This window comes from Chitinophaga varians (genome assembly GCF_012641275.1).
GTDB classification, from domain to species: domain Bacteria; phylum Bacteroidota; class Bacteroidia; order Chitinophagales; family Chitinophagaceae; genus Chitinophaga; species Chitinophaga varians_A.
The window spans coordinates 173,014-230,684 of the sequence record NZ_JABAIA010000002.1 but is presented as its reverse complement, the minus strand read 5'-3'; the positions used below and the strand labels follow the sequence as shown (position 1 = coordinate 230,684).

The following is a 57,671-nucleotide window of genomic DNA, read 5'->3' as shown; positions in this document are numbered from 1 at the left end:
TTGGCAGGATTCCACTGGGGACTGGCCGCATATAACAGCACACGCGATTTGAGTGCCAGCGCAGCGCCTTTGGTTGCTCTTCCCAGCTCTGAGGCCCCATTACTGTAGGCTGCCGGAAGAACGGCAGCAGCAGCATCACATTCAGCTGCAATAAAGGTTGCACATTCATCGAAGGAACTGCGCGTCGCTTCAAATTTACTGTTGAGATTGAAAGGTGTTTTCACCAACGGTACCCCTCCGTAATCACTGATAAGTTTAAAGTAAGCATAGGCCCGCAGGTAGGTGACCTCAGCCTTCAGCCGGTTGCGCCAGGCATCATCGCCGGGTACGCCATCTATTTTGGACAGGAAGAGATTACAATCCTGGATACGTTTATACGTCTCCGACCAGATATCAAAGTTATTAAGATTGTCAGGCGTGAGAGAGCCTGAGTTCATGATAAAGGTATTATAGTCATCGAACCGGTTGTATGCTTCATCGGAGGCCGAAGAGAGCGCCCATGAGCGGTTGCTTAGTGTATCCCAGTAATGTCCGGCGTTGGGCAGCACATTATATTGAAAATTAGCGAAAGCTTCCGACAGCCGCAGGTCTTTCCATACAGACTCGTCGGAGAAGGAATCCAGGGGCACTTTATCCAGCACATTTTTCTGGCAGGCCATAAAAGACAACGCAGTCAACAATGTAAAGCCTATTCTCCAGTATATTCTTTTCACGGTAAATAGATTTAAATATCATAAATGTGGTTACAAGCCGATACTGATGCCGGCGCGATAGATTCTGGTTTGCGGATAGCTGATGCCGGTGATGTTATTGGTTTCCGGATCGCGGTTAAACTTCCTCATCTTATCAATAGAGAAAAGATTAAACCCGCTCACAAACACCCGGATGTTATCGATGCCAATTGCCCGGTAGAGGTTTTTAGGAATACTATAGGACACCTGTGCAGACTTCAGCCTGATAAAGGAAGCGTCCATCAGCCAGAAATCAGCGTACACGGAATTTCTGGGATCCTTGGAGTTGAAGGCACGTGGATAAGCAGCATTAGGATTATCAGGTGTCCAGCGATCATTATACAACCATTGTGGCGGCGCCACAACAGCACTCTGGCGTTGAGGTAATATCAACTGTTTGGCTTCCGTCTGGCCGGCCCATACCAGGTCTATGGTAATACCTTTGTATTCCGCGCCCATGGTGAGGCCAAATACAATTTTCGGTGTCGCGGATTCCGGGATACGTACCTGATCATCATAAGTGATGGCGCCATCGCCATTTTTATCTACCAGCCACAGGTCGCCGGGTTTTGCACCGGCCATATGTGGTGATTTGTCCACTTCATCCTGTGTGTGATAGATGCCTTTGGTTTCGAATACTACCCATGAATCGATAGGCAGACCGGTAGATTTCTGATAGTCAGGAATATTGGGTGCTTCATCGCGGAACAGCACCTTGCTTCTGGCATAGGTAAAATTGAAGCCGGCATTGTATTTCACTGCATGGGACTGTCCATTGTAGGCGACACTGAAATCGAAACCTCTGTTGAGTGTCCTGCCGATATTTTCATCGGGCAGTTTAAGGCCGGAATAGAGCGGTACTGAAGCATTTCTGGGAGCCAGTATATCTTTACGCAGGTTACGGAAATAGTCAAAGGTCACGCTCAGCCTGTTATTGAATAAAACCGCGTCTAACCCGAAGTTGCGTGAATCCTGTTTTTCCCAGGTGATATTGACATTGGGAGCAGAGGCGAGGTACAACGCGGTGGCTTCAGAGAAAACAGGTCCGAAGAAAGTATTGTATTCCCTGGGGGAGGAAAAATATTCCGGGCCCATGTTGCTCACCAGTGAGTACCGGGCCAGGTACAAATATTTGGCTACCGCGTCGCTGCCCATGATCCCCCAGGATGCGCGCAGTTTGAGATTATCCACAAACTTCACATTGTCTTTGAAAAAATTTTCTTCAGAGATACGCCATCCAAGGGACAGGGAAGGAAATAACCCCCAACGCCTGTCTTTCGGGAAGTTAAAGGAGCCATTGTAACGACCAACTACTTCTGCCAGGTATTTGTCTGCATATGTATAGGATATGCGCCCCAGGTAACTTTCCCGGCCATCCTGCGTAGCGGTGCCAAGGGCGTTCTGGTCAACCGTGCTGCCGGTAAAGAGCTGGTCCAGCTGATCACTCAGCAGGTTTTTACGGTAAGCGAGCGTTTTCCGATAGGAGGAAACTGTTTGTTCGTATCCGGCAAAAGCGCTGATACTATGTTTTCCAAATGACCTGTCGAAAGCAATTTTGTAGAAGTAGGTGTTTTCGTTATAGGAGCGTTCATCCTGTGTCAGGCTCAGAATAGCGGTATTGGGTTTCTGGTTGTTGTAGGTGTTGGTAGAAAGGCTATAGGTATAGGCATCCCAGGGACGGGTGAAGTTTTTTTCACTGCGCTGACGATAGTCAAAAGCAGTATAACCGCTGACAGACAAACCTTTTACGATAAAAGGCAGCTGCCAGTCGAAACCTATTTTAGGTTGCACAAAGAGGTCTGTTACGTTATCATAACCCGGCGCAGAGGATGTCATGACATATGGATTACGACCATTGGCAATACCGGCGGAAGGGAGGCCATTAGTCCAGTGCACCGGGATAAAAGGGTACATGCTGACAGTTTCATGCAGGATGCTGCCGGCATCCAGTGCAGGATAAGTCCTGTCTTCTTTTCTGGCGGCAATATCCAGTGTCAGTTTCAGGTTTTTGGAAATAGACGCGTCAATGTTGGAGCGCAGGTTATAATTTTTGAAGTTCTCATCACTGTTGGCCCAGTTGCTCTGCTGGGACAGATATTGACCAGAGAGAAAAAATTTTACTGCTTCGCTACCGCCTCTGACAGACAAGCTGTGGTTGGTTTGTGGAGCATTTTTCCTGAAAACAGCCCGCTGCCAGTCGGTGCTGGTATAATTAGGATCGTTGCCCGCTTTATATTTTTCAATATCATCCTGGGTATAAGGAATGGATGTTCCCTGATTTCTGGCCACCTCGTTGTAATAGGTCATATATTGCCAGGCATCCACCCTGTGGTCCATCCGGGTGAGCTGTTGAATGTCGTAGGAGCCTTCATAGGATATGGTAGGTTTACCGCTTTTTCCTCTTTTGGTGGTGATCAGGATAACGCCGTTAGCTGAACGTACCCCGTAGATGGCCGCGGACGCATCTTTGAGCACAGTCACACTTTCGATATCATTGGGATTGATACGGTCCATGTTCCTGTCAGGAATACCGTCGATAACGATGAGTGGATCAACACCACCACTGAAGGAATTGTAGCCTCTCACGTATACAGAAGAGTAGTCGTCGCCCGGTCGGCCGGAGCGGTTATTGGCAATAACGCCGGGGATATGGCCTGCCAGTCCGTTGGACACGTTGGCTGTTGGCACCCGGGCAATTTCCTCACCTTTAATGGTGGCCACGGAGCCGGTGAGGGTGGCTTTTTTCTGGGTGCCGTAACCTACTACCACCACTTCCTGTTGCTGTGCCACCGCTCTTTTCAGTATTACGTCCACGTGTACACGTTTTCCGATCAGGACTTCCTGTCTTTCCATCCCGAGGAAAGTGAAGACGAGGATACCGGAGGAATTGTCCGGCACGTTGATCTGGAATTCGCCGTTGTTGCCGGTCACCGCGCCGGCAGCGGCGCCTTTCAGTTGGATGGTCACACCGATGAGCGGCTCGCCTTTTTCGTCTGTCACCCGGCCGCGGACGGTGGCAGCCGGCGCAGCGGGACGGGCATTATCTGCCGGGGCTGCTACAGCGGCAGGTTTCCGGATAATGACCGTCTTATCGATAATTTCATAAGTCACCGGCTGATGGCGGAAAACCTGATTAAGCACGTCCTCCACCTGAGCGTTGCTGACTTCAACATCCACCTTGCCCGCCTGTTGCAGGAGGTTATTGTTGTAAACGAAATTGTAGCCGCCCTGCCGGCTGATAGCTTTGAACACCGTCCTGAGCGGAACGTTTCTCAGCGAGAGCGTAATTGTCTGAGCGCTGGTGGCAGCTTGTACCTGCATGATCAGCGCCACCATAAGAATAAATGTCAACCTCATGATCAACCCGATTTTGGCCGTGAATGCCTGTAGCCGCCGTGGTTCCGGGGCATGGCAGTCTTTCAGTAATGTGGAATTACAAAGAACATTTTGCATACTTTTGTTAAAGTTTGGATGTAAACAATTAGCAGTCCCGAAAATGATTGTATAAGTGTCCTGATCCAACAATCCGCCGGGTGGTGCCGCGAACACTGCCCGGTTTTTTATTGCATCTGATAACTGCGTGAATGGTTGTCTTTCTTTATTTTTTTACGATAATTGTTTTTTCATTGACTTCAAAATGTACGCCCCCGCTCAATTCCAGGAATTGCAGCAGTTTAGACAGGGGTACGTCCCTGGAAATTTCTATGCTATAGGTATCGGTAATATTGTCTTTAAAAACCACCTGTACATCGTACCATCTGCTGATCTGCCGCATGATGGCTTCCAGTGGAATATCATTACAGGAGAAGCGCCCGTTTTTCCAGGCCAGGAGCGCATCGGTATCTATCTGTTCCAATATGCGGATATCTTCTTTTACCTGCGCCTGTTGGCCAGGCACAAGGGTCACAGCGTGCGCCTGATGGGCTACGCGTACACGGCCTTCCAGCAGCGTGGTATTAACGGACGCTTCGTCAGTGTAGGCGTTCACGTTAAAATTTGTGCCCAGCACGGTTACTTCCGTGCCCCGCGCCATCACTTTAAACGGAGATGATTCCCGTTGCACCACTTCGAAATAGGCTTCCCCGTTCACTTCCACGCGGCGTTCATTGGCCGGGAAAGTAGTCGGGAAACGCAGTGATGAGGCGGCATTAAGCCATACTTTGGTACCGTCCGGCAATACGATGCGGAACTGGCCGCCACGGGGCGTGAAAACAGTATTGTATACAATGTCTTTATCGTTGGTATTGCTGCCGTTGTAGGCCAGTTGACCACCGCCTGTTTGTAATACGGTAGCATTGCCCTGTTGTGCCAGGGCACCTTTGTTGGTACTGTCGAGGGTAACGTAACTGCCGTCAGCGAGGAGCAGCCGGGCTTTGTTGCCGCCTGGCTGCACATCCCCATGCGCCAGCGCCGGCCGATGGCCCGCCAGCCGGTGGCTTAGGGTAAAGTAGGCAGCCACTCCTGCCAGTATGATCATCATAGCCGCCACGGCCGCTTTCCACAGGGAGATGCGGCGCTTCGCCGGTGGCAATAGCAAGGCAACTTCCTGCTCCTCCGCTTCCTGGAGGATGTTGCGGAAAATAACATCCTTCCTTTCCGCATCAGTGGGCGTGGCATAAGCGCCGCCAGCCAGCGCCTGTTGCAGCTCCTGCAAAAATGTGTTCTGGTGTGTGTCCTGTTGCAGTGCAGCGATCAGTTCCTTCAGCTCCTCCGGCGGAAGGGAATTGTCAAGATGGCGCTGCAGCAGTGCTTTCAAACGTGCCTGTTCCATGTGCAATGGTGGTTGCTGTGTCTATAAAGACACCGATAAAATGTGATGGTATGAGTTGGAAGAAAAATTTTTTTCAACGGGCATTCATTGCCATAAAATAAAAGAGAAGCAGCATTTCGATGGTAGCATGTTCCCGCAGGTAGTTGCGGATCAGGTGCAGTGCTTTGTTCATATGACTTTTAACGGTATGCCGGGAAATATGCAGGGCGTCTGCGATCTCCTCCTGGCTAAGGCCCTGCTGGCGGCTCATACAATATACAGAACGTTGTTGTGGCGGCATTTGGTTTACCGCCTGCGCCACCAGCGTTTCCAGTTCATTGTATAACAACCGTTCGTCCGGCGTACCGGCGGCGGCCATATGGCTGGCGGCATATTCCAACAGGTGATCGGTAAAAGAAGTGAGCTGTATTTTTTTGCGGAAAGAGTTGAAGATATGGTTACGCGCCAGCATGAACAGATAGCCTTCGAAATTGGCTACTGCCGCCAGTTTATCCCTTTTCAGCCATAACTTCACGAAAACGTCCTGCGCCATCTCTTCTGCCGTGGTGGCCGATTTGGTCAACGCCAAAGCAACCCCGTGCACGGTATCCCAATATCGGTCGAAGAGTGTTCGGAAAGCCGTTTCATCACCCTGGGCCACCTTTTTAAAAAGGGCCGTATCATCATATAGTAGGACGGTTGGCAATTTTAAAACAGATAAAACCGGTAGGCCATTATCCAAAACCCATCCGGCATGCGATCAATTATTCTGGTTGTAAATTTCTTCCAAGGTATTAAATTTAGGAGGAATTCAAAGTACGTTGTTCTCATAAATTACCCGCTTCTTCGCAAATATTACCCTCCGGGAGATATCAAAAAGTGACTTTTTGCAGCTTTTTTCCTGAAAAGTATCAGCGCCGCTAACGCCACAGTGGCCTAACTTTGCACCCGGTATGAATGAAATAACCGCAAGCCCGACGTGGTATGTAAATGACGCAGCTTTTGACTGGCTGTACCCTCAACGAATCCAGCAATTATCAAGACGGCACTGGACACCGGTGGAAGTAGCACGCAAAGCAGCCCGCTTTCTGGCTACAGGCCTGGGCGACCGCATCCTCGATGTAGGCAGCGGCGTAGGCAAATTCTGCCTGATAGGCGGCCATCACTACCCGGAAAGCACTTTCTACGGCATCGAACAACGTAAAGAACTGCATAACTTCGCCCGTTCCGCGCAACGGCTGACAGGTGTGGGAAACGCACAGTTTATCCATGGAAACGTTACCCAGATAGACTTTGACGATTTCGACCACTTTTACTTTTACAACGCGTTTTTTGAGAACCTGGCCGAAGACGGCCATATCGATCAGGACACGGAATACTCCGCCAGCCTGTATCATTACTATTGCCGGCAAATGTTCCAGGGACTGGCCCATAAGCCGGGCGGCACCAGGGTGGTCACCTTTCACAGCCTCGAAGACGAAATACCGCCAACTTATCAGCTGGTAGACGCCAGCGTGGACTTCCTGCTGAAAATGTGGGTAAAACGATCTTAAAAAAATCATCATGATAACAGAGAAGCATATAGCAACAACGATTGAAGCATTAAAACAGGCCACAGACAAACAACAGGTGACACAAATTATCTCCGGTATCACCCACGATGATATGGCCGCTCAACTGCAAACATGGCTGGAACAGCAGTCCCCGCTGGAATGGGACAGCACGCAATGGAGCAGTTTCCGCTATGCGCTGATCTGTCTCCGGGGATGTCCTGAACTGCAATAAACAGCTCTCTGCCATGTTGCGCCACACCGGAAGAAAAAGAAATTACAAACATAACCTACGACTGGCGGTACTACTGTGTTTTACTGCAGGGATGGTAAATGCGGCGGGGCTTTTCGCTTTCGCCGTGCTTACCACCAATGTGACCGGGCACGCCGCGCTGCTGGCCCACAAGCTGGCCACCGGCGATTTCAGGGCGGCCCGGATGGTGGCGTTATGGTTGTTGCTTTTTCTGGCAGGCGCTTTTTTCTCCAGCGTTTTTACCGGTAAAACCGGGCCTTTCAGACGATGGGGTTATATCATCCCCATTCTTTGCGAAATGTTTATCCTTATACTGGTAGGCACATTCGGGCATACCTACCGCCAAAGCATTCTTCAAACGGAGTACTTTGCGGGCAGCCTGCTCTTTGCGATGGGTATGCAGAATGCGCTGGTATCCACTATTTCGGGGTATGTGGTACGTACCACGCACCTGACAGGCATGTTCACCGATCTTGGAATCGATCTCCATACCTTGTTGTTTAATCCGGCATCCCGCAATACGGATGTCCGGAAAAAAATTATTCTCCGGCTGGTCATCATTTTCTTTTTCCTGGGAGGAGGTATTGTAGGCGGGTTTGCTTTTCTCCGGTTGTCTTATTATACTTTCTATCTACCTGCCGGTGTGCTGCTGATAGCGATGTTTTATGACCTGTTCCGCGTGCGGCTGAGGAAGATGGTGCGGCGCATACAGGCGCCTGCAGCGGCTTAGTTCACGGGGCGCTGGCGATTGCCATCAGTTTGTCCACATCCCGGATGATAATTTTGCGGCCTTTTGTTTCCACCATGCCTTCTTCCCTGAAAGCCGCCAGCGCGCGGATCACATTCTCACGGGCCGTGCCAACCAGGTTGGCCAGGTCTTCCCTGTTCAGGTTAATGATGTCGTCCCGGAACTTTTCCCGCATGATCAGCAGCTGCAGCGCCAACCGCTCCCTGACCGACTTTTGGGCGAACATGGTGAGGTTATTGACCAATACTGCAAATTCATGGCTCAGGGTAGTCAGCAACCGGGTTGTCAGCAGTGGCGAATGGTCCAGCGCATTGAGGAAATCTTCCTTCGGTATAAAAGCGATCGTGCTTTTTTCCAGCGCAGCGGCCGTATCCGGGTAACGTTCTTCAGAGAGAACAGCATGATAGCCCACCAGTTGACCGGTATGGGCCAGGTTAACAATCTGTTCTTTCCCTTCCCTGTTGGCTTTGTATTTTTTTACCTTCCCCCTGACAATATAAAATATCCCGGAAGGGAAAGCTCCTTCCCGGAAAAGGATTTCATGCTGTTCATATACCCGCTCTGTCTTGTGGACCATCAGGCGGTCGTACACCTCCTGTGGGAGGTCCATCAACACGGATTCACTTCTGAAATCCCACTGGTCTATCGGAAAGACACCTTTGCTCATTGCGACCAAAACTAGCATTTTAAAATTAAAATTTACCTTTGGCCTGCTATGAGTTTATCTGGCCTGTTTCCTATTGATAAATGGAATTTCCGCTCCCGGTCGGTGTTAAGCAACCTGCCGGAAGAGGAACATGCTGCCCTTGCCTCACTAATGACCACCCAACGTTATAACAAGGGAGAAGTGATATTCCGCGAAGCCGCGCCAGCCTTTGGTATCTACTATATTCAAAAAGGGAAAGTCAAAAAATACCGGGTCGATAAAGAAGGAAAAGAGCAGATCATTTATGTGGCCAATACCGGTGAACTGGTAGGATATCACGCCATCCTGGCTGGAGGCAGGTATCCCGACTCTGCCGCTACTCTGGAAGAGAGCATCATTGCTTTTATACCGAAAGATGATTTTCTGCAACTGCTGAACCGGTCCGGCACCCTCGCACGGCGCCTGCTGAAAACGCTGAGCCATGAGTTTACCGTGCTCACCAACAGTATTTCCGCTTTCACCCACCGGTCTGTACAGGAGCGGTTAGCCATTACCCTGATAGTTTTACGGGAGAAGTTTAAGGACGAGACCCCGGCAGGCGAAGACATCCTGATACAGATACCCCGCACCGATCTTGCCAACATGGTAGGTACCGGCGTTGAAAATGTGACCCGCTTTTTATCAGCGTTCAAACAAGCCGGCGTGCTTACTATTGCCGGCAAGAAAATCTGCATCACCGACGTGAAAAAGCTGGTAGAGATTTCCGGTTGCGGAGAACCGTTATCATCCTGAAGTTTTATTTCCTGACATCAGGGTAAGGCCGTCCCGGCGAAACCCTATATGTTCCTGCTTTTACGCGGAAAGACCAGGCGTTTTTCCCTGCGGCGATGTTCACCGTGCCCACTATTTTACCCTCACCGTCCTGTATGTTCCAGAAGCCGGCCGCGAGGCCTGTCATCACCACCTCATAAGGTTGATCATTGTCCACGGAGAGGTCAAACGCAGCATCTATCAGGCCTGAGCCGGAAGCCAGCACCACTATACGGTTACCAATGGTGACCACATATCGTTGTGCCGCTTCGTAATACCTCACCGGCAGCGGTTTTGCGTTGTCACGGGCCATCTGAAAAACAGTCAGAAAGCGGTCCTGCTGCTGCGCCGTGGCGGGTGACACCATTACGCGGTATACCGCGGGGGAACTGACCGGATAAGGATGGCTGAAAGTGCTGGTAGCGCTGTCTCCGCCCAATATTTCCGTATGCCTGTTTTCCGGCGCCGGCAGCAACATATGCACATGTGTTTTGCCGGTGATGCCATTCACCGCGTTGTGTAATATAAAGCCGGTACTGGTTTCCACTGGTGGTTGAAAGGTAGTGACCTGCCAGTACTTTTTGAAAGATGCCTGTGCGGTGGTCATATCATCCGTGAGGATAATGGCCGCGGGCACGTCATCGCGGCCGAGGTCGAGGAAACAGAAGCCACGGGTATACTGCCGCATTTTGGCGGAGTACGCAGCCGTAAGATCTGCTTTGAAGTAGCTGTAACCTGGCTGCCGGGATGAAGCGGGGATATAATCGGCAGCCGTTACGGTGCCATAGTTGAACCACGGATCGGTAATTGTTTCCTGTGGTGTGACCGGAAAACGCTGACTGAAGCGGGAACCACCATCATTCGCTTCTGTGCGGAACAGTAACGGCTCTGCCGGGTCAATGGCCAGCATCATGCTGTGGGAGACAGAACGTTTGTTGAAATTAAAGTCATACGGTGTGCCGTACGAAAGGTACAGTCCTATATGTCCCAGTTGCATGCCGTGGTAGTATATTTCCAATGCGCCGGCATCCGCATGCTGGTGGTTGCCGAAATGATAACCACCGCCTTTGATCTGAGCGATCACGTCGTTGCTGCCGGGCTGGTTGTTCCAGCCGGTGCGGGCCACCATGCTACCGATAATGTTGCCGTAGCTTTTTGTTAATGGCAGCGAAGCAAGGCTGGTATCCGGTTTTAGCGCCGGATCATTGACCAGCAGGAACAGCACCGGGTTGTCCGGCAGTCCTCCTTCTCTTTCAAATTCGGCTTTTAATACCGGGTCATTAGCGTAGGCATAGCAGAGCAGCATGGTCTGCGGCTGTTTCCAGTAGCTGGCCTGGCGATGGGCACGTACGCTGAACATATCGCCATCATGCAGCATAGTGCCGTCGGGCAGGCGCATATACAGCCACCAGTAAGGCAGTTTTTTGATGTTGTCATCAAAAACGGGGCGGCCGGTCATGCGCTGCAGTAGCCATGCCGCGTGCATTTCCCAGCCGAAGCGGTAGGCGCCATAGTCCACGCCCTGGTTATGCCGCGGCGATGCGTATTCAAACTTCCGCATGGGCACCAGCTGTTCGAGGATGATGTAGGAAGTATATTGATAAGGTAAGGGATCTTCATCATAAATGGCGATGCTCATGGCCAGCAGGTCGCGGTTGACCTGTGCTTCATTGCCGTGGCCATTGATAGCGCTGTTGTCAAACGGGGGCCAGCCTATTTCCATTTCGCGGGCCTGCCGCATCATATGATAACGCAATGTTTGTTTGGCCGGTGCGTTTAGCAGTGCATAGCACCAGTCATACACCAATGCGCCGGTATAGATGGCACGGCCCACTTCGCGGGTGATATCGCCGTATTTCACGTTACCGAATTCCAGCATGGTCAGGTATTGTGTGATCAGTTCCACGGCCTGGCGGCCGATGGCCGTGTCGCCGGTCATAAGGTAATAGAACGCTTTCTTTTCTGCGGCTTGTTCCAGGGCGGCGTTGTAGAACACTTCCTTTTGCGGGTCAAAGGCGAAGTGGAACGGCTGCAGTGCTGATGCCTTCACTTTTTCCCAGGCCGCTTTGTTTTCTCCGGTGAGTAGGCGCGATTTGATCACCGGCAGTGATTCTTCGTTTAGCCATAAACGTGGCCTGCCGGGACGAGGCACAATGGCGGGCTTATAATGTTGCGCAGCGGACGGTATTGTCGGCGGCACATAAGGCTTGAACGCGATGTATTGCAGGCGGATGCCTTGGGGCAGCCATATTTTCACCTGTTGTTGCGGTGAGGCAAAATCAAATTTACCGGCTGTCTGTATGGCATGGTTCCAGCTGTCGAATACGATGCGCCGGGTGGGGCGTTGTCCGGTGAATTGTATTTTGATATGCGAGGTGGCTACCTTTCCTTGCTTTACGAGGGAGTCAAGATTTTGCGCTGTGACGGCATAAGTGATCATTTCGTAGGTACCTGCCCGTGGGAGGCTGACGGAAAACGTCAGGTCGGCGGGCGTTTGGCTGCTGTCTATGGTGGCAGGGCTGTTTTCCTTCAGGGCGGCCCATCTGATCTTTCCGGGCCTTTTCACTATTTCGGTCGTACGGCGGTTGACCGCCGCTTTGTCCACGTTCCATTGCCACTGCTGTGCGGTGGTGATGCTGCACAACAATACTCCTGCCACGATCAGAAGAAAGCGCCTGCTATTATTAACGATACACATGCTGGTTGATAATTACATTCACAGATAATGAAGCCGTTACAATGATAGAGACATTTTGTATACAAAACAAGACAAATCCGGTAAACAAAACTGTCTTATCAAGCTAAAAAATAAGTGTACTATTTACCATAAAGCGCTATTACATTGTATTCACGATCATTTTCCGGATAGTCTCCACATTTTGATAAAATAATTTTTTGTTTACAAAATAAATGTATATTCGTATACAAATAAATTAATACGCCGGGTTGCCTGTTGGTTATCCGGACCACAAACACAAATATCAACCAATCAACGCGGCATCCTCCCGGCTGCCGATTGAATTACATCAACCAATCAGCCATACCATTTTACGCAATCATCAGCCGAAGGCTGATACAGGATTTGTATGTGATCAACCGGATAGAGGGCGGTATACTGATAACAGACCTAAGCAACCAACATCAACGCCAGCCATTACCGGCCTGCGGGATTTTTTAACCTGTAATTTAAAAATATGGTTTTCAACATCCATACCAGGAGCAATACTGACACGTTCAGGCCTGGTATCCTGAGATTGTCACTCACGGCAGCGCTCTCCCTGTTCCTGTTATTGCTATGCCATTCCCGCGCGCTGGCCTCCACCGACACACTACGTGTAACCGGCACCGTTACCGACAGCACCGGCACGCCCATGCCGGGCGTACTGGTAAAAGTGAACGGATCTTCACAGGCCACCACCACCGATGCCACTGGCCACTTCGTACTAAAACAGGTGCCGGCAGGCGCCACCATCCTCTTCAGCATGATGGGTTATCTGCCTCAGGAAATAAAAGCGGGCAGTCAGCCGCTGTATATCCGCCTGCGGCCCGGCGTCCGGCAACTCGACGAGGTAATAGTCACCGACGGCTACCGCGTCACCACCCGTGCCGCCAACACCAGCGCCATAGGCACTATCAGCGGCCAGGCACTGGAAAACAAACCCTTCTCCACCGTCATGCAGAGCATGCAAGGCAAAATAGCAGGCCTCTCGGCGCCGCTCACCAGCGGTCAGCCCGGCGCCAACGTCAACATCCGCATCAGGGGCGTAGGTTCGCTCTCCCTCTCCTCCGATCCGCTGATCGTGGTAGACGGCATGATCGTCAACTCCGGCCAGCTCTCCGGCGCCGTCACCACTTCCAACGCGCTCGCCGGCATCAACCAGAATGATATCGAGAGCATCGACGTATTAAAAGATGCCGCCGCCACCGCACTGTACGGCTCCCGCGGAAGCACCGGTGTTATCGTCATCACCACCAAAAGAGGCAGGACGGGAAAAACACAGGTCAGGGCCGACGCCGAAGGCGGCATCGCCAGCCAGATACCCCTCCCCCATGCAGGCAGACCGCTGAACGCCGCGCAATACGCAGAACTGTTCCGCGAAAGCCTCCGCAATTCCGGTTACACCGATGCACAGACCAATGACCTCGCCGATAAATATGGCCTCAACAGCGGTAAAAGCAACGACTGGTACGACCTCGTTACCCGCACCGGCCGCCAGCAACAATACAATGTAAGCCTCAACAGCGGCACCGAAAAAACAAAACTGTTTGCCTCCGCCGGCTACTTCAATCAACAGGCCACTACCATCGGGGCCGACTTCAAACGGGTGTCCGGCCTGATCAACTTCGACCATCAGATCAACAAACGTTTCTCCCTATCGGCCGGCGTCAATATCTCCAACGTAGACCAGAACACGCCTTACAGCACCCAGTACTCCGGCAATCCCACCTGGGCCGCAAGAGCGCTACGCCCTTACCAGCTGGCCTATAACGCCGACGGCTCCATCAACACCAGCACCGCCGGCAACACGAATTTCCCGGGCATTTACAATCCCTTATGGATCGCTAAAAACGATAGCAAACGCCTGTCTGAAACAAGAATGCTCGGCAACGCCAAACTGAAATGGAACATCTGGGACAAGCTCGTCTACACCAGCTATTTCAGCATCGATTACAACACACTGGAAGAAACCATCTTCCTGAACCCGGTCATGGGCGATGGCGTATCTGCCGGCGGTACCAGCAAAAACTATTATTCACGCTATACCAACTGGCTTACCCGTAACCAGCTGGACTACCGCTACGATATCCCCGGATATGACAATTTCTACGTGACCGCCTCCGTAGGCTATGAAGCGCAGAAATCAAAAAAATACCTGCTGGCCGCAGTAGGCAGCGGATTCCCTTCCGCACATGAAGACCTGACCGCACTGAGTAACGCCGCCACGGCGACAGGCGCCTATGGCCAGTTCAGCAACTACGCCTTCACCTCTTTATATTCCAGCGCCGGCATCAACTACCGCAACAAATATGCGCTCAACGGCTCTTACAGAAGGGACGGCTCTTCCCGGTTCCCGCCCAACAACCGCAACGCCGGCTTCTATTCCATCGGCGGCACCTGGAACGTGCATGAAGAAAATTTCTTCCAGCAGCAACAAATATTGTCATCGCTGAAAATCCGCTCCTCCTATGGCACCACCGGCAATGCCAATCTTGGTAACTATGACTGGATGCCGCAGGCCAACTACAGCAGTTCGTATAGCTATGCCGGTTATAACGGCAGCCAGTATTCCATTATCGGCAACACTGATCTGCGCTGGGAAACCTCTAAAAAGTTTGATGCCGGCGTCGACATCGGCTTCCGGGACGATCGTTTTATTCTGACCGTGGATTATTATAACAATAACATCGATGGCCTCATCCGTGCCGTGAACACCTCGCTGACCACCGGTTTCGGATCTGTAAGCCAGAACGTGGGGGCCATGGTCAACAAAGGCTGGGAATTCACCATCAAAGGAGACATCCTGAAATACAAGGACTTCAGCTGGAACAGTAATTTTAACATCGCGCTCAACAAAAACGTAATCACCCGCCTGCCACAGGGAACACTGGAGCGCAACGACATGTTCTATCTTAAGGAAGGGTACAGTTTCAACAACTATTACCTGAAAGAATTCGCCGGTGTAGACCCGCAAACCGGCAGCCCGCTGTATTATACCGATGGCGGACATTCCGCCACCACCACCGATATCTCCAAGGCCACATACGTAGTGCTCAACAAACAATCCGTTCCCAAATACATGGGCGGCTTCAGCAATGTATTTACCTACAAAGGGATCAGCCTCGGTGTGGATTTCAACTATAATCTCGGCTACTGGGTATACGGCGCGTCCGACATTTACTTCACCTCCGGTGCTTACTATACCTACAACAAATACCAATTTATCTACGACAGACGCTGGACTACGCCCGGCCAACAAACAGACGTGCCCAAATTCAGTACCACCACCGACAATTCCGTGAGCACCTACCGCCTGTACCGCGGCGATCATATCCGTTTGCAGAACATCAGCATTGGCTATGATTTCAGCCACATGCCGCTGGCCAAACGATTGGGCGTTAACAAGCTGTATGTGTATGGCAGGGGCACTAACCTGTGGACCAAAACTTTCGACGATCGTCTGCCTTTTGATCCTGAAGTCAGCTATTCCGGCTTCGACTATCAGAACATGCTGAAATACAAAACTTTCACCTTCGGGATTAACGTAGGATTTTAAACTATTGACCATGAAGAAGAACAACAAACATATATGGTTGCCGCTCCTGATGGCCGCCACCACCCTGATAAGCGCCTGTGGCAAAAATTTCCTGGACGAGCAGCCGCCGACGTCCGTTTCCATAGAGAAAGGCATCCTGACCGATACCGACATGATGGAGTCTCTGGCCGGCCTGTACCGGAACCTGGACAACTATTTTCTTTTTGGCCGTAATGCCGTTGTATTCGGCGATCTGCTGGCTGACAACGTATATCTCAGCAGTACCAATTCAAGCCGCCTGCTGACCCAGTACAGTTACACGTTCATCGTGTCCAGCCCGGAAGCGAAGCTGCTATGGTCGCAGAGCTATTACAGCATCCTGCAGGCCAACCGCATCATCGGCGCCCGTATCAATGTCAATAACAACGTCAACCAATTGAGAGGCGAAGCATATACCATCCGGGCGTTGTGCTACCTGAACCTGGTCAACTGGTTTGCCACTCCTTACACCGTGAAGCCCGCCGCAGACGGCGTACCGCTGGTCACGCTGTCCACCGATGCAGGCGGTGCTTTTATCAAACCGGCCCGCAACACCGTCGCCGAAGTATATGATCAGATCATCAGTGATCTGGACAGCGCCTATAAGATCATGCCCGACGCCACGCCTTCCATCCATACCACCAGCTCCAATTTCATCGCCAAACAGGCCGTAAAGGCATTACAGGCACGTGCATACCTGTACAAGGCCGATTACGCCAACGCCCGTGATGCAGCGCTGCTGGTGGTAAAAAACGGCGGTTACGCCCTGGCACCCGATGCAGGCAGCTTCAACGCCTATTGGGCATCATCTGCCGCACGCACCGATAAACTGGAAACGATTTTTGAACTGAACAACTCCGCCGCAGCCAACAACGGTCCCGAAGGAATGGACTATATGTATTCCCGCAACGGCCTCGGCGACCTGCTCGCCACCGATGATACCTATGCGCTTTATACGGCAACGGATAAACGCCGGACGCTGATCATCGATAGCCTCCGCGGCGGTTATCAGGCGTACATCGTCAACAAATACCAGAATGCCAATAAAACCGATAAAGATGAAGTGAAGCTGTTACGCTATGCAGAAGTGCTGCTTACACTGGCCGAATCCTACGCCAGGCTGGGCGACGAAGCCAATGCGCTGCTTTACCTGAACAAAGTGGCACAAAACCGCGACGCGGCGCTGACAGCCTATACTTACAGCGGCACCGCGCTGACAGACGCCATCATCCGTGAAAGACGCAAGGAGCTGGCCTTTGAAGGGCTCCGCTTCTTTGACCTCAGCAGGACCAACGCAGACATCAACCGCCAGAATATGGGCGTAAAAGGCTATACCGGTTATCCGACTGTAAAAACCACCGACTTCAGAAGACTGCAACCTATCCCTGAAGCCGAAACCGGGGCTAATCCCAATATCAGACAGAACCCGGGTTATTAAGAGAACAGTGAATGACAAAGGCCTCCTGTTTCCGGTTAGTGAAGCAGGAGGCCTTTGGTATCAGGAAAGAATATTTACAGCAACCGGGGTAACTCTTTCATCGAATAAAATATCTCTGCCCCTGCCTCTTCCAGATACGCAGCACTATGTTCGCTCGCATATCCCAAAGCCCTGAAACCGCCGGCCCTGGCAGCTTGTATGCCTGCCAGGCTGTCTTCCACCACGGCACATTCCGCAGGATCAAATCCCATCGTGGCGGCGGCATGCAGAAAAATGCCCGGGTCAGGTTTCCAGCTGTTGATCGTATAGGCACTGAATATCCTGCCTTCGAAAAACGGCAGCAGGCCGGTCAACCGCAAATTCAGCTCTATCTTTTTTACCGGCCCGCTGGATGCCACACAGAAAGGCAGCGTGAGTTGTTCCAGCACTTCCCGGATTCCTTCCACCGGTTTTACTTCTTTCTCAAACAGCGCATAGGAGCGGGTGCGGTATTGTTCAATAAAATCAGCTGCAAAAGGACGGTCTGTCAGCGCCTGCAAGATGGCTACCGCCTCCACGAGGTTCCGGCCGCTCATCAGGCGCACCGCTTCCTGTTCTTCCATGACCACGCCGTATTCCGCCGCCAGTCCAAGCAGCACCCGGATACCAATAATTTCACTGTCTACCAGCACGCCATCACAATCAAATATGACGCATTTTATCTTGTTTGTTATCATATACCTCCAGTTGGGACCATAAAGATAAATGTGGTACGGTTATTTCATTCATTCCTTTATCACCCAATACCAGTGTTATGAAAATCATGCTTATGCTAATGACTGCGACAGTCATACTGTTCTGTAGCTGTGCCACCGCAAACAGCAGCCGTTTCTCTGCTGCAGACATACAACCCGGAATGAACAAACAAGCCGTCATTGCCCGTTATGGCAAGCCTTTCAAGAAAAGTTTCGCCCAAATGGGGGACGTACTGTATGAAGATTTTTATTACAAGGAGACCGTTCACAAAGATTTCTGGTACGAAGTCAATACCATCCTGCATTTCGAGAACGGTAAACTGATTTCCCTGGAACCCGGAGCGGAGCGGAAATTATTTCAGGAGCCTGTCATAGTGGAGAAACGCTAACTAACGTTTCTTCCATTTCTGTGCTATCTGCGCCGCAGTCTCAATCATAGCGGGGTCCCAGCTTTCAATCTGCCACGCGGAATGTGCCAGTGACGAGGCTTTTAACGCCTGCATAAGTCCATCGAAAGAAACAGCCGTTTCCAGTATCTGCGACAGTTCCAGCTGTTGCCGGTACAATGATTCGTCTTCCGGAGGCTGTGCCGGTATTTGCAATGCTTCCGGCAGGAAACTGTTCAGCGGGGCAATCGTCTCGTTTTTTTGTTTGATGAGGTCGTCCATCCGGAGGAAATCATGGCCGAAAGCGGCGCGGCTGCTGTCGCTGTCAAGTCCGGCACCCAGCTGTTCCAGTACGACATATTTCAGTGAAGGGCAAAGATCTATTGCATTATCGAGATAGCCGAAGACTTCTTCCGGAACGGCGTCGTCGTGGGTGTCACGGCGGACGGTCTTTCCGGGCGCAGCGCCGGACACTTCCCAGCTGCCACCGGAGATATGTATTTCCCTGACGCGGTGCAGCGGATACAAACTGATCAATGCCTCAAAAGAGAGGTTAAAGTTATGCGCCTGGCAATAAAGATTATGCAGATCGAGGATCATAAAGCCATTGACAGGCCCCAGCAACTTATCGAGGAAATCACCCTGCTTTTTTACTTCTTCCAGGGAATAGGAAAAAGCCAGGTTTTCCAGGCCTACCGGGCAACTACAAGCCTCCTGCATTCGTTTCAGCCTGTCACGGCCAATCTCGAGGATAGTTGGCGTGTAAGGAATATTTAATGGCGCACCATGATGGAAATCGCGGCCGGTCATAAAGCCGAAATGTTCGGTTACATGATCAAACTGGTAACGACGGCTGACGGCGCGCAGATCGTTGAGCCATTGTTGTTGTTCCGGCAACCATCTCCCCGAAAAAAGAGAGAAAAAAACACCATGACCAATCAGCCTGTTTTCGTTGCTGAAAACGGTGAGTAGTTCTTCAAACCAGACAGGTACTTTCGTTACCGCATATAGCGCGTCAAAAGACCATTCAATGGCTTCGACCCTGGCTGCGTCCATGAGGGGCAGGCAGGCAGCCAGGATATTGTTGTCCAGATTACAGGCAACTGTTGAAAATATTTGCGACACGATTCACGTATTTATTCAGCCCATTCCGCATGCCGGACAACCATCTCCCGCGGTCTGCGGCTTTGAAGTATCTTTCCGCTCTGTCGCCGTATCCTTTTTTACTGCTTTTTTCTCTTCTTTTACCGCAGGGGCCTTGGGCGCATTACAAGAAGGAGCAGTTTGTAGGGTAATACCTGCCAGGATGGCTCCCAGCAATGATTTCGACAGATCCATAATTTGGGTTTTAAATAGAATGAAAATATTTTGCTGTATAACGGAACAACAGGTGAAAATGTTACTGTTTGAATTTACCGGGAGATATCCCAAACCTTTTCCGGAAGGCAGTACTGAAATTATTGGGTGTTTTATACCCAAGCAGGTAGGCCACTGTGCTGACCTGCTCCCCTTCCAGCAGTAATTTACGCGCTTTCTCCATCCTGAGGTGATGAATATAACCAAATACGGTATCACCAAACACGCTTTTAAAACCATTTTTTAGTTTGAAGATATTTAACCCTGCCTGACGGCTGAGTTTTTTGAGCGAATGGTCCAGCTCGGGTTCTTTATCTATAAGCTCTTTAATAAAATAGAGTTTTTCTATATCTCCTGCACTTTCTAATAAATACCCGCAGGCTTTCGCCGGAAATTGTTCCTGCATCGCCTCTGTTTGCAGCATAAACAGCTCCAGCACACGGGCCTCCATCAGCATTTTACCGTAATAGCCGGTACGCCGGGAGGTGATCATATCTGTGAGCACAGAAAGCATTTGCGGCGTCACGTGCAGCAGGCCGGTAATGTCCGGCACGATCTCCTTACCTGCCAGTTGTTGAAGCAGCGAGGCATGTACAGCAGATTCCTCATGGGAGATCGATTCAAAAAAACTGTTGTCCAGCAAGATATCCACCTTGGTCAGCGGATGTTCACCGGTCTGATATTCAAAATTGGTAGACAATTTCTCCGGCACATAGAAAAGGCTGTGCTGCAGCGCCGCCACCTCTACAGGTTTGCGGAACACCTCATTGCGGGCCACGAACCGACCGCTGAGGGAGAAATGCATCTCCACACAGGACTTATCGGCATTCAGTTGCACGGTGGTACGTTTTGAAACCTCCAGGTGGCTGTAGTTGATTTCAAAACCGTCGAGAACAGTATGTTCAAAGGAGCCCTGAAGGCCGGACTCGGGAGCCAGCGTATAGGCGGCCTGCCGGTACCCTCTGGCTTCGCTCTCTCTGACCAGCGTAGCATGTGGTAATAAAGCGTCCAGGTACATACCGCAAAATTAAGTATTATCCTTTTAGCATACCTTTTAATCCCTTCACCAAACTATTCCCACCCACCACCCGACGAAATTTGCTGTCAAAAAAAGATGAAACAGGTAGATACCATCGTAGAATATGGGATGCGACGGGTCATCATCACGCTGACCGCCATGCTGTGTGCCATTCTGGAGCTGTTAGACACCACCATCGTAAATGTGGCACTGAACGACCTCCAGGGCAACCTGGGCGCCACCTTGTCAGAGGTGAGCTGGGTTGTAACAGCATACGGTATCGGCAACGTGATCCTGATCCCCATGACCAGCTGGCTGTCCCGGCAATTTGGCCGGCGCAATTATTTCGCGGCCTCCATTCTCTTATTTACACTTTGCTCCCTACTGTGTGGTATGTCCGGCAGTATCCCCGAGCTGGCATTTTTCCGCTTTCTTCAGGGTATCGGCGGAGGGGCGCTGCTGGCCACCTCCCAGACGATCATTACGGAATCCTACCCGATAGAAAAAAGAGGTACGGCCAACCTGATATTTATGATGAGCGTCATTGTAGGTCCCGCCATGGGACCGTTGATCGGCGGCTATATCATTGACCATTACAGCTGGCCGCTGATCTTTTATATCAATGTGCCACTAGGCCTCATTGCCGTCCTGCTGACATTACAATATATCCGGTCGCCCCGCTACGACAACAAATTGCCCGCGGCTGATGTGGACTGGCTTGGCATATTCCTGCTGGCCCTCATGATAGGTTCCCTGCAATATGTGCTGGAAAAAGGGCAGGAAGAAGACTGGTTCAGTAACCGCATTATCATCACCCTGTCCATCACCGCGGGCGTGGGCGCCATACTATTCATCTGGCGGGAACTGTCCTGCTCCCATCCGATCGTATCGCTGAAAGTGTTGCGGAACAGGAACCTGGCGGCTGGCACCATCTTCTCCTTTATCTACGGCTTCGGCTCCTACGGCTCAACGTTCATCGTGCCGCTGTTTACACAATCGCAGCTCAACTGGCCTGCCACCGACGCCGGACTACTGGTGTGCCTTACCTCTCTTTCCAGCCTGGTGATATTCCCGCTGACCAACAAACTGCTGAAATCGGGCGTAAAGCCACAGTATATGATGAGCGCTGGTATGTTTATCTTCTTTGTGAACTGTTACATGAGCTCGCGTATACTCACCCCGGAAACAGGTTTCCAGACGTTTTTCTGGGTGTTGATATTCCGGTACTTCGGGTTGAACATGATCCTGTTGTCCATCAGCTCCATTGCCTTCTCCACTTTGCAGACACGGGAGATATCCGATGGTGCCGCCTTCACCGGCATGACGCGGCAACTGGGCGGTTCCTTTGGCATTGCCATCATCACCACGTTTATTGTACGGCGAAACATGCTGCACCGCGACCGGCTGCTCTCCCATCTGAATGCAGATGACCCCGGCATGCTGACGCGACTGCAACAGACCACACAAGCCTTTCGGGCACAGGGTTTTCCGGAAGACGTGTCCGCCGGCCATGCCCATAAATTGCTGGACATGGTCGTCATCAAACAATCCACCTTATTGTCCTATATGGATGTTTACATCGTCATTGGTTTTCTTTTCCTCAGCTGCGTGCCTTTCATCTATTTCCTGAAAAGCGGAAAAGCCGCCGCAGTAGCCGATGCACATTAATCTTTCTCATTAGCCAACATTATCACCCACATGAATGCAATTAAAACAGGACAGGTAGTATTACTCCTGTCAATCGCCCTCTGGTGGCCACTTCAACACAACGGACAAACGCCTTCGCTCAGCCTCAGTGCCGCTATTGACATGGGGCTGGCCCACAGCCACACCCTCCGGCTGGACAAAGCCATCATAACCGCCGCCTCTCAGCACTACCAACAGGTAAAAGACGCCAGTCTGCCTACAGGCAGTATCAGCGCTACCTTCAGCCATATGGAAGTGCCGGCAGACCACATACAGCTGGGCAACCAGGACCTGATACTGGGCAAACGCGGAGAAAACTATATGGCCCATGCCGGTATCAAACAAACCATCTTTGAAGGCAACAAACTCCGCTATGCCCGGAAATCCGCGCAGCTGCTGATGCAGCTATCCAACCTGGAACTGGAGCAACACACTACCGAAGTTGCTTATACGATCGCGGAACTATACCACGACCTCTACAAGATCCATCGTAGCATACTGGTATCGCAGCAACAAACGCTGGCTATCGACAGCCTGATCAAACAGGCCAACGACCTGTATGAACAGGGCATCGTCACTCAGAACGATGTGCTTCGCTTTAAACTGCAGCGTTCCGAAACCGCCATCTACAGCACGCGGCTGGAAGCAGAAGGCCGTACCGTACAATACAGTCTGAACATACTGCTGGGCCTTCCCGAAGATACAACGGTAGTACCGGCGCCGGTGCTGCCGCCCACGCAAGACAACAGCACGCTGGACAACTTTCTGGCAGCGGCTTTCCGGCAGCGGCAGGAACTGAAGCAGTCCGGTGTACAGGCTTCGCTGGACCAGTTCAATATCCGCAGTATCAAAGCCGGACAACTGCCCACCCTCTCCGGCAGCATCACCGCAGATTATATCCACGCAGGCGCAGCATTCATCCCGCCCGCAGGCAGCTACCTCACACCTGTTTCAGCCGGGGCCACTGTAGCCTGGAACTTTTCCTCGCTCTGGTCGGCACGCCATCAGATCGCGCAAGCCAAAGTAAAACAAGAACAGATACTTATTCAACGCGACAGGCTGAAAGAGAACATACAACAGGAAGTGAATGCCTGTTACCAACGTTACAGACAGGCACTTCAGACGATACAACTGTTGCAAAGCGCCATTGACCAGGCCACAGAGAACAATCGCATACAAACAGACCGCTACCAGTATAACACCACGTCCGTTACCGACGTGATAGACGCTAACAGCCGCCTGTACCAGGCCATGGCCAATATCGCCATAGCACGCTCCGACGCCAGCCTCGCCTGGTTCCGGCTGCTGAAGGCAACCGGCAGTATCACAACATCCTACTAAATAAATTATCAACATGGAAGAAAAAAGGAAAAAGAAAAAAATACTGTTACCAGTCATATTACTGGCAGCAGCAGCCGCCGGTATCATCATCGGCATCAACAGGTACCAGTTCTATCGCACCCACGAAGAAACAGACGATGCGCAAATCGACGGCGATCTGAGCGTGGTTGTGTCCCGGGCCGGTGGTTATATCGACTCTATATATTTTGAAGATAACCAACGGGTAATAAAAAACCAGTTGCTCATTAAACTGGAGGACAGGGAATATCATCTGAAACTGGAACAGGCAATGGCAGCCCACAAACTGGCCAACTCGCGCATTGATGTTGCCGCCACACAGGTGGCCACTTCCGAGGCCGCATCATCGGGCTACAAAGCCGAGGTAGAAGCTGCCAAAGCAAAATTATGGCAGGCGGAACAGGACTTTGCCCGTTACAGCGTATTGGTAGCCAAAGGCGCCGTGCCACGACAACAATATGACCAGGCGAAAACAAACCGTGATGCCGCAGCTGCTACCTATGCCGCCGCCAGCGGCCAGTACAATACAGCCATTGAACAGATCAGCAACCACCGGTCGCAATTGCAGGTAACCCATACTGCTGTCGGCCGCGAAGCCGTAGATATAGACTACGCACAGCTACTGCTATCGTACACACATATATCTGCACCCGTCACCGGTCTTGTGACCAAACGCAAGGTACAGCCCGGGCAACTGGTACAATCCGGACAGACACTCTTTTCCGTAGTCGACGAAAACAGCCTGTATGTGACCGCCAATTTCAAGGAGACGCAATTAACCCACATGCATCCGGGACAACCCGCAAAAATACGGGTAGACGCCTATCCCGATGTGGAACTGGACGGCACTGTCCATAACTTCGCAGCCACCACGGGCGCTAAAGTAGCGTTGTTGCCGCCAGACAATGCCACCGGCAACTTCGTAAAAGTAGTGCAACGTATTCCGGTGAAAATAAAACTGCATGCGGCAGATACCACCCTTCGGCGGCTACGGCCAGGCATGAACGTAGAAGTAACGGTCAATACCCGTTAAAAAAAGCAGGGCTGCCTTATGAGGCAGCCCCGCTTCATTACATAATATCGCAGAGAACTAAAACGCAGCAACCGGGAAGGCATCTTCCATTGACCCATATGGACAAATTTATCATCATAGGCAGCGCGGCCTGAAATGGATATATTTGAGGCAGCAAATGTAACCGTGCCTTATGTATGTCAAAAAGTTACCCGAACTGGACTATGGCGTAGCCACCACCATCAAGGCCCTTGGCGGCAAATGGAAAGCCTGTATACTGGACTGCCTTCATCTGGGCATACGTCGCCCCAGTGAGCTTAGCCGGAACATTCCCGGTGCCTCCCTGCGGGTACTGAGCCAACAGTTAAAGGAACTGGAAACCTGCCATATCATCTATAAAAAAGTATATGCGGAAGTACCCCTACGGGTAGAATACTATCTCACCAGCTGGGGCGAATCACTGTGGCCAGTTATCGAAGCCATGAATGAATGGGGCAATGCGTATCGGCATCATCACTGTAAGAGTGCGCCACAGGAAGCATCATCTTTTAGCAGTACTATTCCTGATGTAAAAGGGATCAAATAGAAATCCTAAGCGGGTTTTTTACAAACTTTTTTTCCATTTTCCTTAATTCTTTATTGGTTCCAATAAAATGCTCTTTTTGTTTTTCAACAAGACGATACCAGTAAGTTGCAGGTATAGCGTTATTAGAATGGAGCTCAAGGCGGATTATAACACTTTCGCTGGGCGCTCTGTGATTGTTGATCAACTGGCTTAACAGGGTTTCATGAATATCTATTTCAGCAGCAAATTCGTTTCTTTTCTTGTGAATCAACTGTAGGTACTCTTTCAGAAAATAACCGAATGTCAGTTTATCATCAAATTCTCTGTTATCAATATACTCTTCCAGGCGGAATTTCAACTGTAGCAAATTAGCAATCAACCTCTCCTGCTCTGTCATCCCCGCCTGTGTTTTCTTACGTGCAGCTGCAAGCTGTTTCCTGGCTTCAACCTCTTGTGCAGGTGAAAGTTTTTCAGTCATTACTACATCATCCGCCACTTCTTCCAGTTTTTTCTTTGAAAAACCTTTCTTCACATACATAAAACATATTTTTTTACAATGTTCAATAAACGCCATCCGTCCAGAAATAACTGCCACCCTGGCTTCATCCGGGAAATCAATAAGCCCCATAACTCCCAGAATGCCTTCTTTCTCCTTTAGTTGCAACTGATATACAATTGAACCTCCTTCCAGCGCTCGCCAGTTAAAAAAAAATTTCTCTTCCGTCAGATTTTTGAGGTCGCTCTTCTGCGTTTCGGTTATTATGACACTTTTTCTTTCTCCTGAAGCAAGTTCAATAATTTCCATTACTAAAGATACAAAATACTTTACAAAAAATGTAAAGTATTTACTTCCTCACCACCCTAAACCCCAGGTTACTAAACGATGCCCCTCTTTTTACCCTACCGATATCCACAGAATTAAAAAAAGCACAGGAATTTTTGCTGCACCACCAGGAACCGCCACGGGCATGCACGGAACGGCTATCGGGTTTGTCCGTCGGCAGCCGGCCTTCACAGTATTCAAAAACGTTGCCGTACATGTCGTACAGGCCCCATGCATTCGGTTTAAAGCTGCCTACCGGCGCAGTGTACATATATCCGTCGGTACTGTCGGCCTGGAGGTGGTCGCGGCCATGCCACACGTTGGCATAGGTGGAAAGCGGCATCATATCATCGCCCCAGAAGTAGGTGGTGGTAGCGCCGGCGCGGGAAGCGATTTCCCATTCATCGAGGGTGGGCAGCCTGACGCCGGCCCATTTACAATAAGCAACAGCATCGCGATAGCTGATAGTCGTTACCGGGTGATTCATTTTATTTTCGATGCCGCCACGGGTAACGCCGTTGGGATAACGCCAGCAGGCTGTGGTGTCTTCCAGCCAGCGAAACTCACGCAGCCCCGGACTAAATACCAGCGCGTTTTTATTCCGCTCTGCATCGGTGACATAACCGGTAGCCTGCACGAACTTTTCAAATTCGGCATTGGTCAGTTCCGTAGCTGCGATATCGAAGCCATTGGTATGTACGGTACGCAGCGGATTGTTGATATAGCCTTTTCTGCCAAGGGTGTAGTCTCCGGCAGGTACATGCACCAGGCGCGACGACTGGCCATTAACAGCATTTACCCCGGCCAGCATCAGCAGGACCGGGGTAAATCGTTGCAGGCAATATGTTAAAAAGCCGCTCATTTACGGATCGTATTGTAGTAATCAGTGGCTCTTTTGATGATCAGGTCTTCGTTGCCTTTGTTGAAATCGATATAAGACTGATAGTCGGCTTTCTCTCCGTACAGTTTACGGTAAGACTGGGAAGCCATGAATTCTTTATATTCATTGTTCTTCATCAACAGCATCAGCAGCGTCAGCAGGTCACGGTCTTTTTTATCCCTGTTGTACACTTCAATGATATAAGGAATCATCTCCCGCCCGTTGATCTCTACAATCGCCATTTTGTAATTGGCGCCCATTCTCTTGCTGCGGTCAGTGGACTCCCTGATCAGCGCCATCACGGAATCGCGGTTGCTGATCATGAATTTGCTTTGCCGGTCGCTCCATACGCTTTCTTCGGAACCGTCTGCCATCTGGCCGAATATTTTTTTTTCTTCGTCCTGGATGGGCGGGCGCACATCGCAGTTCTGCGCGTTGATCTCCGCATGGATCATATGGTAAGTGAACTTTTCCCGTAAAGACAGGGCCATGTAATCTTTATTGCTCATCGGGGAGCTGTCGTCCTCCTGATAAGGGATTTTTTCGATCAGTGCTTTTACCTTTGCCAGTCCATAGGGAGGTACGGTTAATTTTCTCCGGTAGGCGGCATAGGCTTCGCTGGACTTGCTCGGCGTTTTCCACTCCGCCGGCACATCTTCCTGCGCAGAGAGGCGTAAACACCCTAAAACGGCGGCAACAAACATCAGGTATTTCATGTACTTTTTTTTTATTTAGACTGCTAAATTAAGACATCTCCGCATTATTTAACCCTCCTGGATTCACTTTCCAGCCCGGAGCTCCGTTCCCTTGCCCTGGCCAGCTTCACGTTACCAAAACGGTAGCTGAAGCCAATCCTCAGCTGACGGGAATCTTCATACCCTTTGTTGCGGTAGTACAGCCCGTCAAAATCCCGGACGCCATACCAGCGGGCCGTCTGAAAGAGGTCGTTGATACCGATCCGTACGGTTCCCTGGTCTTTCAACACTTTACGTTGCACGCCAACATTCAGCTGCCAGTTATGTTTGCTTCGCTGGAAACCGCCATAGATATCAGGCGACTGATAATTACCGCTGATTTCCGCCTGCGTTTTCTTATCAAGATCAAATACCTGCTGCACATTCAGTTGCACGGTATTAACGCTTAATCGGGCATGCCTGCGTTCATCGAAGGTGATAAGGTTCTGTTTATAGAACGCGTTCACATTGGCGGAGATGCTCCACCATAGCAGCGGCGACACGCTGGAGGACAAGTTCAGCGCCAACAGGTGCTGCGATCCCACATTCTTTGGCGTCATCACCATTTTGTTTCCGTTGATGCTATCCGATACCGGCACAAACATATCACGGCGATGGGTATACGTTAACGAGGCCGACAAAATGCCGGTGGCGTTATATCCTACAGTAACACTGTTGGAGTACTGCGGCCGCAGAAAGGCGTTCCCCTGCCAGGAGGAAAGTTCATCCAGCTGGTAGGAAAAAGGGTTCAGGTCCGTATAGGTAGGCCGGTCTATCTTACGGTTGTACAGCAATGAAAAGTGATGCAGCTCCGACGGACGGAAGGACAACTGCATAGACGGGAAAAAGTCCAGGTAACGGTTGTTCACCTGCTGCGAAGTATCTTTACCGGTAGCCAGGCTTTTGGCATGCAACACGCCGTCTGCTACAGTTTGTTCCAGGCGCAGACCTGCCTGCAGTTTCCATTTCCCCCACTGTTGGTCGGCCATGGCATATGCTGCATATACCTTTTCATCGTAGCGGAAAGTATTGCTTTTTGATTCGTTCAGGTAGTCCTTTCTGTCTTTTACATCAAAGATCTGCACCCGGTTGTCACTGGCCACGGCATTGGCTTTGACGCCTGCGTAAATTTTGCCGCGTTGTACCGGTTGTTCATAATCGGCTTTGATGCCATAGATGTTGATATCGCTGTTATTAAAAGTACGCAGCGTATACTGATCGGTTTCGGTCACACTGTCGGCTTTCAGGAAATGGTTGTACAGGATATTTTTGATACGGGCCCGGTAGTAGCCATAGTCAAGGTCTGTGGTGAACAACCGGCCGCTGGTATCCTTGTATTGATAGTTGACGTTGTAGTTTTTCCAGTTTTGTTTCTGCGAATAGTAGTCATTGGTAGCTTTCAGCATAGACGTCAACTGCCCTGTGGCCGCATCCGAAAGGTAGGTGGTGGTGTTGGTCATCCCCGGGCCGAAGTACAGGTTGGCGTTCATCATCACTCCTACGGTATGCCGGCTGTTGATATTATAATCGGCTCCCAGTTTGAAGTTGACAGGGTTGCGCATATCCACATCGCGGGTACGGTTATCGATGATCTCCCCTTCCTGTATACGATAGAAATCATATTCCATATTATGATATCCGAAGTAGTGGTTATAGTTACCATACAGATTAAATTTACCGGTACGGTAGTTCAGGTTCAGCGCTCCTTCTGTTTTGGGTGTTTGCCCGAAATGTATACCGGCAGCGACATCGCCGTTAAGCCCTGAGGCGGTATTTTTTTTCAGGCGGATATTGATGATGCCGCCGCTGCCGGCAGCGTCATATTTACTGGATGGATTAGGCAACAGTTCTATGCTGTAAATATTAGCAGACTGCAATGATTTCAATAATGCAGCCAGGGCATCGCCCTGCATGTAACTGGGCTTACCATCGATATACACCGTAACACCTGATTTCCCGTTGAGTGAAATATTATTGGTTGGGTCCACCATCACACCGGGAGAGCGTTTCAACAGCTCCAGCGCATTACTGCCCATGGCGTTTACGCTGTTACTGACATTATACACTACTTTGCCATCTTTAAACTCCACCGTTTTCTTTTTAGACACAATGGAGATTGCTTTCAGTTCTTTAATGGTTGAGTCTTTTTTTTGGGCAGTTACGCAGGTGGGTAAACTGGCCAGCACCAACAAGATAAATTTATGCATACAGTACGGTCAAAGTCCGCAAAATACATAAGGGGCATGGATTTTAATAACCGCTTATAAAAATGCCGGGCAGATGTTCCCGGCTCTTTTTATTCGTTATCAGGGATGCTTTAGTTTTTTTGTCTGGTCCAATCAGTTTAAAACAGGGGTCACCGTATAACCTTTGGCTTTCAGCAGTTGAATGATACCATTTTCTCCGGCGAGGTGGCCGGAACCAACTGCGAAAAAACAGCTGTTGGCCTGCATCATGGCGGGCATTTTAACAGCCCAGTTTGCATTACGGCGTGTCAGCAGCCAGTAGCTCATGTCCGCGTCGTTCATTTCCTGCTGTATGACATCTATGTCTTCCGTCTTATAGGCGTTGACCATGCGCGTAGTTACATGCTTCAGGGAGTCGATGCCCTGGAGGAATTTAAAAAAGTAGGCGTCAGAAAATCCTTTGTTCATGTAGTCCACCTGCTCTTTTATTGTTTCCAGCGTGGCGAACTTCATTTGTTGCTGTTGCGCATATTGATAAAGCGCTGCTTCCTGGCTGACGGGCTGCGGGCAGGTGAAGCCCAGTTGTGCCAGTACGCCTACCAGCGCGCTCAGGCGGAGACTGTCAAACCGCTGTAAAGGCACACCTATTCTGGCGCGGAGCACGGAATCCACGAACGCATATTTTTCCTTGGACAACCGCTGGCTTTGGGGAACATCGGACATGACTTCTTTTTGCGCCAGCTTTATTTCCGCAGGATCAAAAATGTTGGTTTCTATTACCAGCTGGCTGGTGCCTGCAAAGGCTTTTTTAGCTTTGTCGCTGATGATGAGGTCATCTTTACAGAGCATATGAAAAGTACCAAACAGATAGGAAGGTTTATCCAGTCCGTTGCCGGATATTTTCCACAGGACTGTTTTCGCTGTGGGCTGCGGTAATGTGTTGGCAAAGGACGTAGTAGTAACGGTACATATAGTGGCAATGGCGAAGGAGAGTTTTTTGAGCAACTGTATCATTGTTAAAAAGTTTATTTACAGTATTAGTTGCAGCAGATAAACTTTCGTTACAGTTTTCTCAAAAAAAATTTTCCGGCACTAAGAATAGTGCCGGATCAGATTCTAAGTGGATACAGTTCAGATATCTATCATTTCCTGTGCAGCTTCCATAGGTACGTCTGTTCCTGCGTCGATCACTCCTATGAGTGAGTATTTTCCTTTGGGTACTTTGTCGGGTATTACAAATTCCACCACACGTCTCTGTTCCGGGAACAGCGGGAACATGGGTACATCGATCTTCGTTTTATCGCCGGTGGCGATATTAGATAGTTCCAGATAGCCGGTGCATTCCAGTTGCACCGTCCCCGTATTCTGACACGTGATGTGACATATCCGGGCGCTGGTATCGGCGTGGTCAAAGGAGAGTATTTTCACATCTTTATAGGTAAGGGACGGGGGTGTCTGATAAAGGTGTACCCCTACCCTGACTTTATTTGTCACGTTGGTTTTCAGCCCGGTGGGCGATTCTACGATCTGTTCTTCTGTTGTTTCGAGAAAAAGCATGGTCCATTTCATTTCACCGGTGACGGCAGATGAATCCGGCACCATCATTTTAATCGGGATATCAGCCGTTTGTCCTGTGTCAACCTCCACAAATGTCCTGTCCAGTTTTATCCAGCGGGCGCAGGATCGTTCGGTGCTGCCGGGCGCGGTGTACACATGTACGCCGAGCGAGTCCCTGATCCAGTCACTGAGATACAGCGTAAACTGTTTCTTCTTGTTCAGGTGGTTGACGATATACACATGGGCAGTACCTGTTTGTCCGTTATTCAGCTTAAAGTCTATCGTTGAGGGTTTTATGGTCAGCCCTCTTTTGGTGGTATCTGCCGGTTTTGCCGGGCTTTTCAAAGCGAATGGCGACCCGGCCGTCATTCTTGTTTTACTGGTATCAATTGCCGGCCTTACGATCATACTTTTTTTACCGGTAGTATCCTGGGCCTTTATAAATAGAACGCTGAACGACAGGAATAATAATAGCATCAACTGTTTCATAGCACGGTAGAATTTGATGATATTGGGTTATATGTTCGGTTTTCCGTCTGAGCAATAAATCAGGTGTTCCAGTTTTCTGATATCTGTTATAATAATTTTTCCGTCTTTTATCCGGATGATGTTTTCATCACGCAGATCACTCAATGTCCTGATCAGGGATTCTTTCGCCACACCGGCCAGTGCGGCCAGGTTACAGCGGCTGATATTCATACTGAACTCGCCCTGATTGGTAGGATTGTATTTTTTGCAGGTGATCAGCAGCGCTTCTGCCACTTTCTTGCGGAGCGGGCTGTATGCCATCCGGAGCATCTGTTCCTGTTTCTCCGCGATATTGGCGGCGAGTATGTCCAGGAACTTGCGCAGAAAGCTGCTGTTGTATTCGAAATGAAGTTCCAGGTCGGTACGGGAAATAATGACGAGTTCAGCATCTTCAATTACTTCGGCTGTTTCGCGGTACCTGCCGCTATCGAGCAGGGCATTGAACCCGATAAAGTCGCCTTCATGGTAAAGGCCGGTGATGAGCTCTTTTCCGTCTTCATTCCATTTACTGGTTTTTACTTTTCCTTTGAGGATGTAGAAAATGGATGCCGCGGTTTTGCCTTCTGCATAAATAATTCGTTTCTTTTTAATACTGATTACGTTGCCGTCGTCGACCTGCGCTTTCAGCAGTTCGTCTACAGTGGTAACAGGGTTAAAAGAATGCATAGCCGGGGTTAATGAGTGTTTACAATCCGCTTCCTCTTCAATAAACATTACCTTTTTCATCTTTCAGCAATTAATTAGGACATGACAATGACATACATACTAACACGTTTTTTTGGGGGAACGGTCCTGCAATTAAACGGGATATGGTTAAATTTTCTTGAAAGAGACGGTGTTTTCTTTCGGGGTTATCATCAGGATAAAGCTATCACGATTTGGGGTGCATACTTAAACAAATAGATCTCATATTTTTCATGATCATGGTATTTAGATATTCGAGGTCTCTTTACTTTTTCTTAAAAAACCTTACTACCCTGCTTTTGTCAACTATCTCAAAATCTGCCGTTGCTTCCAGACGGGTAGCCACGTCCACTGAATAGGACATCACCCTGGGTCTTATTTTGTCACTGAACGCCTCCGGATTCAAGGATACGGCGTACTTGCCGGCAGGCACGTTCAGGAAATAACTACCCATGTCGTCTGTCAGGGTGCTATACAGCATGCCTGTACTATCTGTTGCGATTACTTTGATGTTGCTGCGAGGGAAATTGCTCCTGGCCAGGGAGTCGGAACTGATCATGATCTTCCCGGTAATTACCCGGCTCCTTTTAAAAGGAATCAGAACAGTCAGATCTTTGTTCACCGGAACCGTTTGTGTTAAACCGGAAGCAGGTATTACGCCTTTGACGTTGTTAGCGCCGCCAAAATCCAATTGGTATTTACCTGGTGTGACATTTCGATAGGAGATAGAGCCTATTTCATCTGAGATAAAGGGAATACTGTTGATATTGATCTGCAGATTAGGGATAAGCTGCTCTCCGGCATCTCTGGTTCCGTTACCATTAACATCAAAAAATGGTAAAAGGTTCAAGGTGAAGTATTTTTTCCTGAAAATTATTGGTACATTAAATTTTTTAGTCATTGATATGCTGATATATTTCTCACCCAGGCCATTTGGGGCGAGGCTGCCGCTTTCCAGCGGTATCATCGCAGAGGCGCTCAGGTCCAGTCCATTCTTTGGATTGCTGTACATAATATTGCCACCTACCTGATGATATACCAGATTATCATACAACGATTTGGAGAAATTATAGTAAACATTTGTCTTTACCCGCTTAAACAAAGTAAACGTCATAAAAGGGCCGGCCAGCATGGTTTGCACATATCGCAGAAAATTCTTTTCTGTTGTCTGATCAAACACGGGTTGTTGCATAAACGTACCTTTTACGCCAAAGACCTTATAAGCCAGCGACATGTTCGTATTAGTGAGAAAAACAGCTTTTTTATCGATTCCGTATGAACCATTATACCCGCTGATGGAGTTCAGGAAGAAACTGAATTTTTTGCCGGTCTGCCGCTTCAGGTACATCTCTCCGAAAATGTATTCAGGCATGGTACTGCCTACGACTATGCTTTGTTTCATCAAACCACCACTGAGGGAGAAGGAACCGTTCATAAAACCATGGCTGTACTTAAGGCCGTATTTGGCGATGTTGAACTTAAAGGCGTCTGTGCTGTAAATCGTATCGCGGAGCGTATTCACGCCGGAGTGATTGTACTGGTAAAAAGCACCCACAGCGTTGTTGCCGAACTTCCAGTTAATATCATGGAATTGATACGTCAGCCCTTTGTTCAGCCCGGGGAAATAATCGTTGTAATATTGCACCAGGCTATTGAAATCGATCCGTTTTCCATGATAGGAGAAGTTATAGCCCGATGCCATGCCTGGCTTGTCAGGAAAGCCCGGTATCTTTTTAGCGAAGAAGTCCATGCCCACCCCTGCGTTTACAGCTAACAACACTTTGGGGGTATTGATCAACTGTAGTTCATTGTTGAAAAGATAGGACTGTCGCCGCTGTATATGGTCTACGTCTCCTGCAATGCCCTGTAGCACGGTGACTTTCCCTACCGGATATTTGGCGGTCATCGTCAGGTTGTCGTTGGTAAACCAGGTGAGCGCATCACTGTGTTTGGTGCCGCTGATGGTAAACTCCGTATTGGGTTTGGGCCTGTACGTGATTTTACCGCCATTGCCGTAGGTAAAAAAGTATTTGATATCGCTCATATGCCCGGCGTAGAGGTCCCAGTGTTTTGTCTGGTAATTGAATCCCATCACATTTTGTTCCAGATTATTGCCGAGGCCATATTGTTTGGTGCGGTAAAAAAAGGAAAGCTTGTTGTCACCAATGGGGATCTCACCGTGCATACCACCATAGTAACTAACTTGCTTTCCCCATATCATAACGCCTGTTTCTATCCAGAACGGAAAGGTAATATAGGGTGACTCTTTTTCTTTTCGTTCATGCTGTACGCGCTCGAGCATGGCGTAATTCATGTAGCTTATGCCTGCCGTGTCTTCCACATTGATCTGCAGCTTCTCTGCTTTCAGCATGTTCATCGCCTTGTCCTTCAGATGGTAGGAAAAAGAGTACACGGTATCTGTGCCGGGCTTCAACCTAAATTTTTCGGTACTGTTAATGTCCAGGTTGCGATTCCTGATATTGGCCAGGTAAGCTCCGGGAACGGTACCGGTATTCCTGACCCGGAGCGTAACTGTAAAGTCTTTTTCCTGACCTTTTAATTGGATAACACTTGTAAGAGGGGTAACCAAAAACTCACAGATGGGTTCCGCTTTTATATAAAACCGATAGGCTTTCGCATCAACCTGCACTTGTACGGGTTTCCAGAGCGCCGGCGCATTCTGCTGCCGCATCAAAATTACAGGCACCACTTCCGACTGGTCAGGGTCCAGCACCTTTGACAATGACTTCGCAGGGGCCATCAACCGCCAGCCATCCGGGACCGTCACCGATAACTGAAAGGACTGTGCCTGATGGTACTTATTGGTGATCCGAATATTATTATACAGAAAGCGGCTATCTTTATTGGCAGCCAGCGAATCTTTTAACGTTACAACAAAACCGGCAACTCCCTGCCCGGAAACTTCCGGGATGTAGACAGTGCAACAGAGGTGCCACAAAATGCACAACATGGGGGGTAACGACAGTTTCATCTGGCTGACAGGGGGTAAAAGGGGTACATCCAACTTCATCTCTCTCGGGAAACATCCAACTTATTGAGGTAACATCCAGGTTAAAGAGGTAACATCCAACTCATTGAGGTAACATCCAACGTAAAAAACATCAAACATCTAACATCTAATATCCAACATACTAACATCCAACGAACCATCCATCCACATAACATCCAACAAAATATCCAGCTTCAGTTTTTGGGCAAGTAAGCCTTCTCCATTGAAAAGGCTTACTTGAGCGTCCAATCCTTGATATTATAACTGTGTTGCAGTCAAAATAACACCCAGACCATAAGTGCCTGCAGCGAAATCCCATCCTGGATCAGCTTTGAATTTCACAGAGAAAGGTTTGTTGACACCGTGTACGCCATTGTTGATCAATGGAGCAGCAGCAACTGTCAGCGGATTCCAGGACATCGGAGTAGCGTTAGTACCACCAGTACCGTTGCTGCTCAGGTTGTATTTCAGGATAGAGCAAGGCATAACAGTATTACCAGTACCGCTACCTACATACAAGAAGTTAGGGGAAGAAGATTTGATAGTTACGTTAAAGTTTCTGTTGGAGCTAACAGTAAAATTAGCAGATTTGTGACCGAAGAAGTCTTCAAGCTCTTCACCGCAGTTATAATCTTCTTTGCTATCGAATTTTGCGCACATAACATCCAACGGAGGGCAAATTTCAATTACATTGCATAATTCAAGGCTAACGAGCACTGCAGAATAGTCAGAAGAAACACCGCAGCATGAAGGGGCTTGGGAATTGGGAGAAACAGGAGCAGATCCTGATTGCGCGTAACCGCCTAAGGCAGCAATTGCAAAAGCTGCAGACAATAATAGCTTTTTCATTTTTTTTGGGTTTAAAAGTTTTGAGAAAACAGCAACCTGAATGATGAAATGCGCATTCTTTTATCAAGGTTTGTGACACAATATTAGAGCTAAATAATTTTCATAGCGATGACCACCATCATCATTTTAAAATTTCTTTAACAACTCGATGGCATACCCGGTCACATCCGGCCCAAACCCTTTACCACACACTAATACACCCATAAAAAAAATATTCCCGTTAACTAATTATTAACGGGAATACACACTCGCAACCGATTGTTTCAAATGTTTTCTTTTAATTCATCCTTTATCTTTTTTATCTCCTTCAGATACATCCCATAACATCTCTTTATCCACATTTCGGTAGACACCACTATCCCTCCTATAAAAACCACGAAAATAAATACTGTCTTTATCACTGTCGTACCCCTGAAATCATTCCCTATAGCGGCATGTAAACTCCCCGGCACAGTCAGTACATACATCGTCACAAATCCCAATGCCAACATCATGAGCCCATATGAAAACGACCGGTACATCTCTATATGCAGCTGTATGTCGTAATACACTTCATATAAATGTTCTTTCGCTGATAACACAGCAGTGCCCAGCCGGCGGTAAAACAGATAAAAACGGTAGAAATAATATCCGCTCAACGCTAACATTACCCCATACAAACAGTAATAAGCAACCGTCAGTATATCAGACTTAAAATACATTGGCGCAAATGCCAGTATGATAATGGAAGCCAACTGTACCCAGCCTTCCCGCTTCATCGCCTTCCGGATTTTAACCACCGGATGATGTGCAGACTTTATCTTTTCCACGTTATCAGGGACCACCATATCTTTCCCCCCGTCGTCTGCATTCCACAGTGATTGTATATCATCAAAATTCATATCCTTGTAGTTTAATCAGTTCCTTTAATTTTATTTTGGCCCGGTTGAGCTTTACACGGGCATTACCTTCCGAGATGCCCAGGTTGTCTGCTATCTCCCGGTGAGAATAATTTTCGAGGTGATAAAATACCAGCGCTTTTTCCAACCGCTCCAGCTGCTGCACCGCCCTGTAAAAATGATACAACTGCCACTCCCGCTCCGATGTGCGATGGTCTTCCTCTGCCAGGTACTCCGGCATAGTATCGGATGTCTGTATCTGCCGTCGCTCCTTCTTAAAAAAAACAATCGCGGTATTCAGCGCCACCCGGTACATCCAGGTGGAAAAACGGCTCTGCTCCTGAAAAGAACCGTACGACTTCCATAACTGATAAACAATTTCCTGGAACAGGTCCTGTTGATCATCAGCAGTATCCATATACATCTTACAGATCTTGTGAATGATCCCCTTGTTACTTTCTATATGTGCCAGAAATTCCTGCTCCTTATTTTTCAAGACGGATTGCTTTAGTACATTTTCCTCATTAGTATCCGGGTCGGCCCTTTCGTTACAACATTTTCAAAAAAAAATTTAAAGAAACTCATTTTCAAAGAATTATCCATAACACTATCTTCGATCAGAATTTTACCCATTGTCAATATGAAATACTTACTGTCAGTATTGCTATTTGTTAGCCACATCACTGCCAACGCCCAACAGCTACCGCTTTCCACTGTCTCCGACATGGCCCGCAAACTCGGGCAGCTGGAGGTTTTAACACCTGCCGGACAGGAAGAACTGCTCCGGTTTGCCGGTGGTCAACCACTCAGACTATATCAGGGGCTCGATAAAACGCAACTGCCCAGGCAGGCCATTTTTGTAGCAGAAGCCGACTTCCTCGACATCATCCCCGGGCAAACCCGGATACCCATGGCCACACTGGATTCCCTGGCGGCCATTCAGCAATACCCATGGTCAGGGCATGACAACCAGTTCGCCGAAGCCCGTTTCCTAGCGGCCCGGTTTCCCTCCCGCCACGACCTTTTCGGGTTCCTGCTTCACTCGGCCGATTACTGCCGGTCTAATTACGACAGCAGCGACTCCCTCACCGTCCGCCTCCATGGCTGGTTTGGCCCAGCAATGGCGCCTTATATGGCAGACAGCCCCCTCGACCTGGCAGTCAACGACCAAACCGACACGCCGGCTGCCCAACAGGAAAGAACAGCCATCTACGCCCCCTACCTCCGTTGGGTCAATCTCTTCAGACAGGCAGGCTTCCTCCCGGAAACAGATTCGGCGATCAACATCTACTATCAAAACGGAAAAAATATCTACGGGTCCGTCAGCCATACCAATGCGCTCGGGGAGCTGGAAAGATATATCACCTACCTCGATAAGTATCCTTACCTGAAACAACAACAGTTGTTATGCCTCGACAGCCTGCAACAAACGGGATTGATCAGCGAAGCCACGAAACAACAGATCATCGCCCGTTACCGGCCATATACCCTGCTGTCCTCAACTGATATCCTCTCTGACTGTAAATCCGCCGTACCGCTTTGTACCGCCACAGACATACAGCCCTACGACCTCGTACCGGTGAGCCACTATGGAGAAATCCCCGTCACCTCCATCCGGTCTTTCTTTGAGCAGGCCACCGATAAAATATCAAAACAGCTGTTCCCTTTAACGGCAACGGATATACGGATACTGAAAGCCGCCCCCAATGCCGATGGCCTGTATCCTTACCAGGAGCAACTGGCACTCAGCAGGTCGGCCAAAATACTGTCGGCCACGCTGCGGCTCAACGGCCACCTGTACAAGGAGACGATCGACGAAAAAGAATTTGAATCCTGGATACGGCCGGAGAACCTGCAATTCCTCAATCATTACCTGGAAGACCAGCACGATCAGCGCCGTTTCTTTTTCATACAGCCCAACCGCTTTACCCGCTACGAGCCGCTGCAACCCGACACCGTGTTCCTGGCGCTGCTCAACGAAGCGCAGGCGAAGCTGTTACAGTCGCCCTACCTGTTCGACCGCATAGAAGGTTGCTACAACGGTAGTCCCGGTGATTATGACTATGCCGTGTACCCTTATCAGTACTTCGACACCCGTACCCGTCTGAACAGGCAGCAAATCGATTCCTTTGTGGCGCTGTGCCGCCAGCACCAGTTATTCCCGCAGCAGGACACAGCGTTGTTGCAGGCTTCCATCCGCGAACAGAACCCTGCCGGTTACCAGGATGCACTGTCCTTCTCCCCTGCCTGGTTCAGCAGCGTGGCGGACCTGCAAAGCCTTTCCCACCGCACACAGGAAGCCCTACAGCGGCTCCATGCGCGCCGTTTTGTTTTTTCTGCCGACCGTCAACCTGAACAGGTGAACGCCCTTCGGGTCATCAATGAAGCATTGGGCAAACAGGGGTCAGCTTTCCGGCTGTACCAGCTGGAAGGCGACGGGGAATCGTATACAGATCAACGTTATATATTACTGAAGCCTGCCGCAGCAGCGGCATTGAAAGCATTTGCGCCCGGCATCTTCGCCGGAGCGGATAGTGGCCGTTAACCGGCCACTACCTCCTTCCGGGGTTGTATAAGGTGATTGATACCGTTGTTTATCATTTTCTCCAGCAGCACATAGCCGCCGTTGGGTTGTTCGTGAGCAAACAATCGTTCTGCTTTGGTGATCGGGGATGCCCAGTAAAGGTTAACAGGATCATTGTACATCACGGGCATTTCGATGGCAGGACCGGTATACAGCGCCGAAGACAATATCATGCTTTCGTAGGGCGCCGGCAGCTCGCTGAAGGTGATGGTGTGGCCTTCTCCAAGCCAGGTGACCTGTCTCCAGGGACGGTCAGCCAGACCAGACACCATGCCTGCAAAATTCATGATCGTTTTCTCATCGAAGTCTTTTTTGCTGACGGCCAGCGCCAGCTCCATCCTGCGGAACCCGGCCGCCTTGTCATTGTACAGCATTTCCACCCATGGCATTGGCCGGATGCTTACGCCCAGTGTCACGAAGTACACCACATCATCTTTCTCAAAACGGGCCATACCGATAGGAGGCCATTTGCCACCATCTATGGCATAGTATTTTACAGTCGGGCCCAGTACGGCTTCATAGGCATCGAGATACTGCTGTTGCAGGATGCTCCATGTCTGGCTGGTTTCATCGGACCAGTCGTCCCAGAAGGCAGTGGCTTCCGCTACTTTTTTATGCAGTTGATTGGTTTCCGGTGTTCCCAGCGGGAACATGAGGCTGTCCTCACCAGCGTCGATGCAGTCGGCGGCATAACTAACGGCACGTTCCTGTGTGTACAGCGTCCAGCCCGGGATAACGGCCATCAGCTCACCGTCATAGATCAGCGCGGCGCCGTCGCCTTCCTCCATCCATACGATGCGTATCAAGGCGGGGTCTAGCGGTGCTTTCCCTTCCGGATGGTTACAATAACGGGCTTCCAGCATGGGGGCCATACCTTCCTCCATGGCCTGTACATCTTTTTTCTGCGGTGCCGGCTTCAGATTGCGCAGCCAGCAGGGCCGCGGCGAATATTTGTTGGCCAGCAGTTCTGAAGGATACAGATAAAAATAAGCAACTCTGTCATCCTGTTCTACCACCGCATACATAGTATTACGGCTGTTGGTTTCTTCCAGTAACATAACCGGATCGGGCATAACATCAATTTTTTTGTAATACAGAATTCTCCAAAAATAATGTATTCATCACTGAGACTAGCATTCCAGATCAAAATCTATTATTTTGTTGGATATAAATCATCAACCATGAAGTTCTCCACGTTTCTGCTTACAGCACTGCTGCTGGGTTGTTTCCAGCTGATGGCCAAAGAAAGGCAACTCTACCAGATAAAGATCTATCACCTGAAAACAACCGCCCAGGAAGCCAGGGTGGACAGTTTTCTGCAAGCCGCTTACCTGCCGGCCCTGCATCGTGCGGGTATCAGTACAGTGGGCGTCTTTAAACCTGTTGCCATAGACACTGCGGATATACGCATTTATGTGCTGGTGCCTTTCCGGAATATGGAACAGCTGTTGCAGCTGGACAAAAAGCTGTCTGCTGACAAGGCCTTCCACGACTCCGGCCGTTCTTACCTGGACGCGGCCTAGAACGATATCCCTTACAACCGGCTGGAGTCTATCCTGCTGCAGGCTTTTCCCAATGCACCTGTCATGACCATGCCGGCACTGTCTGCTCCCAAAACGGAACGGGTATACGAATTACGCAGTTATGAGAGTCCTACTGAGCAGTATCATGTCAACAAAGTACAGATGTTCAACGACGGCGATGAGATCGGCATTTTCCGGCAGCTGGGCTTCAATGCAGTGTTTTATGGCGCTGTGCTTTCCGGTAGCCGTATGCCCAATCTCATGTATATGACAACGTTCAATAACAAAGCCGATCGTGATGCACACTGGAAATCATTTTCCGCTGACCCGGCCTGGAAAAAATTACAGGCGATGCCGGGTTATGCACACAACGTGTCTAAATCCGAAATCACCTTTTTACGTCCCACAGATTACTCAGATATATAGCGATGTACACCCTTTTTCGTCTTTCTAAAAAAATAAATAAAATATTTTCAGCGTGATGAGGAGCGTATAGACGACACCGGAAGACAACCCGCAAACGCTTTACTGGCATAACAAAGCGGTAAATGCCAACAGGATGTTTCTCTATTATCGTTCACATTTCCTACACGTTAACAGCAAAAAAATTTTCTGTTAAATTTTGTAGTTTGATTTTATTGCCTACATTTGCAACCTCATTGCGAGGTAGAGCAGAGGTAGCTCGTCGGGCTCATAACCCGAAGGTCAGTGGTTCGAATCCGCTCCTCGCTACAAAGAAAATCCCGGGTAATGCCCGGGATTTTTTTATTTTGGTGACCCAATTGTCTTTCTCCTCAACATATCCTCCGGTATCAGAAATAAATAGTATTATTATATTGTAAAATATATCAACGGAGATATCCTTATCACCACAATGTTCATCCTTTTTTTAACAACAATTAATCCATGAAACAAAAACCATCAATGGCCTTTATCGCCACATCCTGGGTAGGCTTGCTTGCCGGCGTTGTGGGATACCTTATCGGGCTGTGGAACGCCACCATGCAGCTGAATGAAAAAGGTTATTATTTCACCATCCTGATGTATGCGCTTTTTGCGGCGGTGTCTGTGCAGAAGTGCGTACGCGACAGGCTGGAAAACATTCCCGTAACTGATATGTACTACGGCATCAGCTGGGTATCCATGCTGATAGCCATCGTACTGCTGATCATCGGTTTGTGGAATGCCACGCTCCTCCCCAGCGAAAAAGGGTTCTATGCTTTTGCGTTCCTGCTGAGCATTTTCGGCGCCATCGCGGTACAGAAAAACACCCGCGACAGCCAGGCCGCTGCAAAAGAAGCCAGAAACAGCGATTTCCAGTAAGACGTACCAAACCAGTTGAAATAAGAAAAGCAAAGAACGATCGTTCTTTGCTTTTCTGTTTATAGCAGATAGGATAGTAACCATTACAACGCATACGCGTTCACATTCCCCGAAAAGTCAGCTACATACAACATTCCGTTGTATACCGCCATATCGGCGAAGACAGGCGCTCCTGTTGCAATGCGGCGCAACATCTTTCCTGACGCGAGGTCCACTGCATATACAAATCCATCGGAAGCGCCCACCAGCAGGCTATTGCCGGCCAGCAGCGGCGTGGACTCTATCGTGGCGGAAGAAGGTGTAGTATAGGGAGCGGTATAGAACAATGCTTCACCGGGTACAAACTGCCATACCTGCGCCTTCGTCTTTTTATCGAAAGCCATCATGCCACCGGAGGCTGTGCAGGTAATGATATATTGTGATGTTACCAGCGGCGCCGTCATGGTCTTCAGTTCGGCAGTCACCGGAATACTGTCGATAGTCTTTCCGGTAGCGGGTTCCAGCACATGCAGTTTATTGATGCCGTGTACGTATAATTTGTCATCGAAGAAAGCAGGCGTGCCGCTGCGGAAGCGAAGGCCTTCATCGCTGCGTTTCCATTGTACGCGGCCGGTGGCTGCATCGTGGGCATAGAGGTGGTTCCAGTTGGAGCCGGTGATCAGCTGACCGTTACGCAATGCCATGGAGGCGGGCGTACCTTCGCCGCCGGTCCAGTCGCGGTTGGTCCATTTCACCTGACCATTGCGGATATCCAGCGCCTGCAGGTTATTGGCCGCACCGGTGTAATACACACCGTCCTGTGCTACCCCGCCGGAGTTATAACCAGGCAGCGATTGCTGATTGCCCCGATGTTTCCAGCGCAGTTTTCCGGTGGCCGCTTCCAGCGCATAGGTAACGCCTTCTGCATCCGTAGCCAGTAATACGCCGCTACTGTAGCTCATGCTGTGTTTAATGGAATTACCAGTGGGGAACTGCCATAACAGGCCGCCGGTATTGGCGTCCAGCGCCGTGATATGACAATGATGGTTGCCTTCGTCATCGATGGTGCCCACAAAGATTTTGCCTTCGGCGCATATGGGAGATGATTTCCAGATGTTACCACCGATGTTGGCCGTCCATTTCAAAGAGAGCGTTCCTGCATCTGAAAGACCAGTGATGCCGGTGCGTTGCGCATTTTGTAAGGCTTCCGGCCATTCCGCGCTTTTAGCGGCGGGAAGGACTGTTTTAGTCAAACGGAAAGTATCGCGGACAAAGAGCATGCGGCCGGTGCCGAGGGTAGCCTCTACCGTTGCTGTATATACGTCATTTTTTGCAGCCACCGGTATTGCGGCGGTAGCGCGCCAGTTCCAGTCTGTCTGTTGCTGCAACGGCAGTTCTTTCAGCAGGTTGCCATTTTTGTCGAACATACGGAAACGTACTGTCTTCACCGGCGATGCCGTATGATAGGCGTTTACGCTGACTACCATTTTATCCTGGTCAAAGGCGGTACCGTTGATCGTTGGAGATACCAGGACCAGCTGGTTTTCCACATAGGTATAACGGCGCTGCACCAACGAAATACCGTTTTTATCGATGTCTACCACGTCAAAGTTGGAAGCTGCATTATCGATACCGCCATCCGGCGGAGGCGCGGCGCAGAGCGACCGGATACCGGTATTGCCATGGGTACGGGCAAAATTAATATGCCAGTGCCCATATATCCAGGCCTTCAGGTTATGTTCGTTCAGGTTGATGCTGTCATTGCCCGCCCGCAGGGCAAACAACGTATCATAGGTCAGCAGGTCGTGGTTGAAAACGATCACCGGTTTAGCCGGATCGGTATGTGCCAGATCGTTCTTCAGCCACTTCACCACATCTTCCGGCGTGTAGGAAGGCTGGTAATCGCCATAACGCATGGGCGTCACAATAAAGTGCGCCGGGCCGGATTCGAAGGAATAAAACACCGGCCCGAAGAGGGATTCATACAAAGCTTCACCATAAGGGCCTTTAACGAGATCGTGGTTGCCGATGCAGTAATATACCGGCAGCCCCATGGTACGGCTGTTGACATGTTGTGCGTGAAACGCCATGCCTTTCTCATAGCAGATATCACCGGTATGGATCATAAAGTCTGCGTCTTCGTTGCGGGCGTATTCTTTGGCTTCGGTCATCCAGGCGTTGAACTGTGTTGTTTCGGTATCGGCCAGCCTTACAAACCTGGCTTTACCGGCAACGGCCTTGCTGCGGGCCTGTAAGCCGAAGTCATAGGCCGTACGGCTGCTGTCTGTATGAATATAAAACTCCCGTGTTGTCTGATAACCGGAAGGCGTAGTGATAAATAGAAAACGGGCGCGGGCATGCCCCGGCAGCTGAAAGCGGCCGTCTTTGCCGGTGGTGGTCACAGAAAGTCCGTCAGACACGCTCACGCCGGCAACACCGGCTTCAGTAGCGTCCTGTTTGCCGTTGGCATTGCCATCGAGAAACACTGTTCCCGTAAAACGCTGCGCCATGGCTGTATGCAGGGTGCAACAGGACAGGAAAGCAAACAAAATCTTTTTCATCGTCAATGTTTATATAAAAAAATACGAATTACAGATGGCGAACCGCGGATGCTTGTCAATATGAAACAATAAGGCTTGACAAGCGTTTCCGCAAAATTCGCTATCTGTAATTCGTTTTTTACGGTCAGTTATTACCAGCCCATGATCTGTTGCAACTTGCTGTTTAGTACCAGCTGCTGTTTAGGGATCGGGCGATAATAAAACTTAGGTTCTGTAAAGGTGCGTCCGGCGCGGTCTGTAGCAAACAGTATATGACCGCTGGTACCATTCTCCAGGTAGAAGTTATTCAGGCCACCGTTTTTGTCTGCCAAATAAAAACGGCTCAGCCGGATTTTCACATCAGCAGGCAGGCCGGCGATAGCAGAACTGTCATTGGGATTAGGCAGGATAGCGATATCAGCAACACCGTCGCCTGTCATATCGATGCCCCCCATGCCGGCCACATACATGCCAGCCGGCGCTTCTTTGACGCGGCTGCCGGCAGCCCAGCGATTGATGTCGTTGAGGCGCTGCCCTTCGCAGGCCATCTCAACGCGGCGCTCACGGCGGATTTCGAGGATCACGCCTTTGTTGGCGCTGGTCACGTTATACTGATTGCTCATTACCTGGTCAGGATTGCCATTGGCAGTCACAAGGCTCAGGTCGGGCATCTGCACGCGACGGCGCAACAGGTTCACGGAGTTGTCCAGGTCGGCCTGAGACAGGTCCAGCAGCTCCGCTTTTGCTTCAGCATAGTTCAGTAACACTTCTGCATAGCGGTATACCGGCAACGCGGTGTAGTTGGCGTCCCATCCCTGGCGTTGTTTGGGATCGCGCGGATAGAACTTCAGCTGGTCATACCCGCCGAGGTTAGGCTTGGCGATGTACGGGTTATTGTCCTGTGTAGTGCTAAACCCAGGGTACGCCACTGTTTCAGCCAGACGGGGGTCACGGTTCTTAAAGGTGGTGGTATAGTCCATCTTGTCATAACCCGGCTGGGAAGTGAAGGCTGTACCATCTTTCATCAGGTAACTGTATACCAGGCTTTGGCTGAGTGACCATGTCCAGCCCAGTACGCTGTGGGTGTTGTTTCCTTTACCAAGGCTCTGCGGATAGTCACGCCACTGGATGGCTTCCTTGTTACCAGCCAACGTGGTGCTTGCAAACAGTGCGCGGTAATCAGCGCCGCCTTTGCCGGTATTGTAGATATCATAACGGGCGCTGGCCATGATCTGCTCAGAAGCCCATACGGCCTTTTTCAGCCATACGTCAGCGGTAGTCTGCAATTTCAGCTCAGGATGATAACGACGGAAAGTACCTTCAAACAGGCAGTATCGCGACATCAGCGCCAGCGCGGTGTACTTGTTCACCAGCGTGCCGTTGTCTTTGGTGTCAGCTTTGATATTGTCTACGGCAAATTGCAGGTCGGCCAGTACAGAATCAGCTACGTTAGCACGTGGGTCGCGGCCTTTGTAGATCTCCGGATCGATATCGGTCATCACGTGTCCATAAAACGGCACATCGGAGTAACGGGCGATCATCTCTGCATAAAAGCGGGCACGGAAATAACGCGCCACACCTGTGTAATGCTTGATTTCCACGGCATCGCCCTGCGTTTTGTATACGTTGTCCAGCAGGTAGTTGATATTACGCAGCACATTCCAGTTGTTCCAGCCGTCTACTGTGGTTGGGTCCAGCGTACCATGTACCAGCTTGTCCATTTCGCTGCCGGTGGTACCGGATACGTTATCGGAGTTATTGTCATCATAGGGAGCAGACAGGTTGTCGTCGTACAAACCATTTACGTAAGTCTGCAGGTCGCCTGGCGTTTTAAAATAGGCCTCCGGCGCAATCTCCGTCTGTGGCATCCTTTGCAGGAAATCCTTGTTACAGGAAACAGCCGCACAACCCAGTATGATGAATGGTATAATAAGCCTCTTGTTTTTCATGTTGCACTTTTTTGCTTTAATTAAAAGTTCAGGTTCAATCCGCACGAATAAGTTTTCTGATAAGGATATACCGACCCGTCCAGGCCTTCCGGATCAATGTTGGCTTTCAGGTGGGAGATGGTGAAGATATTTTCTGCTGCCACGTATACACGTAAACGGGTGATTTTCGCTCTTCCGGTAAGGGATTTAGGCAAAGTATAACCCAGTGTTACGTTTTTCAGGCGGGTATAAGCCGCGTTCTGCAGGTATCTTGTCTGTGGTGCGCCCAGCTCGGTAGCATCTTCTGCGATGTAGGATTTCAGGCGGGGGAAGTAACCGTTGGGTGTTTCCGGCGTCCATCTGTCCATGTTATGCACCTGTACGTTAGTCCATGGTTGTGAATACACGCCCCAGAAGTAGTGGTTGCCCGGGTTAGGATACCAGTCTCTTTTACCGATGCCCTGTATCAGCGCACGGAAATCGAAGCCTTTGTAGGAAGCCGTCAGGTCAATGCTGTAAGGCAGACGCGGAGCGCTGTTGCCGATGATGCGGCGGTCGCCCGGGTTGGAAACGGTGTTGTCTCCGTAGTCGATCACACCGTCGCCGTTAAGGTCTTTGAACTTCAGGTCGCCTACGTAAAACAGGTACTGCTGGTCATCGGAACCTACTTTGGACTGGTTAGCGTGATTTTTCAGTTCATCTGCGTTCTGGAAGAAGCCTTCTGTTTCGAGGCCCCAGATTTCGCCGATTTCCTGTCCGTTATAATAGTTTCTCTTTTTAGGATCGGAATGGTCGTAGTTGGCGAGCGTTCCGGTAGGGTTGGTAAAACGGGTAATGAAAGACCGGCTGTCGGCCAGGAGGAGTTTCACCCCATAGCTGAAATCATCTTTACCGATTTTAAACTGGTCTCTCCAGAACAGGGTCATCTCCCATCCTCTTGTTTTCAGGTCAGCAGAATTGGTTTTAGGAGGCGTGGCACCGAAAACAGCAGGCAGTTCCTGGCTTTTGGCGAACATACCATTTGTATATCGGGTATAACGGTCATAGCTGAACGATAATTTTTCTTTCAGCAGCGAGATATCGATACCGCCGTTGACAGTCTTAACCGTCTGCCAGCTGTAAGTAGCGGTTACAGGCGACGGAGAGAACACACCGATAGGAATTTGTCCGTTCAATACGGAGTTGATGTTATTGGAGGTCATCAGTTCCATGTAACCGTAGGCGTCCCATTGCTGGTCACCGAGGGAACCGTAGGAGCCGCGTACTTTCAGCATATCGATGCCCAGGCGGTTTTTAATTCCCTGGAAGAAGTTTTCTTTAGACACCACCCATGCGAGTGAACCGGATGGGAAAAAGCCCCAGCGGTGGTCCGTACGGAAGCGGGAAGAGCCATCATTACGGCCGTTTACTTCCGCGATGTATTTATCATCGAAGATATAATTCAGGCGATAGTAGATACCTCTTACGGCCCAGTCTTCAATCTGCTGTTTCTGGGTGATAGTACCGGTGGCCAGCTGTGAAGTAGGATACTGGGTGCTGATCAGGTCCAGTCTTTTAACCGTGAACTGGTTGTAATAGTGGTACTCCTGGTTGAAGCCGGCCAGCGCGCCGAGATAGTGTTTTTTATTGAAGGTTTTGTGGAAATCTGTATAGATGTTATAGACATTATACTTTATATCCGAGCTGAGATTAGAGGCAGACGATTTGTTGCCGTTGGTGTACAGGAAAGGCTGATCGGGGCCGTTGCGGTAAGCCACAGGCAGCACGTAGGTGTTGCCTGTCTGGTTGCCTCTGCGGAAAGTAGCGTCGCCTTTGAGGGTCCACATGTCTTTGATAATACCCACTTCAGCATTGAGGGTGGTCATAAATTCGCTCCAGGTATCTTTGGAGCGGCCACCGCTTTGCAGGTTGCCCAACAGGGCGGCGCCATCGGAAGTCCAGGTGCCATCCGGATTACGGGGCACGCTGAGAGAAGGCGTACGGTTAGAGTTATGGAAAAACAGGTAATCCATGGTACTTGACGGTTGTGCGTACGTCGTATTGGTGTACATGGTATTGCTACCTATTTTGATGCGGTCATTAAAAGTGTAGGTGGCTTTGGCGCGCAGGTTATAACGGTCATATTTGTCCGGATTATAGCGCAGCATACCATCCTGTGAATAATAATCAGCAGAGAAATAATAGTTCAGTTTCTCATCACCGCGGGAGATGCTGACGTTGGCATTATAAGCCGGAGCTGATTTCTGGTAAACCTCATGCAGCCAGTCGGTAGTACCGTAATAGCTCCACTTGTTTTTATCGGTTGGGTTGACAATAACGTTAGGCAGGGATGGATCGTCTTTCAGTCTCTGGGCATAAGCTCTTTCAGCAGCGGGGTACAGGTCGTACAACGGGGTGGCCGCATCGTGTTTGTACTCCATGGTGGTGAGCGGATCGGTCACTATTTTAGGCACCAGTCCGAGGGTACGCACGGCGTAGTTGGTATTGGCATTCACGAGGAGGCGGCCGTCTTTACCGGATTTGGTGGTAATGAGCACCACGCCGAAGGCGGCACGGGCGCCATAGATAGCGGCGGAAGCGGCGTCTTTGAGGACAGTCACGCTTTCTACGTCGGCAGGGTTCAGGCGGGACACTTCTTCATTGGTAAAAGGAATATTGTCAACCAGGATGAACGGATCACCGCTGTTGATGGAGGTCACGCCGCGGATATTGAACTTGGAAGCGGACGACACACGGCCGTTATCGTTGGTGATGTTCAGGTTGGGCAGCAGGCCTTGTAAACCGTTGTTGATATTGGCGATGGGGCGGCTCTCCAGTTCCTTGCCGGAAATAGCGTCTACCGCGCCACTGAGGTTTATTCTTTTCTGTTTGCCGTAACCGACTACCACTACTTCGTTCAGGCCGCTGGAATTGGCTTTCAGCGCGAGGTTGAAAGTAGCGCCTTCTTTGGCTTTCATCTGTAACGGCTCATAGCCTACATAGGAGAATTCGATAATGGCATTTTCGGGGACTTCCATTTTAAACCGGCCATCGGCATCGGTTTTAGCGCCGGTGGTAGTGCCTTTTACCAACACGGTCACACCAATCAGCGGGTTACCGGCTTCGTCGGTGATACGTCCTTTGATGGGAACGTTCTGTACTGTTTCACCGGCTTCCAGGATCACGATCAGGTTATCTTTCATGATCTTGTATCCCAGCGAGGTGCCTTCCAGGGCCTTGTCCAGGATGTCCCGCACAGGAGCGTCCTTCATGGCAATAGAGATCTTCCGGTCGGGGATGCTGGCATTTTTGTACACGAACGTGTAGTCGCTTTTCTGCCCGATCACATTCAGGAGCTTTCCAATGTTAATATTATTATAATTAACAGTGAGCCGCTCCTGGGAAAAACCATGTGCGCTAAGCTGTAAAAACCCTGCACAGAGCAATACGGAGGTTAGTTTCATACGCATTAACAGTTTCCTCATATTCCGCCGGGGAATATCAGAAGGCCACCAAAAGCTTTTTTTCATAAATTTGTTTCGTTAGGTTAAATAATTAGCCATTACCGGATTCTCTCGAATCGGTTTAGATTGTTTAGCCAGCATTGTAAAAGGGGAATGTTGCCGCATTTCCCTTTTTGCTGTCCGCAAAAAAGTTTTTTATTGATTAGTTATGCCATAGTTGTCTGCCGCACCCGGCATTTTGTTCCCTGATACGTTTTTACCATATATAAATGACATTATCTTTTGTGTTCACTTCGTAGTGAAACCCTGACATCAGTTGCAGTGCCTGCAACACATCTTCGATGCCCTGCTTACGGAAAGCGCCTGTAAATACTTCGTGTTTATAACGGTCATTTTTAAACCGCAGCGTTACATTGTACCATCGTTCCAGGTCGTGCGACAGCTGCTCAAATGTTACATTGTCAAAGTCGAACCGGTCGTTGATCCAGGCGGTGGTTGGTTTTTCCGCGTCCGGACTGTCTACCGTGCCGGCAGTGACATTCTTTACCGGTGTAATGCTAAAGCTGGCTTTTTTACTGTCCTGTGCCGGTTGGTTTTTATGATTGGCAATGACCAGTTTCTGGTCTGGCTGCAGCTGTACCACTTGCTGGCCGCTGCTACCCTGAGGAAAACTCACTTCCACCTTACCGCTGAGCAGGGTGGTTTCTACGGTGGCATCCTCCGTATAGGCTTTTACGTTAAATACGGTCCCCAATACGCGGATATTGACAGGTCCTGTGCGGATAATAAACGGATGGGCCGGATCGTGTTTTACATCAAAATAGGCTTCTCCTGTAAGGCCTACTTCCCTTTCCCCGTTGAGGAAACGGGTAGCATCATATTGCAGGCGGCTACAGGCATTGAGTACTACAGTAGTGCCATCAGGCAGTACCACACTGGTTTTGGAGCCGGTTTTGGTAACTACTTCATTACGAAAAGCCTGCCTGTCGGGCGATACAGGCCACAACGCCCATACGCTCAGTAACACCGCCACCATAGCGGCCATACCGGCGATGATTTTCCACGGGGCCATTCTCCTCACAACAGGCGTGTCCTGCGACTGTTGCAGGAACAGGTTCATGCGGTCCAGCCCTTCGCTGACCAGCCGGTTCTCCTCTTCCGGCGTGAAACCGTTGGCCGGGTTCACGGCCTGTATGTCTTCCACAATGGTAAAGGCATATTGTAATTCCGGAAACTGCATCAGCAATGTTTCCAGTTCTTTCAATTCCTCCATGGTGGCCTCGCCGGATATCTTCCTGGCCATCAAGGTATTTATCCGGTTACGTTCGATCATTTATTTTTTAGTCCGTGTTTTCAGAATAAGGTCGAAAAGAAAATCAAAAACCCCCAAAAGCTTTTTAACATTTTTTTGAGGTCACCCAGATAATTTTTTTAATAATATATTTGCAGGCGTTAACCTGTCCCTTATGGAAAATAAACTATACAAGTACATCCTGCTGCTGGAAGCATTGCTGGTAACGGCTATTTTCGGTATCCCCCGGTTGGCGCAGAACACTGGTAACGCAACATGGGAAGCTGCAGCACTACAGATAGCTTCCCGTCATCAAATAATTTCCCTCCCTTTCGGGTTCCTGTATGAGCTGGACGGGTTGCCCAATACGACCTCCTATGCCTATCAGCAGGGCACTATCATGGACACATTTGTATCCCCGATAGTATGGTTGCTGACCAGTTGTTTATGGGTGGGCGTCATATATGGTATCATCCGTCTGTTACGCAGAAAAACGGACACGGTCCCCTTCAACGGGAGTTTCTGGAAAAAAGTTTTCTTGTCCAATCTGTTAATATCCCTGGTGGCTTTTGCTTTCATTTTTATCCTCAGAACGAGTGCCCTCAGGACTATTGCCAATTCGGACCTGGATATTTATACCGGGATTTGTTTATTCTGCTGGGCCGCTATTATCGCTGCGGTACTCCTGGGCTTCAGCTGGTGGATGATAGAAACCCTATGGCAACGCTACCGTGTTATCAGTGTTGCACTGAGCGGCGTTGTGCTCACCGCCATGCTGGCAGTGATTTTTATCGTCTATAACCTGGTGCATTACCAGCCTTATACAGCACCGGAAGCAGATACGTCTCCGCAAGCAGCGGAGGCAGCGGAGCTTGTACAGGCCGCAGCCGCGGATGCAGCAGGCATTGTCAACGATGGAGAGAATGCCGTCGCGGACGCAGTCACCGCAGATGAGCCTATCGAATGGAAAGGGCCGCAGCCATCGGTTGACAGCATCCGTGCAGCCCTTCAGTTCATTTGTTATGATCAGCTGGAACTGGGCAAAAAAAATCGCATGCCAACAGACCTGATGCTGAACTGGGGCCTGGGCATCCGCAGTCTTTTTGCGCAACAGGACAGGGCTACCAAAGAAGATGCAGTGCGGCAGTTTAATACCACGTCATTATGGCCGGTGGTGGAACTGTTCGATTACACCGGCCGTGACGGCCAGCGGCTAAAAGCATGCTTTGAGCGGTACGGCGGGTATCTGCAGGACGTATTGCCTACACCGGTATACCGCCGGTCACAGGTAGCCCGTTACCGCGACAACCTCGTGGCCACACACGATTTCCTCGAAACAATCCCCGGGTACCGCCAGTCGCTCAAGACGCTGTATGATAAAATGAACGTCCCGTTGGACGGCACCGAGCCACAGGCGGAAGCATATATTAAAGACATCGCCTTTGCGGCAGGACTGGCAGACTATGACAGCGCCATCGCCAAAGGCGATAAGGAAGGCAACCGCCTGGCGGTATGGCTGGTGTCTTTCTGGGCCCGCCGTTATGCAGAAGGCAATGCGGATGAAGTATATTATATTCTCCGTCGCATGGGAGACATATATGGCGGCGCAGGCTAATACACGCTTAGATACCATCACCTTTCGCCAAAAAAGCACCACCGATAAAAAAAATTACCGGATAAATTATTTTGTTAACTTTAGCGTAATCTGCGTTATATATTATTGCAACCAATATCAGTGGCTTAAAAGGGATGGATCAGTGTATTATCAATGAACTATTCAAAAACATCACGGCGAACAATGACCAGACAGCCTTCAAAGCTTTCTACAATCATTTTTTCATAAAACTGCTGCGTTTTTCTTTCTCGCTCACCCGTTCCAAAGAGGTAGCAGAAGAAATCACGAACGATGTTTTTATGCATTGCTGGCAAAAAAGGCAATCGTTGACGGACATAAAAAATCCGCAGGTATACCTTTTTGTGGTGGCTAAAAACAAAGCCATTGACCATATGCGCAAACAATCCGCTTCCCGGCAGGTAACCATCGCGGAAGAAGATAAACTGGAAATATCTTTTGAAAGTGATCCCGAACAACTGATGATATCAGCGGAAATGATCCGCAAAATGGAACATACCATCGAACAACTTCCCCCTAAATGCAAAATGGTGTATATCCTCGTAAAACAATACGGGCTGCGCTACAAAGAAGTAGCAACTGTACTCAATCTCTCCGTTAAAACAGTGGAAAACCAACTGGCTATTGCCATGAAAAGACTGACTGCTGCTGTTAATTTCACCCTTGAAAAGATTTAGGGATTTTTTGATTTTAATGATTGATAAAAACCGAAGACCGAAGCGATCGCTCGCCCCGGTCTTCTTTGTAATTGTCCGCAAAAAATCAAAAAATCAAAAATTTAGAAATGACTAGTATCCTTCGTTCTGTGGTTTCAGGTTCGGGTTGTTCTTCATTTCAAATACAGGCAACGGGTACAGCAGGTGTTTCTTCGCCAGTACCGCGCCGTTTGATTTGTTAACGTGACCAACGAAATCGTCGAAACCGTTCGTGTCTTCGTTGTATACTTTACGCAGGCGCAGCATATCAAACCAGATCACGCCTTCGTAGCACAGCTCGTGCCAGCGCTCACGCCATACGGACTGTTCAAAGTCTGCCTGGCTCAGACCGGCTTTGGCAGGCAGGTTGGCACGGAGGCGGACAGCATTCAAAGCCGTATAGGCATCTGCGTTAGGTGACCCATCGGCACGGTTTTGTGCCTCTGCGTATGTCAGCAAAACCTCTGCATAACGCATCAGCGTCAGGTTCAGGTTACTGATACCGGTACCGGGCCTGCCGGAGGCACCATGACAGATCACGTCAAAGAACTTGTAGATGTACGGAGCGCCCAGTTTGATGGTATCGCCGCTGCCTTTGAAGAAATAATAAGTGTAGAAAAACTGCTGCTGATCAGGGCGTTTATCTGTCGGCTCAAATTTCTTGTAGGAATTATAGAAAGATGTGGAAGGCACGTACGTACCCTGACCACTGCCTTTCGCTGAGATATCCGGTTGTGCATTGTTGGGCAGCATGGTGGTTTGTACCGGGTTCTCTTCCACACCGCTCAGGTATTGCACCTGGAACAGCAGTTCGAGTTTGTTGTTGGTACCAACGCTGTGCAGGTCGTCGTAGTTAGTGAACAGGCCAATTTCGGAAGGATGTGCATTGGCGTAGTCGATCACTTCTTTCGATTTGTCAGCGGCCAGTTTATAGTATGCCTGTCCTTTGTTGAGCGGGAAACCGGCCATGGTCAGGTATACTTTGGCCAGCAGGGCCTTAATGGCGGAAGTGCTGGCACGACCGGTATTGTCTTTCCAGGGAAGGCCTGCGGCTTCTGCTTTCTGCAGGTCGTCCACAATAGCTTTATACACTTCTTCCGAGCTGGTACGGCTGGGTGAGAAATCGGTTGATTGCGGTGTTTGTGACTTGAGGATCAAAGGCACGTCGCCCCACAGTCTTACAGCATAAAAATAGGACCATGCACGCAGGAAGTATGCTTCACCCATTACTTTTTTACGGGCTGCTTCGTCCATGGGATTTATTTTCGGCACATTGTCCAATACCAGGTTGGCCTGGGCAATCTCACGGTAGATGCCTTTCCACCAGTTACCGATCTGGAGGTTGTCTCCATCGTACACCAGACCTAAGAGGTTGTTCAGGTCGGAGTTCTGGGCGGTCTTGGTAGTTACCGTGCCGGTAGCGGCGTCCAGGAAGGCGTAGTTGTTGGTGAAGATACCTGCGCCTTCTCCTATAAAGCGCAGCCTGGAATAGGCTGCAAAGATGGCCGCGTCCGCATGTTCAGGCAAAGTAAAGTAGCTGTCCGGGGTGAGGTTGGAAGGGTCCTTTTCTTCCAGGAACTTTTTACAACCACTGCCCGCGCCCATCAGCATAGCGCCGCAGAGCGCCAGCTGTATCGTTTTATGAATGATATTTCTCTTCATGATAAAGTCTTTTTGATACTGAACAAATTAGAACGCCACGTTTAACCCCAGCTGATAAGTAGTTGGCTTGGGATAGTCGAAGAATGTCTGTCCCTGTGCGAAAGAATCGCCATAGGTAGATACTTCCGGATCGTTGCCGCTGTATTTGGTCAAAACGAAGAAGTTTTGTGCAGAGGCCCAGATACGCAGGCGGCTCAGGTGTATTTTCTGCAGCACTTCCGGTTGGAAGGTATATCCCAGCAGTAAGTTTTTACCACGGAGGAAGGAACCGTCTTCCACCCAGCGGGTGTCCACGTTGGTAACATAACCTGCGGCCACCGGACGGGGAGCAGCGATCGGTGTGTTCTGATGTTCCGGAGTCCAGTAGTCCAGCACGGATCTGAAGCTGTTGGCGATGCTGATACGGTCTTCACCGGAGTGGTGCGACATGTTCAGCACGTCGGCGCCGTAGGAGTATTGCAGTTCGAGGGTGAGGTCGAAGTTTTTATACTTGAAGCTGTTGATAAAACCGCCCCATCCTTTCGGGTTACCGTTGCCGATGATCATACGGTCAGCATCGTTGATGATGTTGTCGCCGTTCACGTCGCGGTATTTGATATCGCCGGGCAGCATGGTATTGCCACCGCGGTAGCTCTGGAATTTGGCTGCCTGTGCTCTTTCAGCTTCGCTCCAGGTACCTTCACGCACCAGTCCCCAGAAGGAACCAACGGCTTCGCCTACACGCAGGATGTTGGTCTGGTTGGTAAAGTTGGGGCCGCCCACGCCGAAGATATCTGCCGGTGTGGCGAGCGACAGGATTTTGTTACGGTTGAAGGAGATGTTGAAAGTAGTGTTCCAGGAAAAGTCTTTTCCGCTTATCACCAGTGCGTTCAGGGCCAGTTCCAGGCCTTTGTTTTCCATGGAGCCGATGTTTTTACGGATAGTGGCGTAGCCGCTGGTGGTAGGTACCGGCGCATCGAGCAACATGTCTGTTGTTTTACGGTAGTAGACATCAGCTTCCAGGTTGATGCGGTTGTTGAACAGGCCTATTTCCGCGCCGAAGTCTGCCTGTGCTGTTTTCTCCCATTTCAGATCGGGATTGGCGAGCCTGTTGGTACCGATGCCCTGTACTTTGGCACCGTTGATAACGGCAGCGTAGGTACCGCTGGCAGCGAGCGTGGCGAGGGACTGGTACGGCGGAATTTCGGAGTTACCGGTCACACCGTAGCTGGTACGCAGTTTCAGGTTGGACAAGAGGTGGTTGCCTTTCAGCCACGGTTCTTCAGACACTCTCCAGGCCAGTGCGGCGGAGGGGAAGGTAGCGTATTTGTTGGAAGGGCCGAAGCGGGAAGATCCGTCTCTGCGGCCGGTGAGGGTCAGCAGGTAGCGGTCTTTGTACGCATAGTTCAAACGGGTAAAATAAGAGAAGAACGAAAACCGGGTACGGTTAGAGCCCACGCCGCTGGCTGGGATCACGGAACCTGCGCCCAGGTTGTTGTTCTCAAAGTAATCGGTGGAATAATTTTCGCCCCTTGCATTGATGGTGAAGAAGTTGTTTTCAGAAGCACCCATACCCACCATGCCGGTGAAGGAGTGGTCAGTACCAAAACGTTTATTATAGGTCAGG

Annotated in this window: 45 protein-coding genes and 1 tRNA gene (2 of these 46 only partly in view); 18 read left to right on the top strand and 28 right to left on the bottom strand. The window is 49.8% G+C overall.

The annotated features are described in order from the left end of the window. From HGH92_RS15470 to HGH92_RS15455, 4 genes are all read right to left on the bottom strand, one after another. Positions 1-713, bottom strand: partial view of a RagB/SusD family nutrient uptake outer membrane protein gene (locus tag HGH92_RS15470; RefSeq protein WP_168871707.1) — the beginning only. 967 nt of this gene lie to the left of the window's left edge; the window shows 713 of its 1,680 coding nt (coding positions 1-713); its start codon is at positions 711-713; its stop codon lies beyond the left edge, outside the window. Positions 714-743: 30 nt separating this feature from the next. Next, positions 744-4,184 (bottom strand): TonB-dependent receptor, encoded by a 3,441-nt coding sequence (locus tag HGH92_RS15465; protein ID WP_168871706.1) that lies wholly within the window; start codon positions 4,182-4,184, stop codon positions 744-746. 145 nt (positions 4,185-4,329) lie between these two features. Continuing rightward, positions 4,330-5,502 (bottom strand): FecR domain-containing protein, encoded by a 1,173-nt coding sequence (locus HGH92_RS15460; RefSeq protein ID WP_168871705.1) that lies wholly within the window; start codon positions 5,500-5,502, stop codon positions 4,330-4,332. A 73-nt stretch (positions 5,503-5,575) separates the two neighbouring features. Beyond that, the gene (locus tag HGH92_RS15455) at positions 5,576-6,187 is read right to left on the bottom strand and encodes an RNA polymerase sigma factor (protein ID WP_168871704.1); all 612 of its coding nucleotides are present in this window, start codon (positions 6,185-6,187) and stop codon (positions 5,576-5,578) included. Between the two features lie 247 nt (positions 6,188-6,434). Here HGH92_RS15455 and HGH92_RS15450 point away from each other — a divergent pair, with 247 nt between their 5' ends. From HGH92_RS15450 to HGH92_RS15440, 3 genes are read left to right on the top strand one after another with little or no spacing between them, the layout of a single operon-like run. Then, positions 6,435-7,034, top strand: a complete 600-nt coding sequence (locus HGH92_RS15450) for a methyltransferase domain-containing protein (protein ID WP_168871703.1) — start codon at positions 6,435-6,437, stop codon at positions 7,032-7,034. Between the two features lie 10 nt (positions 7,035-7,044). Next, positions 7,045-7,266 (top strand): hypothetical protein, encoded by a 222-nt coding sequence (locus tag HGH92_RS15445; RefSeq protein WP_168871702.1) that lies wholly within the window; start codon positions 7,045-7,047, stop codon positions 7,264-7,266. 13 nt (positions 7,267-7,279) lie between these two features. After that, on the top strand, positions 7,280-8,014 hold the full coding sequence (locus tag HGH92_RS15440; protein ID WP_168871701.1) for a YoaK family protein: 735 nt from the start codon (positions 7,280-7,282) through the stop codon (positions 8,012-8,014). Between the two features lies 1 nt (position 8,015). On the opposite strand, the gene HGH92_RS15435 is transcribed toward HGH92_RS15440, so the two are convergent. Next, positions 8,016-8,717 (bottom strand): Crp/Fnr family transcriptional regulator, encoded by a 702-nt coding sequence (locus HGH92_RS15435; RefSeq protein ID WP_247654954.1) that lies wholly within the window; start codon positions 8,715-8,717, stop codon positions 8,016-8,018. Between the two features lie 30 nt (positions 8,718-8,747). On the opposite strand from HGH92_RS15435, the gene HGH92_RS15430 reads away from it, so the two are divergent. Further along, positions 8,748-9,470: a Crp/Fnr family transcriptional regulator gene (locus tag HGH92_RS15430; RefSeq protein ID WP_168871700.1), complete on the top strand. Its 723-nt coding sequence runs from the start codon at positions 8,748-8,750 to the stop codon at positions 9,468-9,470. A 4-nt stretch (positions 9,471-9,474) separates the two neighbouring features. Here HGH92_RS15430 and HGH92_RS15425 read toward each other — a convergent pair whose 3' ends face one another. Next, complete coding sequence (locus tag HGH92_RS15425; RefSeq protein ID WP_168871699.1) at positions 9,475-12,186, bottom strand: hypothetical protein; 2,712 nt, start codon at positions 12,184-12,186, stop codon at positions 9,475-9,477. A 496-nt stretch (positions 12,187-12,682) separates the two neighbouring features. Here HGH92_RS15425 and HGH92_RS15420 point away from each other — a divergent pair, with 496 nt between their 5' ends. Continuing rightward, positions 12,683-15,763 carry a SusC/RagA family TonB-linked outer membrane protein gene (locus tag HGH92_RS15420; protein ID WP_168871698.1) on the top strand — a complete coding sequence of 1,027 codons (3,081 nt, stop codon included), beginning with the start codon at positions 12,683-12,685 and terminating at the stop codon, positions 15,761-15,763. 10 nt (positions 15,764-15,773) lie between these two features. Beyond that, positions 15,774-17,219 carry a RagB/SusD family nutrient uptake outer membrane protein gene (locus tag HGH92_RS15415; protein ID WP_168871697.1) on the top strand — a complete coding sequence of 482 codons (1,446 nt, stop codon included), beginning with the start codon at positions 15,774-15,776 and terminating at the stop codon, positions 17,217-17,219. Positions 17,220-17,293: 74 nt separating this feature from the next. Here HGH92_RS15415 and HGH92_RS15410 read toward each other — a convergent pair whose 3' ends face one another. After that, positions 17,294-17,935 (bottom strand): HAD family hydrolase, encoded by a 642-nt coding sequence (locus HGH92_RS15410; RefSeq protein ID WP_168871696.1) that lies wholly within the window; start codon positions 17,933-17,935, stop codon positions 17,294-17,296. Between the two features lie 98 nt (positions 17,936-18,033). Here HGH92_RS15410 and HGH92_RS15405 point away from each other — a divergent pair, with 98 nt between their 5' ends. Beyond that, positions 18,034-18,342, top strand: a complete 309-nt coding sequence (locus HGH92_RS15405; protein WP_168871695.1) for a hypothetical protein — start codon at positions 18,034-18,036, stop codon at positions 18,340-18,342. Here HGH92_RS15405 and HGH92_RS15400 read toward each other — a convergent pair whose 3' ends face one another. From HGH92_RS15400 to HGH92_RS15390, 3 genes are all read right to left on the bottom strand, one after another. Beyond that, complete coding sequence (locus HGH92_RS15400) at positions 18,343-19,464, bottom strand: DUF692 family multinuclear iron-containing protein (protein WP_317166417.1); 1,122 nt, start codon at positions 19,462-19,464, stop codon at positions 18,343-18,345. Positions 19,465-19,479: 15 nt separating this feature from the next. Next, positions 19,480-19,677, bottom strand: coding sequence for a hypothetical protein (locus tag HGH92_RS15395; RefSeq protein ID WP_168871694.1), 198 nt, complete (start codon positions 19,675-19,677; stop codon positions 19,480-19,482). A 61-nt stretch (positions 19,678-19,738) separates the two neighbouring features. Next, entirely contained in the window at positions 19,739-20,713 is a 975-nt protein-coding gene (locus HGH92_RS15390) for a helix-turn-helix transcriptional regulator (protein ID WP_168871693.1), read from the bottom strand. Positions 20,714-20,809: 96 nt separating this feature from the next. On the opposite strand from HGH92_RS15390, the gene HGH92_RS15385 reads away from it, so the two are divergent. From HGH92_RS15385 to HGH92_RS15370, 4 genes are all read left to right on the top strand, one after another. Beyond that, positions 20,810-22,381: a DHA2 family efflux MFS transporter permease subunit gene (locus tag HGH92_RS15385; RefSeq protein WP_168871692.1), complete on the top strand. Its 1,572-nt coding sequence runs from the start codon at positions 20,810-20,812 to the stop codon at positions 22,379-22,381. A 30-nt stretch (positions 22,382-22,411) separates the two neighbouring features. After that, entirely contained in the window at positions 22,412-23,740 is a 1,329-nt protein-coding gene (locus tag HGH92_RS15380) for a TolC family protein (protein WP_168871691.1), read from the top strand. A 13-nt stretch (positions 23,741-23,753) separates the two neighbouring features. Beyond that, complete coding sequence (locus HGH92_RS15375) at positions 23,754-24,791, top strand: HlyD family secretion protein (protein ID WP_168871690.1); 1,038 nt, start codon at positions 23,754-23,756, stop codon at positions 24,789-24,791. Positions 24,792-24,963: 172 nt separating this feature from the next. Further along, positions 24,964-25,356: a winged helix-turn-helix transcriptional regulator gene (locus tag HGH92_RS15370; RefSeq protein WP_168871689.1), complete on the top strand. Its 393-nt coding sequence runs from the start codon at positions 24,964-24,966 to the stop codon at positions 25,354-25,356. Here HGH92_RS15370 and HGH92_RS15365 read toward each other — a convergent pair. The 11 genes from HGH92_RS15365 to HGH92_RS15315 all read right to left on the bottom strand — a co-directional run bounded on the left by HGH92_RS15365 (position 25,349) and on the right by HGH92_RS15315 (position 37,960). Next, on the bottom strand, positions 25,349-26,140 hold the full coding sequence (locus tag HGH92_RS15365; RefSeq protein WP_168871688.1) for a helix-turn-helix domain-containing protein: 792 nt from the start codon (positions 26,138-26,140) through the stop codon (positions 25,349-25,351). The two genes, HGH92_RS15370 and HGH92_RS15365, sit on opposite strands and share 8 nt — an antisense overlap. Positions 26,141-26,180: 40 nt before the next feature. Further along, entirely contained in the window at positions 26,181-27,020 is an 840-nt protein-coding gene (locus tag HGH92_RS15360) for an SUMF1/EgtB/PvdO family nonheme iron enzyme (RefSeq protein WP_247654953.1), read from the bottom strand. Continuing rightward, entirely contained in the window at positions 27,017-27,754 is a 738-nt protein-coding gene (locus HGH92_RS15355) for a hypothetical protein (RefSeq protein ID WP_168871687.1), read from the bottom strand. Before HGH92_RS15355 ends, HGH92_RS15360 begins: the two co-directional genes overlap by 4 nt. A 44-nt stretch (positions 27,755-27,798) precedes the next feature. After that, positions 27,799-29,979, bottom strand: a complete 2,181-nt coding sequence (locus tag HGH92_RS15350) for an outer membrane beta-barrel family protein (RefSeq protein WP_168871686.1) — start codon at positions 29,977-29,979, stop codon at positions 27,799-27,801. A 132-nt stretch (positions 29,980-30,111) separates the two neighbouring features. Further along, positions 30,112-30,972, bottom strand: a complete 861-nt coding sequence (locus tag HGH92_RS15345; RefSeq protein WP_168871685.1) for a TraB/GumN family protein — start codon at positions 30,970-30,972, stop codon at positions 30,112-30,114. 117 nt (positions 30,973-31,089) lie between these two features. Then, the gene (locus HGH92_RS15340; RefSeq protein ID WP_168871684.1) at positions 31,090-32,004 is read right to left on the bottom strand and encodes a hypothetical protein; all 915 of its coding nucleotides are present in this window, start codon (positions 32,002-32,004) and stop codon (positions 31,090-31,092) included. Between the two features lie 27 nt (positions 32,005-32,031). Continuing rightward, positions 32,032-32,769 carry a Crp/Fnr family transcriptional regulator gene (locus HGH92_RS15335; protein WP_168871683.1) on the bottom strand — a complete coding sequence of 246 codons (738 nt, stop codon included), beginning with the start codon at positions 32,767-32,769 and terminating at the stop codon, positions 32,032-32,034. Between the two features lie 223 nt (positions 32,770-32,992). Beyond that, entirely contained in the window at positions 32,993-35,719 is a 2,727-nt protein-coding gene (locus tag HGH92_RS15330; RefSeq protein WP_168871682.1) for a hypothetical protein, read from the bottom strand. Between the two features lie 276 nt (positions 35,720-35,995). Further along, positions 35,996-36,586: a hypothetical protein gene (locus tag HGH92_RS15325; protein WP_168871681.1), complete on the bottom strand. Its 591-nt coding sequence runs from the start codon at positions 36,584-36,586 to the stop codon at positions 35,996-35,998. Positions 36,587-36,849: 263 nt separating this feature from the next. Further along, positions 36,850-37,467 carry a hypothetical protein gene (locus HGH92_RS15320; protein ID WP_168871680.1) on the bottom strand — a complete coding sequence of 206 codons (618 nt, stop codon included), beginning with the start codon at positions 37,465-37,467 and terminating at the stop codon, positions 36,850-36,852. Then, positions 37,457-37,960, bottom strand: coding sequence for an RNA polymerase sigma factor (locus HGH92_RS15315; protein ID WP_168871679.1), 504 nt, complete (start codon positions 37,958-37,960; stop codon positions 37,457-37,459). The genes HGH92_RS15320 and HGH92_RS15315 overlap by 11 nt, the downstream gene beginning before the upstream one ends. Before the next feature lie 144 nt (positions 37,961-38,104). On the opposite strand from HGH92_RS15315, the gene HGH92_RS15310 reads away from it, so the two are divergent. Beyond that, a complete protein-coding gene (locus HGH92_RS15310; RefSeq protein ID WP_168871678.1) occupies positions 38,105-40,009 on the top strand; it encodes a hypothetical protein in 1,905 nt (634 codons plus the stop codon). On the opposite strand, the gene HGH92_RS15305 is transcribed toward HGH92_RS15310, so the two are convergent. After that, on the bottom strand, positions 40,006-41,121 hold the full coding sequence (locus HGH92_RS15305; protein ID WP_168871677.1) for a suppressor of fused domain protein: 1,116 nt from the start codon (positions 41,119-41,121) through the stop codon (positions 40,006-40,008). The genes HGH92_RS15310 and HGH92_RS15305 overlap by 4 nt on opposite strands. A 108-nt stretch (positions 41,122-41,229) precedes the next feature. Here HGH92_RS15305 and HGH92_RS33615 point away from each other — a divergent pair, with 108 nt between their 5' ends. From HGH92_RS33615 to yiaA, 4 genes are all read left to right on the top strand, one after another. After that, complete coding sequence (locus HGH92_RS33615; RefSeq protein ID WP_211092653.1) at positions 41,230-41,571, top strand: hypothetical protein; 342 nt, start codon at positions 41,230-41,232, stop codon at positions 41,569-41,571. A 63-nt stretch (positions 41,572-41,634) separates the two neighbouring features. After that, on the top strand, positions 41,635-41,997 hold the full coding sequence (locus HGH92_RS33610; RefSeq protein ID WP_211092652.1) for an NIPSNAP family protein: 363 nt from the start codon (positions 41,635-41,637) through the stop codon (positions 41,995-41,997). A gap of 234 nt (positions 41,998-42,231) precedes the next feature. Then, positions 42,232-42,303, top strand: a tRNA-Met gene (locus HGH92_RS15295). A 174-nt stretch (positions 42,304-42,477) separates the two neighbouring features. Beyond that, positions 42,478-42,894 (top strand): inner membrane protein YiaA, encoded by a 417-nt coding sequence (yiaA, locus tag HGH92_RS15290; protein ID WP_168871676.1) that lies wholly within the window; start codon positions 42,478-42,480, stop codon positions 42,892-42,894. 83 nt (positions 42,895-42,977) lie between these two features. Here the strand turns inward: yiaA and HGH92_RS15285 are convergent, their stop codons facing one another. The 4 genes from HGH92_RS15285 to HGH92_RS15270 form a co-directional block, all read right to left on the bottom strand. Continuing rightward, positions 42,978-45,434 carry a PQQ-binding-like beta-propeller repeat protein gene (locus tag HGH92_RS15285; RefSeq protein ID WP_168871675.1) on the bottom strand — a complete coding sequence of 819 codons (2,457 nt, stop codon included), beginning with the start codon at positions 45,432-45,434 and terminating at the stop codon, positions 42,978-42,980. A gap of 131 nt (positions 45,435-45,565) precedes the next feature. Further along, entirely contained in the window at positions 45,566-47,362 is a 1,797-nt protein-coding gene (locus tag HGH92_RS15280; RefSeq protein WP_168871674.1) for a RagB/SusD family nutrient uptake outer membrane protein, read from the bottom strand. Between the two features lie 20 nt (positions 47,363-47,382). After that, positions 47,383-50,784 (bottom strand): SusC/RagA family TonB-linked outer membrane protein, encoded by a 3,402-nt coding sequence (locus HGH92_RS15275; protein ID WP_211092651.1) that lies wholly within the window; start codon positions 50,782-50,784, stop codon positions 47,383-47,385. Between the two features lie 256 nt (positions 50,785-51,040). Beyond that, positions 51,041-52,087 carry a FecR family protein gene (locus HGH92_RS15270; RefSeq protein WP_168871673.1) on the bottom strand — a complete coding sequence of 349 codons (1,047 nt, stop codon included), beginning with the start codon at positions 52,085-52,087 and terminating at the stop codon, positions 51,041-51,043. Between the two features lie 163 nt (positions 52,088-52,250). On the opposite strand from HGH92_RS15270, the gene HGH92_RS15265 reads away from it, so the two are divergent. Both HGH92_RS15265 and HGH92_RS15260 read left to right on the top strand, forming a co-directional pair. Beyond that, on the top strand, positions 52,251-53,690 hold the full coding sequence (locus tag HGH92_RS15265) for a hypothetical protein (RefSeq protein WP_168871672.1): 1,440 nt from the start codon (positions 52,251-52,253) through the stop codon (positions 53,688-53,690). 134 nt (positions 53,691-53,824) lie between these two features. Further along, entirely contained in the window at positions 53,825-54,385 is a 561-nt protein-coding gene (locus HGH92_RS15260; RefSeq protein WP_168871671.1) for an RNA polymerase sigma-70 factor, read from the top strand. Positions 54,386-54,496: 111 nt separating this feature from the next. Here HGH92_RS15260 and HGH92_RS15255 read toward each other — a convergent pair whose 3' ends face one another. After that, positions 54,497-56,065, bottom strand: a complete 1,569-nt coding sequence (locus HGH92_RS15255; RefSeq protein WP_168871670.1) for a RagB/SusD family nutrient uptake outer membrane protein — start codon at positions 56,063-56,065, stop codon at positions 54,497-54,499. Between the two features lie 27 nt (positions 56,066-56,092). Next, on the bottom strand, positions 56,093-57,671 hold the end of the coding sequence (locus HGH92_RS15250) for a SusC/RagA family TonB-linked outer membrane protein (protein WP_168871669.1). 1,580 nt of this gene lie beyond the right edge of the window; the window shows 1,579 of its 3,159 coding nt (coding positions 1,581-3,159); its start codon lies off the right edge, out of view; its stop codon occupies positions 56,093-56,095.

What these genes read in the sequence shown, in the direction of transcription:
- HGH92_RS15465 (WP_168871706.1), bottom strand. Translation starts at nt 4,184, where the DNA reads ATGCAAAATGTTCTTTGTAATTCCACATTACTGAAAGACTGCCATGCC.
- HGH92_RS15460 (WP_168871705.1), bottom strand. Translation starts at nt 5,502, where the DNA reads ATGGAACAGGCACGTTTGAAAGCACTGCTGCAGCGCCATCTTGACAAT.
- HGH92_RS15450 (WP_168871703.1), top strand. Translation starts at nt 6,435, where the DNA reads ATGAATGAAATAACCGCAAGCCCGACGTGGTATGTAAATGACGCAGCT.
- HGH92_RS15445 (WP_168871702.1), top strand. Translation starts at nt 7,045, where the DNA reads ATGATAACAGAGAAGCATATAGCAACAACGATTGAAGCATTAAAACAG.
- HGH92_RS15440 (WP_168871701.1), top strand. Translation starts at nt 7,280, where the DNA reads ATGTTGCGCCACACCGGAAGAAAAAGAAATTACAAACATAACCTACGA.
- HGH92_RS15435 (WP_247654954.1), bottom strand. Translation starts at nt 8,717, where the DNA reads ATGCTAGTTTTGGTCGCAATGAGCAAAGGTGTCTTTCCGATAGACCAG.
- HGH92_RS15430 (WP_168871700.1), top strand. Translation starts at nt 8,748, where the DNA reads ATGAGTTTATCTGGCCTGTTTCCTATTGATAAATGGAATTTCCGCTCC.
- HGH92_RS15425 (WP_168871699.1), bottom strand. Translation starts at nt 12,186, where the DNA reads ATGTGTATCGTTAATAATAGCAGGCGCTTTCTTCTGATCGTGGCAGGA.
- HGH92_RS15420 (WP_168871698.1), top strand. Translation starts at nt 12,683, where the DNA reads ATGGTTTTCAACATCCATACCAGGAGCAATACTGACACGTTCAGGCCT.
- HGH92_RS15415 (WP_168871697.1), top strand. Translation starts at nt 15,774, where the DNA reads ATGAAGAAGAACAACAAACATATATGGTTGCCGCTCCTGATGGCCGCC.
- HGH92_RS15410 (WP_168871696.1), bottom strand. Translation starts at nt 17,935, where the DNA reads ATGATAACAAACAAGATAAAATGCGTCATATTTGATTGTGATGGCGTG.
- HGH92_RS15405 (WP_168871695.1), top strand. Translation starts at nt 18,034, where the DNA reads ATGACTGCGACAGTCATACTGTTCTGTAGCTGTGCCACCGCAAACAGC.
- HGH92_RS15395 (WP_168871694.1), bottom strand. Translation starts at nt 19,677, where the DNA reads ATGGATCTGTCGAAATCATTGCTGGGAGCCATCCTGGCAGGTATTACC.
- HGH92_RS15390 (WP_168871693.1), bottom strand. Translation starts at nt 20,713, where the DNA reads ATGTACCTGGACGCTTTATTACCACATGCTACGCTGGTCAGAGAGAGC.
- HGH92_RS15385 (WP_168871692.1), top strand. Translation starts at nt 20,810, where the DNA reads ATGAAACAGGTAGATACCATCGTAGAATATGGGATGCGACGGGTCATC.
- HGH92_RS15380 (WP_168871691.1), top strand. Translation starts at nt 22,412, where the DNA reads ATGAATGCAATTAAAACAGGACAGGTAGTATTACTCCTGTCAATCGCC.
- HGH92_RS15375 (WP_168871690.1), top strand. Translation starts at nt 23,754, where the DNA reads ATGGAAGAAAAAAGGAAAAAGAAAAAAATACTGTTACCAGTCATATTA.
- HGH92_RS15370 (WP_168871689.1), top strand. Translation starts at nt 24,964, where the DNA reads ATGTATGTCAAAAAGTTACCCGAACTGGACTATGGCGTAGCCACCACC.
- HGH92_RS15365 (WP_168871688.1), bottom strand. Translation starts at nt 26,140, where the DNA reads ATGGAAATTATTGAACTTGCTTCAGGAGAAAGAAAAAGTGTCATAATA.
- HGH92_RS15360 (WP_247654953.1), bottom strand. Translation starts at nt 27,020, where the DNA reads ATGAGCGGCTTTTTAACATATTGCCTGCAACGATTTACCCCGGTCCTG.
- HGH92_RS15355 (WP_168871687.1), bottom strand. Translation starts at nt 27,754, where the DNA reads ATGAAATACCTGATGTTTGTTGCCGCCGTTTTAGGGTGTTTACGCCTC.
- HGH92_RS15350 (WP_168871686.1), bottom strand. Translation starts at nt 29,979, where the DNA reads ATGCATAAATTTATCTTGTTGGTGCTGGCCAGTTTACCCACCTGCGTA.
- HGH92_RS15345 (WP_168871685.1), bottom strand. Translation starts at nt 30,972, where the DNA reads ATGATACAGTTGCTCAAAAAACTCTCCTTCGCCATTGCCACTATATGT.
- HGH92_RS15340 (WP_168871684.1), bottom strand. Translation starts at nt 32,004, where the DNA reads ATGAAACAGTTGATGCTATTATTATTCCTGTCGTTCAGCGTTCTATTT.
- HGH92_RS15335 (WP_168871683.1), bottom strand. Translation starts at nt 32,769, where the DNA reads ATGAAAAAGGTAATGTTTATTGAAGAGGAAGCGGATTGTAAACACTCA.
- HGH92_RS15330 (WP_168871682.1), bottom strand. Translation starts at nt 35,719, where the DNA reads ATGAAACTGTCGTTACCCCCCATGTTGTGCATTTTGTGGCACCTCTGT.
- HGH92_RS15325 (WP_168871681.1), bottom strand. Translation starts at nt 36,586, where the DNA reads ATGAAAAAGCTATTATTGTCTGCAGCTTTTGCAATTGCTGCCTTAGGC.
- HGH92_RS15320 (WP_168871680.1), bottom strand. Translation starts at nt 37,467, where the DNA reads ATGAATTTTGATGATATACAATCACTGTGGAATGCAGACGACGGGGGG.
- HGH92_RS15310 (WP_168871678.1), top strand. Translation starts at nt 38,105, where the DNA reads ATGAAATACTTACTGTCAGTATTGCTATTTGTTAGCCACATCACTGCC.
- HGH92_RS15305 (WP_168871677.1), bottom strand. Translation starts at nt 41,121, where the DNA reads ATGCCCGATCCGGTTATGTTACTGGAAGAAACCAACAGCCGTAATACT.
- HGH92_RS33615 (WP_211092653.1), top strand. Translation starts at nt 41,230, where the DNA reads ATGAAGTTCTCCACGTTTCTGCTTACAGCACTGCTGCTGGGTTGTTTC.
- HGH92_RS33610 (WP_211092652.1), top strand. Translation starts at nt 41,635, where the DNA reads ATGACCATGCCGGCACTGTCTGCTCCCAAAACGGAACGGGTATACGAA.
- yiaA (WP_168871676.1), top strand. Translation starts at nt 42,478, where the DNA reads ATGAAACAAAAACCATCAATGGCCTTTATCGCCACATCCTGGGTAGGC.
- HGH92_RS15285 (WP_168871675.1), bottom strand. Translation starts at nt 45,434, where the DNA reads ATGAAAAAGATTTTGTTTGCTTTCCTGTCCTGTTGCACCCTGCATACA.
- HGH92_RS15280 (WP_168871674.1), bottom strand. Translation starts at nt 47,362, where the DNA reads ATGAAAAACAAGAGGCTTATTATACCATTCATCATACTGGGTTGTGCG.
- HGH92_RS15275 (WP_211092651.1), bottom strand. Translation starts at nt 50,784, where the DNA reads ATGAAACTAACCTCCGTATTGCTCTGTGCAGGGTTTTTACAGCTTAGC.
- HGH92_RS15270 (WP_168871673.1), bottom strand. Translation starts at nt 52,087, where the DNA reads ATGGCCAGGAAGATATCCGGCGAGGCCACCATGGAGGAATTGAAAGAA.
- HGH92_RS15265 (WP_168871672.1), top strand. Translation starts at nt 52,251, where the DNA reads ATGGAAAATAAACTATACAAGTACATCCTGCTGCTGGAAGCATTGCTG.
- HGH92_RS15260 (WP_168871671.1), top strand. Translation starts at nt 53,825, where the DNA reads ATGGATCAGTGTATTATCAATGAACTATTCAAAAACATCACGGCGAAC.
- HGH92_RS15255 (WP_168871670.1), bottom strand. Translation starts at nt 56,065, where the DNA reads ATGAAGAGAAATATCATTCATAAAACGATACAGCTGGCGCTCTGCGGC.